58 protein-coding genes and 1 pseudogene (1 of these 59 cut by a window edge) are annotated in these 55,990 nt (G+C 67.5%); 32 read left to right on the top strand and 27 right to left on the bottom strand.

Annotation, left to right across the window (positions count from 1 at the left end; translation table 11 throughout):
- On the bottom strand, positions 1 to 414 hold the 5' portion of the coding sequence (locus tag AB0H62_RS49505; RefSeq protein ID WP_360592840.1) for a hypothetical protein. Its footprint begins 105 nt before the window's first position; only the first 414 of its 519 coding nucleotides appear in the window; the start codon lies at positions 412 to 414; its stop codon lies off the left edge, out of view.
- 127 nt (positions 415 to 541) lie between these two features.
- Complete coding sequence (locus tag AB0H62_RS49500; RefSeq protein WP_360592839.1) at positions 542 to 994, bottom strand: hypothetical protein; 453 nt, start codon at positions 992 to 994, stop codon at positions 542 to 544.
- Between the two features lie 236 nt (positions 995 to 1,230).
- Here AB0H62_RS49500 and AB0H62_RS49495 point away from each other — a divergent pair, with 236 nt between their 5' ends.
- Entirely contained in the window at positions 1,231 to 1,434 is a 204-nt protein-coding gene (locus AB0H62_RS49495) for a LamG domain-containing protein (protein ID WP_220240236.1), read from the top strand.
- Between the two features lie 49 nt (positions 1,435 to 1,483).
- On the opposite strand, the gene AB0H62_RS49490 is transcribed toward AB0H62_RS49495, so the two are convergent.
- Positions 1,484 to 1,615, bottom strand: coding sequence for a hypothetical protein (locus tag AB0H62_RS49490; protein WP_360592838.1), 132 nt, complete (start codon positions 1,613 to 1,615; stop codon positions 1,484 to 1,486).
- Between the two features lie 716 nt (positions 1,616 to 2,331).
- Here AB0H62_RS49490 and AB0H62_RS49485 point away from each other — a divergent pair.
- Positions 2,332 to 2,532 carry a helix-turn-helix domain-containing protein gene (locus AB0H62_RS49485; protein ID WP_220240235.1) on the top strand — a complete coding sequence of 67 codons (201 nt, stop codon included), beginning with the start codon at positions 2,332 to 2,334 and terminating at the stop codon, positions 2,530 to 2,532.
- A 207-nt stretch (positions 2,533 to 2,739) separates the two neighbouring features.
- Here the strand turns inward: AB0H62_RS49485 and AB0H62_RS49480 are convergent, their stop codons facing one another.
- Both AB0H62_RS49480 and AB0H62_RS49475 read right to left on the bottom strand, forming a co-directional pair.
- Positions 2,740 to 5,559, bottom strand: a complete 2,820-nt coding sequence (locus AB0H62_RS49480) for a glycosyl hydrolase family 65 protein (RefSeq protein WP_360592837.1) — start codon at positions 5,557 to 5,559, stop codon at positions 2,740 to 2,742.
- A 584-nt stretch (positions 5,560 to 6,143) separates the two neighbouring features.
- A pseudogene (locus AB0H62_RS49475) lies at positions 6,144 to 6,582 on the bottom strand (IS481 family transposase); the annotation flags it as partial.
- Positions 6,583 to 6,941: 359 nt separating this feature from the next.
- Between AB0H62_RS49475 and AB0H62_RS49470 the strand changes: the two are divergent.
- From AB0H62_RS49470 to AB0H62_RS49460, 3 genes are all read left to right on the top strand, one after another.
- Positions 6,942 to 7,700, top strand: a complete 759-nt coding sequence (locus tag AB0H62_RS49470) for a LuxR C-terminal-related transcriptional regulator (RefSeq protein WP_360592836.1) — start codon at positions 6,942 to 6,944, stop codon at positions 7,698 to 7,700.
- A gap of 355 nt (positions 7,701 to 8,055) precedes the next feature.
- Complete coding sequence (locus AB0H62_RS49465) at positions 8,056 to 8,235, top strand: hypothetical protein (protein ID WP_220240231.1); 180 nt, start codon at positions 8,056 to 8,058, stop codon at positions 8,233 to 8,235.
- A 12-nt stretch (positions 8,236 to 8,247) separates the two neighbouring features.
- Complete coding sequence (locus tag AB0H62_RS49460; RefSeq protein WP_360592835.1) at positions 8,248 to 8,502, top strand: hypothetical protein; 255 nt, start codon at positions 8,248 to 8,250, stop codon at positions 8,500 to 8,502.
- Positions 8,503 to 8,967: 465 nt separating this feature from the next.
- On the opposite strand, the gene AB0H62_RS49455 is transcribed toward AB0H62_RS49460, so the two are convergent.
- Complete coding sequence (locus AB0H62_RS49455) at positions 8,968 to 9,630, bottom strand: helix-turn-helix domain-containing protein (RefSeq protein WP_360592834.1); 663 nt, start codon at positions 9,628 to 9,630, stop codon at positions 8,968 to 8,970.
- A 71-nt stretch (positions 9,631 to 9,701) separates the two neighbouring features.
- Here AB0H62_RS49455 and AB0H62_RS49450 point away from each other — a divergent pair, with 71 nt between their 5' ends.
- Positions 9,702 to 10,553: a methyltransferase domain-containing protein gene (locus AB0H62_RS49450; RefSeq protein WP_360592833.1), complete on the top strand. Its 852-nt coding sequence runs from the start codon at positions 9,702 to 9,704 to the stop codon at positions 10,551 to 10,553.
- Positions 10,554 to 10,907: 354 nt separating this feature from the next.
- Here the strand turns inward: AB0H62_RS49450 and AB0H62_RS49445 are convergent, their stop codons facing one another.
- A complete protein-coding gene (locus tag AB0H62_RS49445; protein ID WP_360592832.1) occupies positions 10,908 to 11,291 on the bottom strand; it encodes a hypothetical protein in 384 nt (127 codons plus the stop codon).
- A gap of 538 nt (positions 11,292 to 11,829) precedes the next feature.
- Positions 11,830 to 12,789, bottom strand: a complete 960-nt coding sequence (locus AB0H62_RS49440; RefSeq protein ID WP_220240226.1) for an NADP-dependent oxidoreductase — start codon at positions 12,787 to 12,789, stop codon at positions 11,830 to 11,832.
- 83 nt (positions 12,790 to 12,872) lie between these two features.
- Between AB0H62_RS49440 and AB0H62_RS49435 the strand changes: the two genes are divergently transcribed.
- Entirely contained in the window at positions 12,873 to 13,433 is a 561-nt protein-coding gene (locus tag AB0H62_RS49435) for a helix-turn-helix domain-containing protein (protein ID WP_360592831.1), read from the top strand.
- A gap of 513 nt (positions 13,434 to 13,946) precedes the next feature.
- Here the strand turns inward: AB0H62_RS49435 and AB0H62_RS49430 are convergent.
- From AB0H62_RS49430 to AB0H62_RS49420, 3 genes are all read right to left on the bottom strand, one after another.
- Positions 13,947 to 14,489, bottom strand: a complete 543-nt coding sequence (locus AB0H62_RS49430) for a hypothetical protein (RefSeq protein WP_360592830.1) — start codon at positions 14,487 to 14,489, stop codon at positions 13,947 to 13,949.
- Between the two features lie 379 nt (positions 14,490 to 14,868).
- On the bottom strand, positions 14,869 to 15,144 hold the full coding sequence (locus tag AB0H62_RS49425) for a hypothetical protein (protein WP_360592829.1): 276 nt from the start codon (positions 15,142 to 15,144) through the stop codon (positions 14,869 to 14,871).
- Between the two features lie 1,320 nt (positions 15,145 to 16,464).
- Entirely contained in the window at positions 16,465 to 16,881 is a 417-nt protein-coding gene (locus AB0H62_RS49420; protein WP_220240222.1) for a DUF6223 family protein, read from the bottom strand.
- 219 nt (positions 16,882 to 17,100) lie between these two features.
- On the opposite strand from AB0H62_RS49420, the gene AB0H62_RS49415 reads away from it, so the two are divergent.
- The 9 genes from AB0H62_RS49415 to AB0H62_RS49375 all read left to right on the top strand — a co-directional run bounded on the left by AB0H62_RS49415 (position 17,101) and on the right by AB0H62_RS49375 (position 28,819).
- Positions 17,101 to 18,213, top strand: coding sequence for a histidine kinase (locus tag AB0H62_RS49415; RefSeq protein ID WP_220240221.1), 1,113 nt, complete (start codon positions 17,101 to 17,103; stop codon positions 18,211 to 18,213).
- Positions 18,210 to 18,866 carry a response regulator transcription factor gene (locus AB0H62_RS49410; RefSeq protein ID WP_360592828.1) on the top strand — a complete coding sequence of 219 codons (657 nt, stop codon included), beginning with the start codon at positions 18,210 to 18,212 and terminating at the stop codon, positions 18,864 to 18,866. Before AB0H62_RS49415 ends, AB0H62_RS49410 begins: the two co-directional genes overlap by 4 nt.
- 190 nt (positions 18,867 to 19,056) lie before the next feature.
- Entirely contained in the window at positions 19,057 to 19,311 is a 255-nt protein-coding gene (locus AB0H62_RS49405) for a hypothetical protein (protein WP_360592827.1), read from the top strand.
- Positions 19,312 to 19,745: 434 nt separating this feature from the next.
- Entirely contained in the window at positions 19,746 to 19,976 is a 231-nt protein-coding gene (locus AB0H62_RS49400) for a hypothetical protein (protein ID WP_360592826.1), read from the top strand.
- Between the two features lie 797 nt (positions 19,977 to 20,773).
- Entirely contained in the window at positions 20,774 to 23,575 is a 2,802-nt protein-coding gene (locus AB0H62_RS49395; protein ID WP_360592825.1) for an alkaline phosphatase family protein, read from the top strand.
- A gap of 236 nt (positions 23,576 to 23,811) precedes the next feature.
- Positions 23,812 to 24,024 (top strand): hypothetical protein, encoded by a 213-nt coding sequence (locus tag AB0H62_RS49390; protein ID WP_360592824.1) that lies wholly within the window; start codon positions 23,812 to 23,814, stop codon positions 24,022 to 24,024.
- Positions 24,025 to 24,265: 241 nt separating this feature from the next.
- Positions 24,266 to 25,240: a hypothetical protein gene (locus tag AB0H62_RS49385; protein ID WP_360592823.1), complete on the top strand. Its 975-nt coding sequence runs from the start codon at positions 24,266 to 24,268 to the stop codon at positions 25,238 to 25,240.
- Between the two features lie 374 nt (positions 25,241 to 25,614).
- Positions 25,615 to 25,938 carry a hypothetical protein gene (locus AB0H62_RS49380; protein WP_360592822.1) on the top strand — a complete coding sequence of 108 codons (324 nt, stop codon included), beginning with the start codon at positions 25,615 to 25,617 and terminating at the stop codon, positions 25,936 to 25,938.
- A gap of 157 nt (positions 25,939 to 26,095) precedes the next feature.
- Positions 26,096 to 28,819 carry an AAA family ATPase gene (locus AB0H62_RS49375; RefSeq protein ID WP_360592821.1) on the top strand — a complete coding sequence of 908 codons (2,724 nt, stop codon included), beginning with the start codon at positions 26,096 to 26,098 and terminating at the stop codon, positions 28,817 to 28,819.
- 157 nt (positions 28,820 to 28,976) lie between these two features.
- Here the strand turns inward: AB0H62_RS49375 and AB0H62_RS49370 are convergent, their stop codons facing one another.
- On the bottom strand, positions 28,977 to 29,909 hold the full coding sequence (locus AB0H62_RS49370) for a hypothetical protein (RefSeq protein WP_360592820.1): 933 nt from the start codon (positions 29,907 to 29,909) through the stop codon (positions 28,977 to 28,979).
- Between the two features lie 107 nt (positions 29,910 to 30,016).
- Here AB0H62_RS49370 and AB0H62_RS49365 point away from each other — a divergent pair, with 107 nt between their 5' ends.
- Positions 30,017 to 30,859, top strand: a complete 843-nt coding sequence (locus tag AB0H62_RS49365; RefSeq protein WP_360592819.1) for an aminoglycoside phosphotransferase family protein — start codon at positions 30,017 to 30,019, stop codon at positions 30,857 to 30,859.
- Positions 30,860 to 30,938: 79 nt separating this feature from the next.
- Positions 30,939 to 31,052, top strand: a complete 114-nt coding sequence (locus AB0H62_RS49360; RefSeq protein ID WP_360592818.1) for a hypothetical protein — start codon at positions 30,939 to 30,941, stop codon at positions 31,050 to 31,052.
- Positions 31,053 to 31,142: 90 nt separating this feature from the next.
- Here the strand turns inward: AB0H62_RS49360 and AB0H62_RS49355 are convergent, their stop codons facing one another.
- Positions 31,143 to 31,784: a MarC family protein gene (locus AB0H62_RS49355; protein WP_360592817.1), complete on the bottom strand. Its 642-nt coding sequence runs from the start codon at positions 31,782 to 31,784 to the stop codon at positions 31,143 to 31,145.
- A 242-nt stretch (positions 31,785 to 32,026) separates the two neighbouring features.
- On the opposite strand from AB0H62_RS49355, the gene AB0H62_RS49350 reads away from it, so the two are divergent.
- The 4 genes from AB0H62_RS49350 (at position 32,027) to AB0H62_RS49335 (ending at position 33,472) form a co-directional block, all read left to right on the top strand.
- Positions 32,027 to 32,239 carry a hypothetical protein gene (locus AB0H62_RS49350; RefSeq protein WP_360592816.1) on the top strand — a complete coding sequence of 71 codons (213 nt, stop codon included), beginning with the start codon at positions 32,027 to 32,029 and terminating at the stop codon, positions 32,237 to 32,239.
- Between the two features lie 336 nt (positions 32,240 to 32,575).
- Positions 32,576 to 32,857 carry a hypothetical protein gene (locus tag AB0H62_RS49345; RefSeq protein WP_360592815.1) on the top strand — a complete coding sequence of 94 codons (282 nt, stop codon included), beginning with the start codon at positions 32,576 to 32,578 and terminating at the stop codon, positions 32,855 to 32,857.
- Between the two features lie 57 nt (positions 32,858 to 32,914).
- Positions 32,915 to 33,097: a hypothetical protein gene (locus AB0H62_RS49340; protein ID WP_360592814.1), complete on the top strand. Its 183-nt coding sequence runs from the start codon at positions 32,915 to 32,917 to the stop codon at positions 33,095 to 33,097.
- A gap of 78 nt (positions 33,098 to 33,175) precedes the next feature.
- Positions 33,176 to 33,472, top strand: coding sequence for a putative T7SS-secreted protein (locus AB0H62_RS49335; protein WP_360592813.1), 297 nt, complete (start codon positions 33,176 to 33,178; stop codon positions 33,470 to 33,472).
- Here AB0H62_RS49335 and AB0H62_RS49330 read toward each other — a convergent pair.
- On the bottom strand, positions 33,469 to 33,768 hold the full coding sequence (locus AB0H62_RS49330) for an acyl carrier protein (RefSeq protein ID WP_360592812.1): 300 nt from the start codon (positions 33,766 to 33,768) through the stop codon (positions 33,469 to 33,471). The two genes, AB0H62_RS49335 and AB0H62_RS49330, sit on opposite strands and share 4 nt — an antisense overlap.
- 404 nt (positions 33,769 to 34,172) lie before the next feature.
- Entirely contained in the window at positions 34,173 to 35,768 is a 1,596-nt protein-coding gene (locus AB0H62_RS49325) for an acyl-CoA ligase (AMP-forming), exosortase A system-associated (protein ID WP_255637961.1), read from the bottom strand.
- 363 nt (positions 35,769 to 36,131) lie between these two features.
- Between AB0H62_RS49325 and AB0H62_RS49320 the strand changes: the two genes are divergently transcribed.
- Positions 36,132 to 37,364, top strand: a complete 1,233-nt coding sequence (locus AB0H62_RS49320; RefSeq protein WP_360592811.1) for an IS110 family transposase — start codon at positions 36,132 to 36,134, stop codon at positions 37,362 to 37,364.
- Here AB0H62_RS49320 and AB0H62_RS49315 read toward each other — a convergent pair.
- The 3 genes from AB0H62_RS49315 to AB0H62_RS49305 all read right to left on the bottom strand — a co-directional run bounded on the left by AB0H62_RS49315 (position 37,348) and on the right by AB0H62_RS49305 (position 42,210).
- Positions 37,348 to 37,695 (bottom strand): hypothetical protein, encoded by a 348-nt coding sequence (locus AB0H62_RS49315; protein ID WP_220240204.1) that lies wholly within the window; start codon positions 37,693 to 37,695, stop codon positions 37,348 to 37,350. The genes AB0H62_RS49320 and AB0H62_RS49315 overlap by 17 nt on opposite strands.
- Positions 37,692 to 38,696 (bottom strand): TauD/TfdA family dioxygenase, encoded by a 1,005-nt coding sequence (locus AB0H62_RS49310; protein ID WP_220240203.1) that lies wholly within the window; start codon positions 38,694 to 38,696, stop codon positions 37,692 to 37,694. Before AB0H62_RS49310 ends, AB0H62_RS49315 begins: the two co-directional genes overlap by 4 nt.
- Before the next feature lie 346 nt (positions 38,697 to 39,042).
- Positions 39,043 to 42,210, bottom strand: coding sequence for a Pls/PosA family non-ribosomal peptide synthetase (locus AB0H62_RS49305; RefSeq protein ID WP_360592810.1), 3,168 nt, complete (start codon positions 42,208 to 42,210; stop codon positions 39,043 to 39,045).
- Positions 42,211 to 42,923: 713 nt separating this feature from the next.
- Here AB0H62_RS49305 and AB0H62_RS49300 point away from each other — a divergent pair.
- Together AB0H62_RS49300 and AB0H62_RS49295 are read left to right on the top strand one after the other, a co-directional pair.
- Entirely contained in the window at positions 42,924 to 43,304 is a 381-nt protein-coding gene (locus AB0H62_RS49300; protein WP_255637959.1) for a response regulator, read from the top strand.
- Between the two features lie 264 nt (positions 43,305 to 43,568).
- Positions 43,569 to 43,799, top strand: a complete 231-nt coding sequence (locus AB0H62_RS49295) for an ANTAR domain-containing protein (protein ID WP_255637958.1) — start codon at positions 43,569 to 43,571, stop codon at positions 43,797 to 43,799.
- 89 nt (positions 43,800 to 43,888) lie between these two features.
- Here the strand turns inward: AB0H62_RS49295 and AB0H62_RS49290 are convergent, their stop codons facing one another.
- The 5 genes from AB0H62_RS49290 to AB0H62_RS49270 form a co-directional block, all read right to left on the bottom strand.
- Entirely contained in the window at positions 43,889 to 44,515 is a 627-nt protein-coding gene (locus AB0H62_RS49290) for a J domain-containing protein (protein ID WP_360592847.1), read from the bottom strand.
- Between the two features lie 173 nt (positions 44,516 to 44,688).
- Entirely contained in the window at positions 44,689 to 45,132 is a 444-nt protein-coding gene (locus AB0H62_RS49285) for a VOC family protein (RefSeq protein WP_220240200.1), read from the bottom strand.
- 104 nt (positions 45,133 to 45,236) lie between these two features.
- Positions 45,237 to 45,368, bottom strand: coding sequence for a hypothetical protein (locus AB0H62_RS49280; protein WP_255637957.1), 132 nt, complete (start codon positions 45,366 to 45,368; stop codon positions 45,237 to 45,239).
- Positions 45,369 to 45,402: 34 nt separating this feature from the next.
- Positions 45,403 to 45,546, bottom strand: coding sequence for a hypothetical protein (locus AB0H62_RS49275; protein WP_220240199.1), 144 nt, complete (start codon positions 45,544 to 45,546; stop codon positions 45,403 to 45,405).
- Between the two features lie 7 nt (positions 45,547 to 45,553).
- Complete coding sequence (locus tag AB0H62_RS49270) at positions 45,554 to 45,763, bottom strand: hypothetical protein (protein WP_220240198.1); 210 nt, start codon at positions 45,761 to 45,763, stop codon at positions 45,554 to 45,556.
- A 252-nt stretch (positions 45,764 to 46,015) separates the two neighbouring features.
- Between AB0H62_RS49270 and AB0H62_RS49265 the strand changes: the two genes are divergently transcribed.
- Together AB0H62_RS49265 and AB0H62_RS49260 are read left to right on the top strand one after the other, a co-directional pair.
- The gene (locus tag AB0H62_RS49265; RefSeq protein ID WP_220240197.1) at positions 46,016 to 46,564 is read left to right on the top strand and encodes a hypothetical protein; all 549 of its coding nucleotides are present in this window, start codon (positions 46,016 to 46,018) and stop codon (positions 46,562 to 46,564) included.
- A gap of 521 nt (positions 46,565 to 47,085) precedes the next feature.
- Positions 47,086 to 48,141 carry a hypothetical protein gene (locus tag AB0H62_RS49260; protein ID WP_360592809.1) on the top strand — a complete coding sequence of 352 codons (1,056 nt, stop codon included), beginning with the start codon at positions 47,086 to 47,088 and terminating at the stop codon, positions 48,139 to 48,141.
- Here AB0H62_RS49260 and AB0H62_RS49255 read toward each other — a convergent pair.
- The 3 genes from AB0H62_RS49255 to AB0H62_RS49245 are packed head-to-tail and all read right to left on the bottom strand — an operon-like array spanning position 48,113 to position 51,191.
- Entirely contained in the window at positions 48,113 to 49,246 is a 1,134-nt protein-coding gene (locus AB0H62_RS49255; protein ID WP_220240195.1) for a C45 family peptidase, read from the bottom strand. The two genes, AB0H62_RS49260 and AB0H62_RS49255, sit on opposite strands and share 29 nt — an antisense overlap.
- Positions 49,247 to 49,301: 55 nt before the next feature.
- Positions 49,302 to 50,348 (bottom strand): isocitrate/isopropylmalate family dehydrogenase, encoded by a 1,047-nt coding sequence (locus tag AB0H62_RS49250; protein WP_220240194.1) that lies wholly within the window; start codon positions 50,346 to 50,348, stop codon positions 49,302 to 49,304.
- Between the two features lie 27 nt (positions 50,349 to 50,375).
- Complete coding sequence (locus AB0H62_RS49245) at positions 50,376 to 51,191, bottom strand: sugar phosphate isomerase/epimerase family protein (RefSeq protein ID WP_266117877.1); 816 nt, start codon at positions 51,189 to 51,191, stop codon at positions 50,376 to 50,378.
- Positions 51,192 to 51,467: 276 nt separating this feature from the next.
- On the opposite strand from AB0H62_RS49245, the gene AB0H62_RS49240 reads away from it, so the two are divergent.
- The 3 genes from AB0H62_RS49240 (at position 51,468) to AB0H62_RS49230 (ending at position 53,657) form a co-directional block, all read left to right on the top strand.
- Positions 51,468 to 52,211, top strand: a complete 744-nt coding sequence (locus AB0H62_RS49240; RefSeq protein ID WP_220240192.1) for a FadR/GntR family transcriptional regulator — start codon at positions 51,468 to 51,470, stop codon at positions 52,209 to 52,211.
- Positions 52,212 to 52,482: 271 nt separating this feature from the next.
- On the top strand, positions 52,483 to 53,214 hold the full coding sequence (locus AB0H62_RS49235) for an aspartate/glutamate racemase family protein (protein WP_220240191.1): 732 nt from the start codon (positions 52,483 to 52,485) through the stop codon (positions 53,212 to 53,214).
- A 2-nt stretch (positions 53,215 to 53,216) separates the two neighbouring features.
- Entirely contained in the window at positions 53,217 to 53,657 is a 441-nt protein-coding gene (locus tag AB0H62_RS49230) for a nuclear transport factor 2 family protein (RefSeq protein ID WP_220240190.1), read from the top strand.
- Between the two features lie 108 nt (positions 53,658 to 53,765).
- Here the strand turns inward: AB0H62_RS49230 and AB0H62_RS49225 are convergent, their stop codons facing one another.
- Entirely contained in the window at positions 53,766 to 54,254 is a 489-nt protein-coding gene (locus tag AB0H62_RS49225; protein WP_360592848.1) for a hypothetical protein, read from the bottom strand.
- On the opposite strand from AB0H62_RS49225, the gene AB0H62_RS49220 reads away from it, so the two are divergent.
- Positions 54,169 to 54,597 carry a zinc ribbon domain-containing protein gene (locus tag AB0H62_RS49220; protein ID WP_360592846.1) on the top strand — a complete coding sequence of 143 codons (429 nt, stop codon included), beginning with the start codon at positions 54,169 to 54,171 and terminating at the stop codon, positions 54,595 to 54,597. The two genes, AB0H62_RS49225 and AB0H62_RS49220, sit on opposite strands and share 86 nt — an antisense overlap.
- Before the next feature lie 809 nt (positions 54,598 to 55,406).
- Positions 55,407 to 55,790, top strand: a complete 384-nt coding sequence (locus AB0H62_RS49215) for a hypothetical protein (RefSeq protein WP_360592808.1) — start codon at positions 55,407 to 55,409, stop codon at positions 55,788 to 55,790.
- The last annotated feature ends 200 nt before the right edge of the window (positions 55,791 to 55,990 follow it).

The following is a 55,990-nucleotide window of genomic DNA, read 5'->3' as shown; positions in this document are numbered from 1 at the left end:
CGGCGTCGCGAGTTCGACTTGGCCGAGCACCCGGAACCCGGCCAGGGCGAACTGCCCCGCCCAGTCCGGCGGCTCATCGAAAGTCCGTGGCGATCCCCAGCCTTGCGGTGGTGCCGACGGAAACGCGACCACGGCGAGGTGGGCGTGACACAGGACCGTACGGGACCATCCGCGGCCGGTGATCGTGACCACGTGGAAGGTCGCCGTCGCGAGACGGGTCACCACACCGACGCGGCCGCCAGCGGTCCTCGCCGCCGCGAAGCAGACCGCGCGGAAGCGGGTCAGGTCCGTGCTGGGCAACGGTTTTCCACCCGCGTCCCAAAAGCCCGTCGCGCCCCGGTCGACGCGCCACGGCAGGCCGCCAGTCAGGACCGCCGGCGCCTTCGGGTACTCGGGGTTCTTGCGCGCTGCCACGCCGGAATCCTGCCACTCCCGTGCACCACGGGCAGGCGTCGGAGGACAGGACGTTCCACGCTTGCCTCAAACCGGCCTCGCGAAACTCGTCTCCAGGAAAGATCACCGGCGCGGCCGCCTCAACACGTCAGGGTCTCGGCTTCCGTGCTGCCCGGTATTCCTGTCCGCGCTCGTCCGACTGTTTGTAGACGACGTCGGGTGCTTGCGGTGCCGGCCACACGGAAAGCAGGTAGTTCTCGACGGGTTCCTGGACGTTGAGATGGGGGGCGATGTCGCGGCCGCGGGCGTGCACGCGTACCCGGTAGGTGCCGGGTCCTGTGTGGGCCAGCTCGGGGAAATCCGGCGGGTCTTCCATGATGCCGTGCACGATGAGTTCTCCGTACTCCGACTCGAGCGAGACTTCGGCGACTTCGTCCCAGCCGTCGAGGTCGACCGAGTCGGGTGCGGTGTCGAGCAGTTGCAGGGTCACGGTGACCGAACCCGTATGGATGCCGGTGAGGACAACCGCGCCGTTGACGAGATCCGTCCCCACGAAACCGTTGACGCGGGCAAGGCGTGGCGCGGGCAAGTCCGCACTCACGTCCCTGATGACGAAGTGACCGTGACTCATGTGCAGGTCAGCGGTCGTTGTCCTCACCGGCTTGTTCATGCGTCCCCTCGCTCGGCTACGTGATCGTTACCCAGAACGGGTCGTTGTTGATCACACGTTTTCTGTAAACCCCGCAACACTCACCGCAGGCGCCACCTACACACCAGACGCCACCCGCGGCACCGTCCTGACCACCGACGGCAGCACCGGGTACGCCCACCCACACCATGGCCCTCTACATCAACGGAACACTCGCCCAAACCGTCACCGACGTCACCGGATGGAACGCCACCGGCCCCTTCACCATCGGCCGAGGCAAATACGGCAGCACGAGTACGTTCTACTTCCCCGGCAGCATCAGCCACCTGCAAGCCTGGAACTACACCCTCACACCCACCCAGGTAACGGCGCTCGCCCAACAAATCAACTGAGAAGCCGCTGACAGGACGCCGCACCACACCGCGAGTGTGGTGCGGCGTCCTACCGCGTCGCGAACCAGGGCGCGAGCAGCACCTCCACATCCGCATCCAACAACACCCGCCGGCTCCCACCGAAGCCCTGCCAACGCGACGCTTCACGCGCGGCATGGAAACCCACCGCGTACGCGTGCATCAGCAAAACCATGAGCTCACCGAGCCCGCCAGCTTCAGCGTGCCCAAGCAGTCACCGACAGCAGCGACACTCCGACCGCTCAACGACGGGTAGCGACTGTACGTTTCTCCGCAGGTCAGAGCCACATCGAGGGCGCGGCAGCGGACATCCGAGATGCCTCTCGCCCAGTGGCCAACCGCCAACACGAAGCCAGACTCACACTCACCACGCACTACATCCACAGCATCGTGGCCGACCGCGCCACGTCTCAACGCCCGCGGACTTTCAATCCCCTCGTTAGTGATGTCAACGAGTGTTACATAGTGCGCCCAGGGTTGATCTGCGCAGGTCAAGGCGCATTTTTCATGAGCGTTTGTGTCGGCCGGTGTCGCTCCGTATCGGGCGCTCCGTGAGCAACGGAGCCCAACCGGAGACGGGGTCGGCTAGCTAGGCCGCAGCAGGTGGTTCGAAGATCGGGCCCTGGCTTCATTCGGCTCGCTGTCCGACACGGAGGACGCTCAGATAATGGCGTGATACTCGAGAGCCCATCCGCTTGCGGATGGGCTCGGCAATGGCGTCGAGCAGGGGCTCGCGGACGTCGTGGTCGAGCCTCCGATACAGCGACATCGCGCGAAGGAGGTCGGCAAATCCGTCCCCGTTGAACCACTGAACGGTGGGGTACCAGCGCACGATCGATGGACCGAACAATTCGCGGGTGATGGCGGCTCCGCACGACGGTGATCCGCTTCTTCGCGAATGCGGGCAACGCGGCCGCGACCGGTCGGGAGCTGCGCCTGCGCCGCAACACCGTTCGTTACCGGATCCACCAGGCCGAACTACTCCTCGGCCACCCCATCGACCAGCGCTGGATGTACGTCGAACTCGCCCTGCGCTGCCTCGAGGTCTACGGCTCGGACTTCCTCACCGCGAACCCGTGACGCGCTCCGGCCTCGTCACTTCACTTCCAAGCAGCGCCACCGCGACCCGGTCGTCGAGCCGACGTGCGCTCAGCCCTGGGGTGGCGGACGCGAAGGTGAACGGGGTCCGCTCAACGCTTGCGCGGGCATCTCGGGTCGCAGCCAGCCGGGGTCCAGGCTGCTGCTCCCTCGGCCGGAGTCCCTGGGGAGTCCGGCCGAGGGTGCTGGTCAGGAGCCGCAGTTCGTGGCGTCGCCTGCCGGGTGCCTTGTGGGCACCTGCAGCACGGTCCCGGGCCTGACCTGGCGCACGTCATCGCTGCCGCTGCCGACCCGGACCGGGAGCGGCGGGCCGGAGCGCAGGGTCAGTTTCGTCGTTCGCGCGCCGACGGACAGGTCGAACGAGCGGCCGTGCCACTTGATCCCGGTGAGGTCGACACCCGGCAGTTGCGGCGGCAGGAAGGGATCGACGGTGACGGCGTCGGTTCCCCAGCGCAGCCCGGTGAACCCGTAGAGGAACTCCTGCAGATAGCCGCCCTGGCCGGTGGTGAAGTCGAACGCTCCGCCGGTGCGGGTCTCGTACCACTGGTCGAACGGTGCCGCCAGGTACGGGTCCGCGCTCTTGCGCAGGGAGGTGTAGACGTCGCAGCCCCGCGACCCGAGGGCGGCACCGGCGATGGTGGCGATCGCGTCCGTCATGGACGGGCCGTCGAGGTCGGTGCGCTGCTGGTAGTAGTCGAGGTCGTTCTGGGCGAGGCCAGGCGACATCGGCACCGCCAACGGGTACTGCAACAGCGTGACGTCAGCCTGTTTGATCGTCTGCCCGGAGTACCCGTCGAACTCGGGATGGATGTTCGTCGTGGTGTCGACCGGGATCTTCAGGCCGTCGGCGACCTTGTGCCAGGCCGGATCGGCGGCCCGGCCGAGGATGCCCGCGGCGCGGATCGCGATGCGCAGCGAGGCTTGCGCTCCGGCGTTGGTGGTCACGCTGTTGTCGACGTTGTCGTGGTACTCGTCCGGACCTTTGACATCCCTGATGGCGTAACCGCCGGCCGGGTCGGGGACGGCACGCGTGGCCCAGTAGTCGGCGATGCCCTGCAGCACGGGCCAGGCCTTGTCCCGCAGCCAGGTCTTGTCACCGGACGCTTCGTAGTACTGCCACTGCGCCAAGGCGATGTCGGAGTTGATGTGGATTTCCTGCTTGCCGTCGGGGGACCAGTCCGGGGTTGTCTCCTTGCCGGTCAGCGCGCTCTGCCACGGGAACTTAGCGCCCTTGATCGGGTGGTCCGGAGTGGACAGTGCCGCGGCGGCGGCCTGAGCCGCCGGCAGGCGCTGCTGCCGGTAGGTGTTCGCGTCGGCGGCGATGTCGGGGTACTGGGCGAGCAGCGCCGGGTACATCCACGTCTCCGTGTCCCAGAACACGTGACCGCTGTAGCCGTCCGAGGACAGACCGCCGGGGCTGGCGCTCCAGACGACGCCGGCGCGCACGCTCGCGAGCAGGTAGAACATCGACGCGTGGACCTGCGTGGTCATGGTGGGGTCACCGGGAATCGAGATGCTCGACCGCCACAGGCGTGACCAGGCATCGCGGTTGCGTGCCAGCGCGCGCTGATAGCCGTCCGCGGCGGCGTGGGCCGCGGTCTTCGCGGCGGCCTGCTGCGGAGTCGCGGCTGCGAGCGGCCGGTCGGTGTCGACGCTGGAACCGACGCCAACGTATTTGGTGATCCGCAACGGCTCTCCGGCGCGGACCGGGAAAGTCGCTCGCTGTCCGGCACCGCCGTCACCCGGGTCGGCGATCGCCTGGGTCGGCACCGTCTTCCCGCCGATGCGCAGTACCGAGTTCAGGCCGGCGGTGACCAGGTTCCCGTTGCTCACGACGGTCTGCGACAGTGTCGCGGTCTTGCCGTCCACGCGCGGGTCCGTCGTCGAGGCGTGGTCCAGGCCCCTGCCGTCGAACTCGTCGACGACGGTGGCCGTTCCGCTCCAGTGCGGAACGGCCTGCACGCTCACCGTGCCCAGGTGGCCGTCCGCGCGGTTGGCGTTGACCTCGTAGGCAAGGCTGGTCGTATCGCCCGCGGGCGAGGTCCAGTCGAACGACGTGGTCAGCAAACCGGTGCGCAGGTCCATCGACTGCCGGTACTTCGTGGTGGTGCCGACCGTGGCCGGGGCGATCTGCGTCGGTGGCTGTGCGCCGTCCGGATACAGCGCGAGGTAGTCGACGTTCACCCGCGCGGTGTCCCCCTCGGTGACGGTGACCTCGAGCGTGTTCGCGCCCGCGTTCAACGTCACCGGCACAGTCACCACCGCCCAGTCGTCCCAGCTGGCCAGGCTGGGCACGGACAGTTGCCGGAACGTGCCGTTCACGCCGATGTGGATGGTCTGCGGGCTGCCGCTGCCGTTGCCGTACCGCACGGCCAGCGTCGCCGGGCCGGCCGGCGCGTTCCGGACCGGGATGACGCCGCCGCCGCCGACTGTCGGGGTGTCGTTGCTGTTCAGGCCGGCCAAGTAGCTCCCGACGATCGAGCCGGGGTGGGAGGACTCGAGGAACGCGCCCCCGGAAACCTTCCCGTACGCGGTCGGGCACAACTGGCCGAACCCGCAGGACCAACCCTCGATCCCGTAGACGTCGCCGCCGCGGCCGAACCCGAGCGTGGTCCAGGCCGGCAGGCTCGCTCGCTCCTCCTGCCCCGCCGCGGGCGCGCCGTAGAAGCCGGCGAGCTCGGACTGGGTGACGATGGGCATGGTGCTGTACCCGTGGCCCGCCGCGGGCACCCGTGCGGCGAGGTAGCCGTTGCCGACAAACGTCGGCGAGTAGTTCTCCGCCGTGTCGCTCGTGCTCAGCACCCAGCCGTCGCCACCGCCGCCCGGCCCCGCCACCGGGGCGGCCGAGGCCGGCACCGTCACCAAGCCCAGCAGCAGACCACCGACCGCCAGCAGGAAGCCCGCCCTGCCCCTGAGCCCGCCCGAGCGGAAACGGCCCCACGCCCGCCCGCGGCGCGAGGCGCGAAGCCTCGTTCTGCCGGCTTTCGTGGCCTCGCCGTGCATCTTCATCGAAACGGCACCTCCTCGCGGCGGAACGCCCGGCGGCGAGACAAGCCAACCGCTAGCTGAGCGGCCTGGCCACATTCCGATACCCACCACGGCGTATATGTTGCGGGCAACAACATATAGGCGGGAAGAGGGTTGGTAAAGAGCAAAGCAGTGCCGTCGGGGGGCCTGGAGTCACCAGCTCGCGCGCCGACGCGTGCCAGATCTGCGCCGCAGCCTCGCGCTGTCCGTCGGCCAAGGTCCGGACCAGGTCGCCGGCCGCAGGGCGCGCTGCCGATGCCACGCAACAACGCCTTCGGCAGCAACGAGATTCAGGCTTGCCTGACGACGTCGTCCGAGCCTGAAAAGAACGCCACCGCGAGGTCGAACTCGCCGACGCCACGGTGCGGCCCCGCAGCGACCACCTGAGCGTTCTGGGCTTGGTCGCGAGCGTTCTACCCCGACATTCATCAGTCACAGGCGGCCGTAGCTGTTCAGCCGCAATGAGCGAGCGAAAAGCTTTGAGCTGGCCAACCGCTCCAACAGGACCACACCCGCTGCGTGACGAGACAGCTCCTCGTCACGCTCAGTCAGCGCAGCGCCACTGCGGCCCAGGCGTTGCCGGTCATCGGCCGTTCGATGCGGGTGATGCCGTGATGTGCGAAGTAGGTGATCGCGCGGTCCAGGAAGCCGGCGCAGGTTGGGCCTTTCTCGTCCGAGAGGATTTCGGAGTGGGCCAGCCGGCTGTGGTCGTCGACCAGGGAGTGGACGTCGTCGAACCCGATCTTGACGCTGCGGTCGCGGGTGGCTTCCCGCTTGGGCCCGGCCGTGGGCTCGCCAGCCGCCGTCGTCGGGGATGCGGCCGATCTTCTTGAGGTCCATGTGGACCAGCTCGCCGGGCCGTTCCCGCTCATACCGCACCGCCGTGGTGGTGCTGGCGCGGATCAGCAGTCCGGTGATCGGGTCCAGTGCGGCCAACCGCGGAACCCGGTGGCGGGCCAGCACCCGCGACACGGTCCGGGTCGGCACACCCAGCTCGGCGCCGAGCCAGGCCTGTATGGCACCTCGACTGGTCGGACGCCCTCGTGTGTTCCCGGACGCGAACAACACATTGCGCGTGCTGCGATACCTGTGCGACCTCAAGTGGACACCCTGTGTGGCCCGCCCGGCTGGCCCGCCGCGCACCAGGCAACCGACGAGCTCGCCGACCGTGCCGATCGGGTGCTCCGAGTCTGGCCCGGCGACGCCGAGGTGATTCCGTAACGCGCGCAGTGGCGCCGCCTCGCCCACTGCGTTCGCTTGCTGCTGAAATGCCGACCATGACCGCGTCGGCTGCCCGAGCGCGAGCAGCTCGACCTGTGGGCCGCCACCCACTGCCGCGAAGCCACCGAGATCAGGAGATCCCCATGACTGCAGAGCCTGAAACGAAATCCTCGTCACTGCCGACCGCGCGGCGGCACGACTACATCGCTGTGCTGCTCGTGACCGCCGCCGCGCGTGAGACCGTGCGCGCGAAGCTCGACCGCGTCGCCCAGGCGACCGAGCCGGACAGGCTTTACCGTATTCAGCATTACCGTGTGGCCCCGCTCAGAGCGGCGCCGCAGGACGAGGTTGCCGAGCAGCTGGGCGCGCGGGAACGCGAGGTGTTGAAGCTCGTCGCCGACGGCCTGTCCGATCCTGCGATCGCACGCGCCCTGTGCGTATCCACCGAGACGACCAAGGCGCACATCACCAACACTCTCCGCAAGCTCGGCTCGCACGACCGCGCGAACGGGTCCACCTCGCACATAAGCGCACGCTCCTCGACGGCGCCCAGTGACGGCCGCCAAGGAGTGTGTCGGGACGCCCCGCCGAGGTCTCGCGCGCGTGGTGCGCCGACGTCGACAGCGAGGCGCACTCTGAGATCGATCCTGGGGCTTCGGCGGTGCCTGTGCGCAGACTTGCAAGGCGTGCGGCGAGACAAACCGGCGGACGCCTTCTACGTCGTCCGAAAGCCGGCACGCCTGGTATCGCGCGGGCTGCCGCATCGTATGACCGCCGCTACCCAGCCGTTCCCGATGCGGCTGTGGCAGTGCATGAACAGCGTCGCCACGAGCCTGTTCAGTGGCTTCGCGGCAACGAAGGAGCACGAACAGGGGCTGTTGCTCGAATGCCCTCGCGAGTGAGCACCCGGGCACCGTCTGGACGGCCGCTATGGGTGGCGGCGCATCCTGCGCCGTCCTCGGGTGCCGAAACCGGTTAAGCGCGTGGCGTTCGCGTGGCTCCCTGCGCCGCCCGACGGACGTGCGTCGTCTGGCTTGGTGCTCCCGGACGCCGGAATGACCTGCCGCACGAAGGTCTGAGCCGACGGCCGCCACCGTCCAAGGCCCTGTCCTCGCTCACGAACGATCCATCGACACCACCAGCCCGCGTCGCCGCCGATCCCTCTGCTGCAGACCCAGCGAACCATGCCCAAGCCCAGCCGCCGCAGTGGCCCCCGCCACACCCATCCGCAGCAGCCGCCCGCCCACAGGAGATCCCGTGTCCCCCCAGCAGACTCCATCAGGCCAGTTGGCGATTTCGCGTCGCGAAGCCGTGCTCATCCCCCTGGTGCTCGCGGTCGTGCTCGTCGCAGGCACCTCCGGCCTCGCAGATGCGTTCCTGCTCGTCGTCGCCGTCCTGTTCTGGTCCACGCTCAACCTCACGGATCAACAACCGTGAGCTACCGGCCCCTTGCGCGAAAAACGAAAACCCGACCCAGAGCGTGTCCTCAAAGCGGCGGATTTGCTCGATGCAGCAGATCTTCTCTCAGCACGCCACGAAGAAGGACCTTCTCGCAAAGCGTCCGCCGTTGCGCGACGACCTGATCCGCTGGACTTCACCGCCGGCGCCCCGAACGTGCAATTGCTGACCGACATCACCGGGCATCCCGCCGGCGAGGACGATCGATGGGCCGGGTCGGTGCCGGTGGTGACAACGCTGCCTTGAAATCGTTCTTGTTGCTGCAAAAAGAACGTTCTCGACACCACCAAACCTGCCCTGCGCGTTCACTGACTTCGCCACCTGCCCCCGCCGGCCCGATTTCTTCCGCAAACACGTGTCCTCACGTCGAATCCAGACCACGGTGTACGGCACGCCCGTCCGGCCGCAATCACCATGAGTTGCCCCATAGGGCGTAGCCCGTGGTTACCCACCGCCGCCCTCCCCCGCTTCCTGCCGCTGTAGTCGCATGGTGCGCGGCAACAGAAACCCCTGGCTCATCCCTGCAACGTTCGCAGGATACGACCGCCGGAGGCTCAACCCCCAACCACGTACCGAAGCCCAGCACGACGGCCCTAATCCGGTCAACGGTTTGGCGCCGGCACCGGCAGCTGTGGCTGAGCAGCCCGGCGCTGCTCGTGCGCGGCATCGCCCAGCTCGGCCAGGGCACCGCGTCCCTGGTCGCTGACCAGGTCACCCCGCTCGACCTGAAGAGTCTGGCCGCAGCGGTGCGCACAACTGGCCGCTGAGAGTGTCGAAAGCCCAGCGCTCCCAGCTCTCTGGTGACCAGCCGCGATCGCGGACCAACACCAAGTACAGCTCGGGGCTGAGCAGCCCGAAGAGAACATCGGCCACGTACCCCGCATCCGAACCGGCGCGGATCCCCGGTTTGGTCACCAGCGATCGGGCAGCGGCAGCGTGGACGGTGAACCTGGGGTCGGCCTCGCCGTCCCACAGCGCGGCGATCTGGGGGTCGGCGAGCGCGGCGGCGCGCAGCATTTCGAGAATCGGGGCCACCCGGTCCAGGATCCCGCGCGTGCCCCGGACATGCAGGCGCAGCTGATCGGCGGCGGTCTCCGCCGCGAGGGCGTCGCAGAACCACGGGCGGTCCATCGTCGCAACGGGCTCCTGGTCGCCGGCGATCGCCACGTCGGCCAGCTCCTTGAGCAATACACGCTTCGTGCCGAAGGTGAAGTAGATCGTCTGCACCGCGACCCCGGCCCGGTCGGCGACCTCCTGGAGCGCCGTCGCGCCGTAGCCGCGCTCGAGGAACAGATCCCGTGCGGCGTCCAGCATGCGCATGCGCGTCTCCCGCGCCTTGCGGGCTCGCGTTCCCCCGCCCTTGACCTCGCTCATGACTAGAGCTTAACTCTAGTAGAAATCACTAGATGGAGACTCTAGTGAGTGGTCTAGCGGTGGAGGATTCCATGCAGAACATCGCCAACACCGGGCACGCCGACGCGTGGAATGGCTGGGAGGGCGTCCACTGGGCCCAGAACCCAGCCCGCTACAACGCGATCGTCGCCGCGTTCACCGACGAGTTCTTTCAAACCGCCGCCATCGGGGAGGACGACCGCGTCCTCGACATCGGCTGCGGCACTGGCCAGGTGACTCTGCAGGCAGCACGCCGGGCGGCCCACGGACACGTGACCGGCGTAGACCTCTCGGCGCCGATGCTCGACCGCGCTCAGGCCGACGCCGCGCGAGAGGGAATTGCCAACGTCGAATTCGAGCAGGGCGACGCCCAGGTCCAGGGGTTTCCCGAGCGTGCCTTCGACCTCGCGATCAGCCGCGGCGGGGTGATGTTCTTCAGTGACCCCGTCGCCGCCTTCGCCAACATCCGCCGCGCGTTACGGCCACGCGGCCGACTCGTCTTCATGGGGCCGCAGGCAGGTGGCCCCGACAGCGCCTACGCGCGCGCCACCTCCGCGTTGAATCCGCACCTGCACAGCCCGTCGCCAGCCGCACGCGGGATGGGCTCCCTGGTCGACCCAGCCCGCATTCGCGCAGTACTCGACCAGGCAGGGTTCACTGACGCGAACATCAGACCGGTCGAGGCACTCATGGACTACGGCCACGACGCCAGCGATGCGGCCGACTTCATCCTCAGCCAGGGACCGGTGCGGTTCAATCTCCGAGGAAAAGACCAACTCGCTGTCGACAGCATCCGCGACGAACTGCGGACCGGGCTCGCCGCCTACGAAACCTCGACCGGAGTCCGCATCCCGGGCGCGGTCTGGCTCGTGGACGCCGCCCGCCCGCACGGCGGGCTCGGCTGATCCCCACCGAGGCCACCCCGTAGTCCGATCAACGGTCTGGCGCCGGCACCGGCAGCTGTGGCTGTCCAGCCCGGCGCTGCTCGTGCGCTGCATCGCGCAGGGTCGGGCAGGGCACCGTGTCGCTCGTCGCCGACCAGGTCACCCCGCTGGACCTGAAGAGTCTCGCCGCGACGTCCCACGACTTTCGGTGACCGTTGTCAGGGACTGCTGCCCGTGTAGGGTCTCGCGGCTGATGACGTAGTCGTACGAGCGATGTCGCACGGATGTCGTATGCGAACCCGGATGATGGCGTCGGCCCTCCACCCGATCGACGGCCGCCAGGAAGTCGACCTCGGAGACGCCGCGGAGCCCGAGTCACCAAAGGTGCAGGAAGTCCCGGACGTCATCAAAGCCGTCGATTGCCCGCCCGTCCACGTCTGTCGGGTCCGCCTCAGCACGCGCCGCCAACGACGGTGCCAGCGCCAAGGCCTCATCGCTGAGACAACCGAAACGCCGAGCGGCATGTCCCAAGCACAGGCCGGCCAACCCGAGCAAAGGGCTGCCCGACACGGCCCGCGTCCCGACCTCAACGCACCAGCGCTCGACGAACGACTGCTCGTCGTCGTTCAACGCGGTTCCGACCAGCACACTCGCCGCCTCGGGCTCAAATACCCGGTTCCCGAGCGCTCGCTCCAACTTTTCGACGACCACATCGTGCGCCAGCGCAGCAGGGTTCTCGAAACGTCGATGAGATCGCACGCCACGACCTTACGTACTCCCCCGACCGACAAGGTCGCGACCCGCGAGATGTCACGCTCGGCGAGAACCTACAGCCCGCCGGGGCGTCCCAGCCCCGGCGGGCAGCAGCGGCTCACACGTGAGGGAGTGGCTCGAGGGCGGTGGGCCTCAGCCGCTGCCTGTGACCTGCAGGGCGAGCCCGACTATCGACCAGCGCGATGACTCCCTCCATGGTGGGCTAACAATGGATGCTTATGTCCGCGAGTTTCGATCGCACTTGTTCGTGGATTCTGAACGCACATGTTGATCGCCTGTCATGATCAATGTCGCCGAGTTTTGACCGCACTATGGCATTACTCGTGATCAAGTCTGGCCGCTACTTGACGCCTCTTCAGATCATTCGTCATCCGCTTCGCACCGGGCGCTCCACCTGTCGTTTCCTCGTTGCAGGGCCACCACATTGCCAGTCGTGGAGCGACCGACAGCAACGCGGAAGTGGAACAGATTATCGCGCTGATGACTGGCGAACGCTGCGTTCTCGAACGGCCGGCATGCGGCCTTAGAGGGCGTTTTGTTCGGGGAGCAGGACGAGCTTGCCGCGGGGGTGGCCGGACATGCTGAGTTCGACAGCGGACCGCCACTCACCAAGTGGGTAGGTGCGTGCGATCGGGATAGTGAACGCGCCGTCGGCTGCGAGCGCGGCGTAGTCGGGCAGGAACGTGTCGGCTGGTACTGGATCGGTGGCGTGGTCGAGGTTGACCCGCGCGCCGAGTCGCCTCGCCTCGTCGTGGTTGCTGATCGTCATGACGCGGTGCGGGTTCCCGGTGATGGCGATGAGTTCGGGGATGGATCCCGCATTCGGCGGCGGAGCGTCGAATACGAAGTCGACCGGGCCACCGGCCAGTTCGCGCACCCGATCGGCCATCCCCGCGCCGTACGACGTGACCTGAGCACCCAGGGCGGTGAGCTTCGCCGCGTAGGTGGGGCCGGCGGTGGCGATGACCCGGACGCCCCGGCGAAGGGCGATCTGGGCGGCGGCGAACCCGACCGTCGCGCCGGCGCCGTTGACCAGCAGTGTGGCCCCGGGCGCGACGTCCATCGCATCGAGGGTCCAGGTGGCGGTTTGCGCGGCCATCGGCAAGACGGCAGCCGCGACGGGTTCGAGGCCCTCGGGCACGCGATACCAGCTGTCGAGGATCGCGACGTCGGCGGCGCCCGCGCTGGGCTGCGTGAGGAAGTCCGCCGTCCCGAAGACGAGCTCGCCGATCGCGGTGTCGTCGACGTGCTCACCCACCGCGTCGACCACTCCGGCGACGTCGTAGCCGATGCCGCGCGGCAAGTTGCCCGGCATGAATCCGCGGCAGAGCTCCCAGTCGGCAGGGTTGAGCCCGGCCGCGGTCACCCGCACACGGACGCGGCCGGCGCCGGGGTCGGCGATCTCGACACGCTCCTCGCGCAGGACGTCGGCCGGTTCGCCGTATTCATGGAAGCGGATTGCGGTAGCGGGAACGGGACTCATCGGTTCTCCTCCGAACGCCTGTAGTGACAGTCACTGACACTACCGGATAGCGGCAGTCACTGACATTACGTAGAATGCAGGGCATGCCGAGAGATGGATCGCAGGCACGCGCCCGGCTACGGGCGGCGGCTCTGGAGCTGTACCGCGAACGCGGCTACGACGAGACGACCACCGCGCAGATCGCCGCGCGGGCCGGGGTGACCGAGCGAACCTACTTTCGCCACTTCGCCGACAAGCGCGAGGTGCTCTTCGACGGTGAAGCGGAGTTGCGCGCGATCCTCGTCGACGCCGTCGCCGCAGCGCCGGACGACCTGGCACCGCTGCCCGTCATGGTTCGCGCGTTCACCGCCGCGGTCCCGCTCGTCCTCGCCAACCGCGCGGTGGCACAGCAGCGAGCGGAGGTGATCGCCGTGACCCCCGCCCTACGGGAACGCGCCTACGCCAAGACCGCCAGCCTCGCCGACGCCCTCGCCGACGCCCTCACCGCGCGCGGGATCACACGACCGACAGCACGACTTGCAGCGCAGGTCGGGATGGCAGCCTTCGACCGCGCCAGCCGGTCCTGGGCCGACGACCCCAGCCTCGGCCTGAACATCCTGATCGCCCAAGCCGCCGACGAGGTACTCACACTCGGCAGCACCTGAACCTCCTTGACCTGCAACGGCTGATGCTCGACCTGTTCGCCGCGATCAAGGCGATCATGCAGCTGACGTCCACCGATCAAGGAAGGCCGGAACCTGTCCCCAATGAACGGCATCCTGGCAGACGATGGAACGCGCACATGGGCATTTCCGGACACTCGGTTGCCCTTACCCATGATCGGTCCACACGGCAGATCTGGAACACGTTCTCCCGATGAATCACCTGCCGTTGGTGGTCCACCGGCCGGCAACGCGGTGATCCCGCAACAGTTGGCAACAGGGACTGGCTCCTTCGTGGCAGCCAAAGGCGGAAAGGAGCGAGGAAAGGTGGAGCGCGCCCGCCGCACGAGCCGGGGATCGAGCGCGATCAGGCCTCACGAACACAAGCCTCCCCACCGAACCGGGTGCGATCGGTTGTCACGGAGAAACGCGGTCGCATCTCGGCGGACAAAACCAAATGGACACGCCCGCTCCCACGGGAGCGGGCGCTGGGGGCGCATCTAGCTAGCAGTCTGGTCACGAACCTACATACTTGTGATACGCAGCAACCCAGTCCGTCGTGATCGCTTGCTGGGCGGTCGCCAGAAGGACCTGTCCCGAACAGACCAAGACCTTCAACTTCGTTTCGAGTCGATCTTTGTCTGACGAACTACCCGTGAACGTCGCGGACGCGTCCGCGACGACTTGACCTGCGACATCGGAGCTATTCACGCCGCCAGGGCCAGATGACTTGGTTTCGGTGCCGTCCTTGGTGTGCGCGGCCTGGGTGCCGGAGTAGGGCTCGGGCCACAGGTTCTTCGGATCCCGGGGCGCGCCGCCGAGCTCGAGTGGCACCATGTGGTCTTCCTCGTAGTCGGCGATGCCCTGCACCTTCAGAGGGTTGGTGTACGACGTGGGCGGGCGGACGGTGGCGGTCCAGCCGGACACGCAGATCGTGCTGTGGATGTTGGACTGGGTGACGTCCGGGTTGTACGTACCCGGAGTGCAGCTCGAATCAGGCAGCGGCAGACGGGCCGTGGAACAGGTCGCGGCCACGGCGACACCACCGGTCACGATCACGCCACCACCGGCGAGAGCGACAGCGGCGAGGAATTGCGGTGACCGAGCGCACGGCTACGCGCATGGGGAACCTCCGAAGGCAGTCCCCGGGCCGAGTCGCCGGGGCTGTGGACATCGCACCTCATCGGCCGTGACCAGGAGAAGAAACCACCAGCGTGAACACCCCGTGTCAGCATCAGATCACGGACACGAACTTTCCCGATGTCAACAGCCGGATGGCCCACGACCATCGGAGCGAACCACCCGGCGCCCTCCATGGCGGGCACACCCGTGAGCACCAAGCCTTGCGGCCCGGGCGGCTCGCGACATGACGTGCCGCGTCGAGCGGCCGCAATGCACACCTCGGCCCACACGAGGGGTAACGGGACATCCTCTGGACTCAGCCGGTGACCTCGACGATCGGTCCGAGCGGCATCGGCAGCGCGGCGAGTCCGGCCAGCCTGCGGGGCGGGAAGTCGCTCCAGTCGGCGCGGGGGAAGCGGTGGGTGTGCAGGTGCAGATCCTGGAACCGGTGCCAGCGCCGCATTCCGTCCAGGGCGGTGGCCAGGTCGAGCTGGCCGGCGTCGATCGCGTCGGCGAACTCGTCGAGGTCGAGCAGTCTCTGGTGGCGGCCGTCGGTGGGCACCATGACGTCCAGGTACAGGTCGCGCAGCACGATCCGCCGGGCTCGATCGTCACGTGCAGGAGGTCGACGTACCAGGTGGCCGGTGCGGGCAGGTCACCGTCGACCCCCACGGTGGTGCGGCCGTGTGTGTCCCGCACCCGCTGCCAGCAGGGCTGGGCCATGCCCACTTCGAGATCCAGGAGGACGAACACGCGCTCCAGTCGGGTGCGCCCCGGCCACGGCTCAAACTGCTGCGGCAGCTGGAATTCGTAGGCCAGCGTGTCACCGTCGCGGACCCCGGGCAGTGGTCCGACCAGTGGCACCGGGTCACCATGGTCGCCCCGCCAAACCTCCACCTGCTCCATGGATCCTTCCTACCGCACCTGGCCACAGGGATCCGTCGTCAAGATCAGCGAATTGCCGGCTGACTGCGCGATCTACTCAACCACTCAGCTGTTCGCGTCCACGGCGCCGCCCAGCGCATTGACGGACCCGACCGGCGTTAGGCGCGCAGTGCCCGACGCAACGCGGCGGCCGAGGGCGCACCCTGCATCCGGCCGTCGTCGCCGCGGTACAACCCGGCACGACACGCTCGGCTCCAGCCCTGGTTCAGCGAAGGGGTCGACTCCGTCGATCAGCACGGTCGGCGACCCGGTCATCCCGACAGCACGTGCCATTGCCACGTCCTCGACCACCCGATAGGGCCACTCGGTCGGCACGGCGTGGCCAGCCAGAACCTCGGTCAGGCACTGCTCCAGCAGCGCAACGTTCGGGCAGTCGGGCACGTGCAAGATTTCCAGCAGCCCGCGTTCCTCCGTGCATGTCCGGTAAGACGACGCCTGATCCCGCGGTGAGCCGGGTGGGAGAGCGGATCGCGTCCGGCCGCGGCGCACCGCCGGTGCGCGGTGATGACGAGACCTCGCCTGCGTGGTCGCGCAATCGTGACGGGTATCCCCCACCCGCGCAACGTCGGGCAGCAAGTCGAGCACGTGGCCCCAGCTGAAACTGGTAGAGCATCACGCCATCGCTGGACGCGCCGTCGGCGTAGATATCCACCTCGCGGCCGTCGGACACGGTCGCGTACCGGAAGCGATCTCAGGAGGTGGCAGGGAGGTGTCGCGCGCGTCGAAGCTGCTCCACCGGGCGGTGACCAGCTCAGCCGTGCACAGCTGCCACCGGTGGTAGGGCACTGGGGTTCTGCGGCTGGCCGATGGCGTCGACCAACTCCCGTACCCGGCGGTCGCTGTGTGCGAGTTTCGCGCATGCGCAGCCAGCGCCGCGGGTCGCCGGCCAACCGCACGAACGGCGGTGAATTGGACCTGTCGGTCGTCGACTGCCGCGGCGGTACATCAATGCAGTGATGTATAGCTCTCAGGCGGTGTGGCGGGAACGAGCCGCCACCAGTCCGCCGAGGACTATTGCGAGCAGCCCCAGCACCAGGGCGGCGGCGCCACCAATCACGCCGTTGCCAGTGCCGGGGCCGCCGTCGGCGACGGCCAGGTTCAGCGCGCCGACGACCACGGCGGTCAGTCCTGACGCCAGGGACACGATGGCTGCTCTCTTCCCGCCGCTGCCGATACGACGGAGAGAGCGAGCCAGGGCCCGCCCGCCGATGACCGCTCCGACTAGCCCGAGCAGCGCGGCCGCGGTGGCCCACAGACGCGCGGCGGTCAGGGTGTACGCGCCCACGTCGGCCGACTGGAGCGAGACCTGCGCGGCTGCCGGTGTGGCAGCGAAGACAATGCCGAGCAGAGCGGCTGCTGCGGCGACTACGTAGCGGGCGGGCATGAGGTGCTCCTTCTCTGCCTGGGACTGGACGCCACCTGATCATGTCCGCTGGACCCACCGCCGGTCGTCGTGCGAACGCGGACAATTCACGCTGCCGCCGGTGCAGTAGCCGCCTGCTGCGGACGCCGCACAAGCCGGCGACGGTACTGCGGACGCGGTAGGCCCCTGACCGTCTGTTTGTGGGAGTCGCACGCGCGAACATCCGGCTAGGGTTCACGCATGCGCAGGGGATGGATCGTCGACGGGGTGATAGCCGCCGGTGTGGCGGCGAGCCTGCTGGTCGCCGGGCTCTCCGAGCAGCCCACCGCGACAAGTCACGACCCGCTGGGCTATGTGCTGCTGGTGGCCGGCGGGCTGGCACTAGCCGCGCGACGCCGGGCCCCGGTCGCCGTGCTGGCGGTGACTGCGGTGTGCGCGGTGGGATACCAGGTCGTCGGTTTCGCAGTGCCCGTTGTCGCCTACCTGTTCGCCGTGTACACCGCGGTGCGGGCGGGACATCGCGTCGCCGCGGTGGTGGCTTCGGTGCTCATGCTGGCCGCGGTTCCGCTCGCGATCCTGGCTTCTCCCCACGGTTGGCCGGTGGGCGAGGCGTTCACGCAGTCGCGCGACGTCCTGCAGTTGGCTTGGCTGATCGCCGCTGGGGCGGCGGGCGAGGCGCTGCGTCAGGCGGAGTGCCGGGCCAACGAGGCCGAGCGCACCCGGGAGGAGACCGCGCGGCGGCGCGCCGACGAGGAGCGGTTGCACATCGCGCGGGAGCTGCACGATTCGCTCACCCACCAGATCTCCGTCATCAAGATCCAGGCCGAAGTCGCCGTCCACCTAGCCCGCAAGCGGGGCGAAGAGGTGCCGGACGCGCTGCTGGCGATCCGGGACGCCGGCCGTGACGCGGCCCGGGAGCTGCGCGCGACCCTGGAGGCGCTGCGCGACGATGCCACGAACCCACCTCACGGACTCGACGACGTCGCCGAACTGGTGCACCGGGCCCGGACCGCCGGCCTGGACGCGCAGCTGACGATCGAGGGCCACTGCGACGACGTGCCGGCCGCGGTGGGCCGGACCGCCTACCGGATCGTCCAGGAGTCGCTGACCAACGTCGCCCGGCACGCCGCCGCGGCCACCGCGTCGGTCCGGATCGACTACCGGCCCGGGGCACTGGTCATCAGGGTTGACGACGACGGTCAGGCCACTGTGGACACCGCGCCGGTGCCGGGCGTCGGCCTGCTCGGGATGCGCGAACGCGTCACGGCCCTCGGCGGCCACCTCCGGGCGGAGCCCCGGATCGAAGGCGGCTTTAGCGTTCAAGCGGAACTCCCCGTGGACCACTCGGCATGATCCGCGTCCTGCTGGCCGACGACCAACCACTCATCCGCAGCGGGTTGCGCGCGCTCCTCGAGGTCGAGGACGATATCGAGGTGGTCGCTGAGGCAGCTGACGGCCGCGAGGCCGTGGCACTCGCCAAGGAACACCTGCCTGATATCGCGCTGGTCGACGTCCAGATGCCGGACGTCAACGGCATCGAAGCGACCCGTCGCATCGCTGCGGACCCGGCGCTGGCCGCGGTGCACGTCGTCATCCTGACCAACTACGGCCTGGACGAATACGTCTTCGAAGCGCTGCGCGCCGGTGCGGCCGGGTTCCTGGTCAAGGACATCCGGCCGGAAGACTTCCTGCACGCCGTGCGCGTCGCCGCGCGGGGTGACGCGCTGCTTGCGCCGTCGATCACCCGCAAGCTGATCGATCGGTACGTCACCCAGCCGCCCACCACCGGAGCGGGGCTGGCAGACCTGACCAACCGCGAGCGCGAGGCAGTCGCCCTGGTCGCAGCGGGCCTGTCCAACGACGAGATCGCCGCGCGAATGGTGATCAGCCCGCTGACTGCGAAGACGCACGTCAACCGAGCCATGGTCAAGCTGCATGCCCGTGACCGCGCGCAGCTCGTGGTGCTCGCTTACGAGTCCGGCCTGGTCGCCCCGCACAGCCCCTGACCCCCCCAAAGCCCTGGCGCAGACCTGTGTCGCCCATTCCCTGTCTCTGCGTGCTCACGAGCCACCTGCGATCTGGAGGATGCCAACTGACGCCTGACGTCACACCCGCGTGCGCGCGACCTCAGCATCGGACGCGACGATGGCGGCAGGTAGGTGGTGATGGTCAACTGGCGTCGGCCATGCTGGTTGCATGACGTCCCACAGTCGCGCTGCGAACCCGCAGGGGGACCGGAAGCTCCTGCGGTGGCAGCGCGCTCACCACGCCGCCACCATGCTGCACCACAACGCCGTCGCGGCAGTAGCGCCCGACCTGTCGACACCGCCTGCCACGAACGCCGCGCCCGTGTTGAGCTTGCTGATCTACGCAGAGGTCGAAGGACGCGGCTGCGCCCCCAGCGGCGTCGACACCGCCGCCCCGATCACCAGGACCGAACAGGAAGGCTGACATGCGTCTGCTTGTCACCGGAGCAGCCGGATTCATCGGCTCCCCCTTCGTCCGCCACTGGGCGTTATCCCGCGTCCGTCCGTGCGGCGCGTACCCGACCGTCCAAGCGGATGGATAGTGGGTGGTAGACGACCACCACCTGGTCGCTCGCCACCAAGCCGGTCCCTTGAGCCACCTTCGAGCGATCCGTGGCGAAATATTACCCCGCCGTGACCACCGCTCCGACTCCAGGCACTTGCCGAAGGCGTTTGTCGTGCGGTCAGCAGTCGGTCGCGGAGCGTCTCGTTCCGATGGCGTCGATGGTCCATTGTGGAACGTGAAGTTCCAGCGCGGCCTAGCTCATCGATCAGCGGGTACTCCACCGTGGTCGGCGAAGTCTTCGATCGCGTAGGCGGGGGCGGGGTGGGTGCTTCCCAGCCTGGTGCGGACTGCTGATGGGCAACACCGGGAGAGGTCAGCCCTGCGGTCGACTTGCGGTCGGCGACGGAGCCGAGGCAGGCGACGCGGCGCAGCAGGTCGTCAGCAGCAGCACGGCCAGCATCGCGCCGCACGACACCTTGAACGCCTTCATTCCGGCCAGCATGGCCTGCTGTGGCGATGGCAAGCCGAACACGTTGCAGGTGGTCAAGGAGGTCAGTTTCGCGATCGCTGTCCGGCGGGCGTGAAGCCACCGGGGACCAATCGCCGAAACAGCAAAGCGATGAGTTAAACAGGTAATCTAGAAGTTAAACAGGTAAGGTATGGGCAAATTGTTAGCAGGCCGAAAAAGTCGTAGACGGACGCTGTCCTGCCGCGTCACCGATAACCGGATTATCGCACCATTTCGGACACTAGACCCGCCCACGAACCCTGACTGATTATGATCACCTGATCAGGACTTTACAACTTCTTTGGCAATTTCGATTGTTTTTCTTACCATTCGAGCCACGCGAGCAGCATCGTGATCAATTTCTGCCAGCAGTCCGATGAACACGCGAAATTGGTTCATTCGATGTCATTCGTACGTTACCCAAGGTTCACCGGGTACGCCCTGTCCATTGCATGGAGTGAAGTTAGGTTTCTTCAAGCCGCTGATCACATTAGAGGGTCCAAATGCATAAATCCGCTCGTAATGCGCGGAGATCAACAATCGTTTCGACGAGGTCGTCGCCGGTGCCAGGCTGAACCTCGATGTCGAGGAATGCCAAGTACCTGATCTGGTCGCGCCGGACGAGACCGGTCAGACGACGCCGGGACGGGTGCTGTTCGCGCTGCGTGGCCGATCGCAGCGACCTGGAGGCCCCGGTCGCGAAGTTCAGGTGATCTGCAGCTTCCGCGGTCTGTGTCACAACGGGTGGTGCGCCCGACCCTCTGTGGGAGTTCGGAATGTGCCATTTCGGCGCTCCGGACGATCTGCCGGCCCCGGTAGAAAGGGATAGGTATGCAAGTTACGAGACAACGCAGGCAAGGCTCGGGAGTCCGGTTGGGGCTCTCGCGCCGGAACGGCCAACGGTTCCGCATCGTGGTGGCCGGTCTGGCCGGTGTTCTCACGATCGGCACGGGAGTGGCCGCAGCCACCACAGTGCCACTGGGCGACAACCAGGTCGGTACGCAGTACCGCAACGGGCTGCAGGTCGCCGACGACCAGCTCATCAACCCGATCGGCGCCCGGTTGATGACCCAGTTCGGCAAGTTCATGGGCTCGACGGTCAGCCCCGATGGGCGGTTCCTCGCGGCGACCAGCACCGACAAGTCGGTGGCTCTGCAGGTCTTCGACCTGAAGAGCTACAAGCTGATCTGGACGGTGGGCACCGCGTCCGGGGTCAACCAGAAGCTGTCCGACGGCACCGTCGGGCAAGAGGGGCCGACCTACTCGCCGGATGGCAAGTTCTTCTGGCTGCCCGAGCAGGACGCCATCACCCGATTCCCGGTGAACGCCGACGGCACCTTCGGCACGCCGACCCGCTTCCCGATCCCGACGTCGGGCACCCACCTTTCGGGTAACGACCGCAGTACGGTGGCCAACTCCGCACTCGTCGGCCAGCTCAAGTACTCGCCTGACGGCTCGACCCTGTACGCCGCGTTCAACGGGCAGAACACGGTCGCGGCGCTCAACCCCGCCACCGGCGCGGTCGAGCGGACCTGGAACGTCGGCATCGCGCCCCGCGAGCTCGCCTTCGTCGGCAACACGCTCTATGTGAGCAACGAGGGTGGCCGCCAGGCCCAGGCCGGCGACACGACGATGGACTCGTACGGCACCCAGGTGCCCGCCAACGGATCCACCGGCGCCTCGACGACCGGCACCGTCAGCGTCATCAACACCGCGACCCCGGGAGCGGCGGTCGGATCGATCGCGGTCGGGCTGCACCCCACCGCGATGTACGTCAAGAACAACGCGCTGTTCGTCGCCAACACCAGCAGCGACACCCTCTCGGTCGTCGACGCCACCAAGAACCAGGTCGTGCAGACGGTCGACACCAAGCCGTGGCCGTCGTCCGATGTCGGCTACGAGCCCACCGGCATGGCGCTGACCGCCGACGGGCACCTGCTGGTGACCCTCGGCCGGGCGAACGCCGTCGCGGTCTACCGCTATGACGGCGCACCGAAGCAGCCGGTGAGCTACATCGGCCTGCTGCCGACGGACTACTACCCGTCGGACGTGGCGACGGTCGGCGGCCAGGTCGTGGTCACCAACACTCGCGGTATCGACGCGCGGGGCCCGGGCATCACGACGTCCAAGGGACAGGGCACCGTCCCGGTGACCGGCCACGACACGCACAGCACCACCGCGTCGCTGACCCGTTTCACCATGCCGAGCGACAAGGACATCGCCGGCAAGTACACCGACACGGTGTTCGCCCAGAACGGCTGGGGCAAGAACGACGTCCAGCAGTCCAACGGCGGCAAAGCGGCGGCCGTGCCGGTGCCGGCCCGGATCGGCGATCCCTCGACGATCAAGCACGTCTTCCTGATCATCAACGAGAACCGCACCTACGACCAGATCCTCGGCGACATGAAACAGGGCAACGGTGATCCGACCCTGACGCAGTTCGGCGCGCAGACCACGCCGAACCAGCACGCGCTGGCCACGCAGTTCGGCCTCTACGACAACACCTACGACCCCGCGACGAACTCCGCCGAGGGCCACAACTGGCTCATGGAGGGTGACAACCCCGAGTACACCGAATCCTCGGCCGGTGAATACCAGCGCAGCTACGACACCGAAGAGGACGTCCTCGGTCACCAGCGTGCCGGTTTCCTGTGGACCGGGGTCGAGGCCGCCGGCAAGACGGCCAGGAACTACGGCGAGTTCGAGTACATGGAGGGCAGGCCCTCCGGCAGCTGGCAGCAGTACTACTGCGCGGCCACGAGCGTCCAGAACGGCGGCGATGCCGGCCAGCTGACCGCGCCCGCGCTGAAGGGTACCTACGGCTCGGCGATCCCGTCGTTGAACGCGATCGCCGACCCGCAGTCCCCGCCGTTCGACCTGTCGATCCCGGACGTCTACCGCGCCCAGCTGTGGAAGCAGGACTTCGAGAAGAACGGTCCGGCCAACTTGAACATGGTGTGGCTGTCCAGCGACCACACCGGCGGGCCGACCACTTCGGAGTCGGGCGTGGCCGACGGCGACCTCGCCATCGGCCAGATCGTCGACACGATCTCGCACAGCCAGTACTGGAAGGACTCGGCCATCTTCGTCGTCGACGACGACAGCCAGGACGGTGCCGACCACGTCGACGGACACCGCGCCCCGGTCCAGGTCATCAGCCCGTACGCGGTGCACGGCAAGACCGTGAGTACCTACTACTCGCAGATCAGCATGGTCCGCACCATCGAGCAGATGCTCGGAGCGCAGCCGCTCAACGAGAAGCTCGCGGCGGCCACACCGATGGTCGACGCGTTCACCAACAAGCCCGACTACACGCCGTTCACCACGGTGCGGAACCAGGTTCCGCTCACCGAGGGCATCGCCACCGCGCCGTCGTGCGGTCTCGACACCCTGGGCCAGACGGGCGCTGCGGCGGCCGCGCTGAACAAGGCCGAGGCGCAGAAAGTCGCGGTACCGGCGGACATGCAGGCCACCGCCGCCGCGTGGCAGACCTGGCTCGCCGGCCAGCACACCACCGGCAACGGCGCGATCCCGGACTACTCGAACCCCGAGCAGATGAACCGCTACACCTGGTACCAGGCCCACCAATGGAAGACGCCCTACCCGGGCGACACGAAGATCTACCCACCCAACCAGGTGCCCGGCGCCTACCTCCCCGGCCCCGACACCAACTGACGAGTCAGCACCAACACCTCGACAGCAGCACGACGCGACGGCCCGCCGGACACCCGGCGGGCCGTCCGCGTTCCGCCTGGATCACCTTCGCTCGAGTGATGGATTAACGTCGCGAACATGAATCCGCTGGACCTGTCGGTAAACCGGAGTCTCGGGTCGCAGATCATGTGGCAGCTCCGGGGCCTCAAGCCAGGCACATGCGTGATATCAGTGATGATCTGGTGAGAGGACTTCGGATGTTCCAACGTTTCCGCGCCGAGTACGCCCCGCTCCGGGACGCGGTTCCGGCTGGCTCGACGTGGCAGCACGAACGGCTCGTCGGCGTCGAGGGCTACCTCGACTTCGCTTCGGAGTTCGCCGGAGCGACCTTCGGAGGCGGACTGTACCGGGTCCACGACCACACGTCTGGCACGCAGGCGTTGACGCTGATGGCGGAGGCGTTCTCCTAGTATGCGACTCGCGTCTGCCCGTTCGGCTATGACTGGCTCGGGCGGCAGTTCGCCGTCGACTCCGGCCGCACCGTGGATGGGCAGCCGCAGGTCCTCCTACTCGAGCTGGGAACGGGCGAGGTTCCGAAACGCTGGACGGTAGGCTAACGCCCATGGCTTCATCGGCGGGTTCTCGAATTTTCACGAAGCCGACTACGGGTTCGGTGTCGTGTATGGTACGTTTCTAATTACAAATAACTCGGTGGAGTGGCGCGATGTGTATCGCGACTCGCTGGCGGGCTTCGATAGTGGGGTTTACGCCATAGAGAATGTTTCAGCTGTATGTCGTGCAATTAATCAATGGTCTTACGCTAACGGATTTGTAGGCGCAATTCCTACATTCGAGCAGACTGATCACGGTTCGGGAGTAGTTCTTGGAGTTCTTATTCTGCGACCGGAGACGACGCAATGGCGCGATGTTCCGATTTCAATCATTGGTGCCCAAGATGTGATGGACATTCCTGCAATGATGAGGGGGGCGAACGACTACGCTATCGCAAATGGATTCAGCGCCGGGTTTCCAACATTTGAACAGGCCGACCATGATGCGGGCGTGATTGTCGGGATTAACCTGTTCAGCGTAGGTGTAGTCACGTGGCAGGACATCTTTGCCAATATTCTCGGCATGTACTCGAATTACACCTTTGAGGGTGGATTCACCGATGGAGAAAGAGTAACGGTACTGGAGCGATGGGGGGTCGCTTATGCGCGCCTGCAGGTCTGTAATACGTTGGGCGCCACTGATAAGGTAAGAATTAATGAAGCGTTTCGAAGGTCGATCAACCATACCCTCGGTGCGCCTGCTGGCGCCAATGCGTCCGTGCCGTTTCCTGGCGCAAGCGCGGTTGAATTAAACCGCGGAAACTTCTTCAGTTTGATAGCACGCGAGCAAGCGCAGACCCTGGTGCATGAAATGACGCACTGTGCCGGTTTTCACCATCCCGACCGGCGGGACTGTCCGCCCGGAATTCCTCCAAAGTGTGATAACCCTGGCGACAATGGTCCATACTACGGCACAGTCGCCCTTCAATCGGAGTTGTGCATTGCTGGAAGTCAGAGCGATCTATCATGTGCAAGGGCGTTGAACAATGAGGACGAAATCGGCTCAGAATTTGCATACCGTCGTGCTGCAGCCTTGAAAGCCCCGGGCCCTGATGGACAGATCGACTCACGATGAGTCGGCTGACGCGACCGCAGAGAGCCGTGTGCACACTCGGTGACCTGGGGACTCCTGAGGCCATTGCTGCGCGAAGAAGCTGTTGACAACCTTGGCTTCTTCGGCGGCGCCGGCGCGGAAGAATCGGGCTGTGGTCTGCGCCGAGGCGTGGTGGGCCAGGGGCGGGACGTCGGCTCCCCGTGGCTACGGTCGGGATCGGATCAGGCCGTCGACGTCCAGTCTGTTCATAGCGGGCGAGTCGACCCCGTGGCTGGAGAGACAGAGTGTGGCCCCGCCCCATTTCGCACAAGACGTAACTCCCGCGCGGCCACCAAGTTACACCGGGACGCGCGGCCTGACCCTGCCCATCACGCATTCGAGTGAGGACCCACGTCATGACCGCTCCCGCCTTCGACACACCACCCCACGGTCGGCACCGCACCTCCGGCGTCGTCGCCGTCCGGCTCCGCCGCGGCGTACCACTGCCCACCGGCCGCGTCTGCGGCGAGACCGACCGCGAGGTGCACCACGTGCCCTCCCCCGCACTCGCCAACCCCGGCAACACGATGACCGCCCGCTGCGGCACCGAGCTGCCCCACGACAGCATCGAACTCGTCGACGGCGACGTCGGCGTCCCCTGCTCCCCCTGCCTGCTGCAGTTCATCACCCCCCGCGGCCCGCGCCCCGACCCGGTGGAGCAGAGCTGGCGCGAGTGGTGAGCCCTGCGACTGCGCGCGGAGATGTAGCCGGATAACGCACGAAAGCACACTGTGGGACACGAGGGCGGAGTTATATTCAAGGGCCCACTGAGGTCGCCCTGGGGTCTGTCTGCTCAGGCCGGCGTGGTGGCGGAGGAGCTGGTGGCGGTGGTGCGAGATGCTGCGAAACCGACACAGTGAGCGGGTTGAGTTCGACCGGTTGGTCGACGCCGTGCGGGCGGGCCAGAGCCGGGTCCTGGTGGTGCGTGGCGAGCCGGGTGTGGGCAAGACGGCCTTGCTGGAGTACGTCGCCGAGGTCGCCCGGGGGTGTCGGGTGGTGCGCGCGGCCGGAATCGAGTCGGAGACGGCGCTGGCCTTCGCGGGCCTGCACCAGGTGTGCGCGCCGATGCTGGATCGGCTGGCGTGGTTGCCGGACCCGCAGCGGGTCGCGCTGGAAACGGTTCTGGGGCTGGGCACCAGCGCGAGCCCGCCGGATCGGTTCCTGGTCGGGTTGGCCGTGCTGAGCCTGCTGGCCGAGGCCGCCCGTGAGCGCCCGCTGGTGTGTCTGGTGGACGACGTGCAGTGGCTGGATCAGGTGTCGGTGCAGGCGCTGGCGTTCGTGGCGCGGCGGCTGTCGGCCGAATCGGTGGGCATGGTCTTCGCCCTGCGAGAGCCGCAGGAAACCGGGGAGCTCGCGGGGCTTCTGGACCTGGCGATCGGTGGTCTTCCCGCCGAGGACGCGCGGGAGTTGCTGAGCTCGGCGCTGCGGGGACCGCTGGACCCGCAGGTGCGGGACCGCGTCCTGGCCGAGACGCGGGGGAATCCGTTGGCGCTGTTGGAGCTCCCGCGCGGGCTGAGCCGGGCCGAGCTGGCGGGTGGGTTCGGGCTGCCGAGCACCGTGGGGTTGCCGAGCCGGATCGAGGAGAGTTTTCAGCGTCGGTTGGCGCCGTTGCCTGGCGAGACCCGGTTGCTGCTGCTGGTCGCGGTGGCGGAGCAGAGTGGTGAGCCGGTGCTGGTGTGGCGCGCGGCCGAGCGGCTCGGCATAGGGATCACGGCGGCGGCACCGGCGGAGGCAACGGGCCTGGTCACCTTCGGTCCGCGGGTGCGGTTCCGGCATCCGCTGGTGCGCTCGGCCTTCTACCGCGCCGCCTCCCCGCAGGATCGGCGCCGCGTGCACGCCGCGCTGGGCGCGGTCGCCGACCCGGAGCGGGACCCGGATCGCCGGGCGTGGCACCGCGCCCTGGCGACGGCGGGGCTGGACGAGGACGTCGCGGCCGAGCTGGCCCGCTCGGCCGGGCGGGCGCAGGCGCGCGGCGGGGTGGCCGCGGCCGCCGCATTCCTGCAACGGGCCACCGAACTGACCCTCGACCCGGCCCTGCGCGCCGAACGCGCCCTGGCCACCGCACGAGCCAAGCACCAGGCCGGCGCGCTCGACGCCGCGAAGGACCTGCTGGCCATCGCCGAGGCGGGCCCGCCCGATGAATTCCGCAGCGCCCGGTGCGAACTGCTGCGCGCCCAGATCACGTTGGCACTCAGTCACGGCCGCGACGCTCCGCCGCTGCTGCTGAGAGCGGCCGCCCGGCTCGCGCCGCTCGATGTGAGACTGGCCCGCGAAACCTACCTCGATGCACTGGAAGCGGCAGTTTTTGCCGGCAGCGGCGAGGGAATTCGGGAGGCGGCGAAGGCTGCGCACGGCGCGCCTCCGGCGCCGGAGCCGCCACACCCGCTTGACCGGCTGCTCGACGGCCTCGCCGTGCAGCTTGTGGAGGGATACGCGGCCTCAGTGGTGCCGTTGCAGCGGGCGCTGGCCGCGTTCCGCAGCCCAGATCTCGCCCCTGAGGAGGTGCTTCGCTGGACATGGCTGGCCCTTTTCGCCGCCCAAAACCTGTGGGACGACGAGACGTTCGACGTGATCGCTGGCCGGCACGTCCAGATCGCCCGCGATACCGGCACGCTCGCCGGGCTCCCCCTCGCCCTGCAATCGCACATGTGCGGGCGCGTGTTTGCCGGCGAGCTGACCGAGGCCGAGCCGTTACTCAAGGAATGCGAGGCGGTCGCAGAGGCGACAGGGACCCAGATCGCCCCTTACGGTGGCCTGCTGCTCAGGGCCTGGCAGGGGCGGGAGGCCGAGTTCCACACCCTGAGCGAGTCAGCCGTCACGGGCGCGGTCGAGCGGGGCGAGGGCGTCGCGCTGACTGCGGCCGCGTGGGCGAGCGTGGTGCTCTACAACGGGCTCGGCCGCTACGAGGACGCCCTGAGGGCAGGCCGGCAGCTCATGGACTACGACTACCCGGGCCAGCGGTTCGTGTCCCAGTGGGGCGCGGCCGAGGTGATTGAGGCGGCCGCCCGAGCCGGGGCGCGGGAGCGCGCCACCGACATCTGGGCCTGGCTCTCGCCGCTGCTGCGGGCCACCGGCACCGACTGGGCGCTCGGCGTGGAGGCCCGCACACGCGCCCTGCTGGCCGAGGGCCCGGCCGCCGAGGCCGCCTACCGCGACGCCATCGACTACCTCGCCCGCACCCGCATCCGACCCGACCTGGCCCGCGCGCACCTCCTCTACGGCGAATGGCTGCACCGCGAACGTCGCCGTGGCGACGCCCGCAACCAGCTGCGCACCGCGCACGACCTGTACTCGACGATGGGCATGGCCGGCTTCGCCGAACGCGCCGCCCGCGAACTCCACGCCACCGGCGAAACCATCCGCACCCACGCCACCGAGACCAGCAGTGACCTCACCGCCCAAGAAGCCCAGATCGCCCACCTCGCCCAGACCGGCCACACCAACCCCGACATCGCCGAACGGCTGTTCCTCAGCCCCCGCACCATCGAACAGCACCTCACCCGCATCTACGACAAGCTCATGACACCACCGAAACCGCCTTCTCCTCCGGCGCCACCGTGACTGCCCTTGCCGCAGGCGACGGGGTCGGCGATCTTCTTCCGGTGCCAGGCTTAGAGCGTGTCTCATGTGGTGAGTTTGCGGAGTTTCTTGTTGGGCCGGCGTGGTGCGAGGTTCTCTTGGTCTCTTGGTGGTTCAGACCTCGCCTCGATGTGAGTGCTCAGCCCTCGGCGTATACGTACACGAAGTTGCTGCAGCTGAGTTCCGTGTCGCCCTCGTAGTTGCACGACTGGACATAGATCCAGCCGGATTCGGGAATGTCGGTCAGGTCGTGGTCGACGCAATTACCGGCCTCGGGCGCGTCACTGATGTGACGCAGCGTATTGGGCGAGGTCGACCGGTAGTAGTAGGCCTCCGGGTGGTGGCCGTCGGCGAGAAGGTCGCAGTTGAGCAGGTGCTCCCCAGTCGGGTTGAAGCAGGCCAACGCTCCCCCGTCCGGCGAGCCGGGGCCCACGCAGGCAGCCAGAGCGGTGGCCGCCGGCACCGCCGCCTGGGCGACCTGGTCGGTCTCGTTCGTCGCGGCGTTCGCGGTACCCCAGCTCAAACCGAGCGTTAACAGCGTCGTCGCGGCGGCGTACGTGGAGCGCGTGTGACAACTGCCAGGCGGGCTCCTCGGCGTGAGGCCGGGGCGCTGAAGGACAAGGGCGTCCCCGCCCCCGACATCGCGAAGAAGCTCACCATCAAGGCCGGGACGAACGCGGGCAAGTCGCCGTCGGTCGCCTCGCTCTACCGGGCACTCGCGGAAGCCGAGGCCGCCGCGGTGGACGAGGGCCTGCCCCTTCGGCCCAAGCCCGTACGCATCCGCCAGCCCGGGGAGCCGGGCACCCCCTGCAAACACGAACACGCCTGCATCCGCTGCCCCAGCCTGCGCCTCGACCCACGCGCACGATCGCGGCTCGTGGAGATCATCGCCAACCTCCGCGAACGCATCGACGAAGCCAACAACAACGGATGGTTCGGAGAAGTCGCCGGCCTGCAGACCAGCCTGAATGAAGCAGCCCGCAAGCTGGTCGGCCTCGACCGAGCCCGCGAACGCCAGCTGGCCGGGCCTGTCAACCTCGGCCTGCCGGTCATCATTGACCCGCAGCCCCATCGTGAGAACCCTTGTCCTCGCCGAAATGACGAAGTCCGCGGTCGCGATGCGCGAACCATCGACCGAGGACCCGCTACACGGCGTCAGCGATGCGCTAGGTTTCGGCCATGCCCAAGGCTGCTCCGGACTTACTGGCGATCGCCTCCGCGCTGCTGCCCGGCGTACGGCTGGACAACGCCTTCACCGCAATCGACGGCAATATCCACCACGTGCTGCTGATCCCGGGCATCGCCGCCGTCCGAGTCAGCAAGCGGCCGCTGGCCGCCGCGTCGATGCCCCGCCGGGTGGAGGTATTGCGGCAGCTGGCTTCCGCCGACCTGCCGTTCCAGGTGCCGGAGCCGCTTACGCCCGTGACCATGTTCGGCGATCGGGCCGCCGTTGCCGTGTCGTGGATCGACGGTGTCGCCTTGCCTCAGGGAGTTGGCGATCCGCCGCAGGTGGCCGACGCGTTGGCGGCTGTGCACTCCGTGCCACTCAGTGATTCGCTGCTGGCGGCCCTGGATGGCCGGGCGCTGGGTCCGTCGTGGTCGACGGTCATCGCCGAGGAGATCCTGCCCCGCCTACCGGCCCGCTGGCAGTCCGAGGGACGGCGGCGTCTGGACGCCGCCCTCGCTCTGGAGCCCGTGCCCGATGCGTTGGTGCACGGCGATCTCGGCGGGTCCAACGTGCACTGGTCGGCGGACGGCAAGCTTCTCGGCATCCTCGACTGGGACATGGCCATGCCCGCCGACCCCGCCATCGACGCCGCCCTGATGGCCTGGCACGGCTGGGACAAGGTCCGCCGCGCCGTTCCCGCCGCGACCTATCGCCGCGCACGTACTTGGGACGCCCTGTTCGGCGTCGGCCACCTGGTCGCCACCATGAACGGCCGCCCCATGACCGACCCCGACGGGTTCGTTGCAGCGATCGTCCCCTGGCTTGAGACCAACACCCTCGCGAGTCACGCTTAGACCTCGGCATACAGCACACCAGCTTGACGAAACTGCGCATCCCAGTAGTCAAAGACGTTTCGTCTTAGTCCAGATAATCGTGCACTACTACTCGACCATCGCACCGGTCCTGCTCCCGCACCTGCGCGGCCGGCCGGTCACGTTCGTCCGCTGGCCCGACGGCACCGGTCGAGGTCGTGCTGGCACGACGTGATGAGGGCGGGGAGCTACGCCGAATCGGGCCGTCGTTCCCGTTGGCGCCATCGTTGCGGGACAGATCAGCGAGCACGTCACGCCCGCCGGCCTAATGCGGGACAGGTCCGATGACACCGACCGAGGCCAGGCCATCGAGAACCAGCTGCACGGCGATCGCGGCGATGAGGAACCCGAAGACCTTCTCCGTAACCAGCATGCGGTTCTCGTCTAGCTTCTCGCTCACTCGGTTCGCCCACCGGAACACCAGCACATCCAGTAGCAGGACGAAGACCAGGATGCCGAACTCGACGGCGAAAACACTGACCGAACTCGTCTCCGCAGAGATCGTCATCAGGCCGACGATGCCCACCGGGTTGAGCAGGTAGGGCACTGCCAGCGGGAACACCGCAAGCTGCATCGGGTCTTTCCCGGCAGTGCGGCCGCTGCCGCTTTGAGGCGGCGAGAGCACCATCCACACCGCCAGCACGAGCAAGATCACGCCACCGGCGATCGACAAGGATCCGATCGTGAAGTGCAGCAACACGCGCAACAGCTCACCCAGCACCATGAGTACCACGGCCACCACGGCCGCTGTGGTCAGCATCTTGCGCAGCACGCGCCGCTTGGCGTCCGCGTCAAGGGAAGCCGTGATTTCCACGAACGGGACCAGCGCGATCTTCGGCCCAATACCGATCAGCAGTATCAGGAACGTGTCGATCGCACCGGCAGCAGTGATCGACGTCTGATCCATCGTCCCAGTGTGGCCATGGCCAGGACCCCGGCGCCTGGTCCACCACGGGTGATGTCCCTCGCCGCCGCCGCGACCGAGCGCGCCAGCACCGTGCTCGAGCAGCCGATCCGCCTCACCGCGCTCCTGCTGACCACCATCGACCCTGACCCCGCCGCACCGTGACCGTCTCCGGCCTGCGGCGGACGACCCAGCCCGCGCGAAACGCCCGAACGTCAGCGGCCGGGTGTGCGACCGTCATGATCATGAACGACACCTGGACACTTCGGCCGCTGCCCAAGTCCGAGCCGCCGGCCCGGCCTTGGGCCGACCGCGACGCCGCCATGCCGGCGCCCCAGTGGGCGCCGGTCATCGACACCGACGCCGCACCCCTGGCGCAGCTGCCGCGGCCGACGCCCGACGAACCCTCGGTGGTAACCGGCCAGGCCCCGCCAACTTGGTACGACCGCCGGACCTGATCGCGCCTGCACCGGGAACGCTTCGGCCCGCGCGCGTGTCTCCCCCGCGACCACTCCAGCCGAAAGGGCGCCTTTCAAGTCGACGTGGGAAGGCGCGGCGTCCGGCGGCCCGTACGCCAGCAAAGCGATCGACTCAGAGCAGAACCAGAAGGGCGGCCTCGCCTTGATGGACTTCTACAACGAAAATCGAGTGGTCGACAACGACCCGTTCTGGGTCACCATCGTGTAGCCGGACCAGGAGGGATACATGAACAGCCGGTGAGGACGGCAACCGCTGATCTGCAAATGAGTGACGCGAGCTTCGTCGTTACGGACTAGACCGGCTCGATACCCAGCGTGGACCTTGCCTATGCCAACGGTCTCGTGGGGGCGGATTTCAACGGGGCGATCGTCCTCGCCGGCATCGCTAACGGTTGGGTCACAGTGACCGTGCAGCTGCTCGACGCCGCACCCGACTCGGCCGAGCTCGACGGCTGGGACGACGTCGCCGAGGTGTCGATCGAGTCGGAGGACGGAGAACTCATCTTCCACGACCTAGGGGACGATCCGCCTCCAGAGTTCCTCGAATTGGCCCACGTGGGACCCGGCACCTACCGGCTATATCGGGCCCAGCGGTAGCCGCGACCGTGACGCTCGACGGCACGAGCTGAAGCAGTTGCGAATTCACGGACTGGCGTGCACGACGCGTTGATGGATTTCTGCGTGCGCTGGAGAGACGGCTTCGACACCCTCACCGACGACACCGGCGCCATCTCGGACACACTCTCCCGCGCTACGCAGGCATACCGCGCCGTCGATGACGCAGCCACCCGCTCGTTGACGACTGACCCCGGCGAGGGAGCAGACAACGACGGCTGAACTTGGACAAACCCAGGATCCAACCGAGTTGGTGCCAGGCAAGCCTGAGGCCATCGAAGACAACGTCCGGGTGCTGCGGTGCCCGAGCCGACCGAGCCGGCCACGCGTCCGAGGGCCTCAAAAGCGATCGATACGAGAGCCTGGACAGGGCCGGCGGCTCATGCATTCCACGACAAGTGCTGCTACGAACCGGCCAAGTGGTGTGACGCCGCCGACTCCATGCTGTCCGCGGCCGACGCCTTGGACCACGCCGGTATAACCGGCGACCTACCGGCGAGCGGTATGCAAGGCGGCGCTGCGGGCCTCGTCCGCCCCGGCGACGCGCGCCGGGCGCGGGACCGGGTCGGCGGCCGTCATGCCGTCGCGCATCTCTAGCACTTGACTCCGCTGTGCGGCTCCAAGTCCACTTTGGACTCCACGAAGGCCGCGAGCCGCCCGAGTGTGTCGAAGATGTCACCGACGATCTCGTCGATCTCGATCACGATCCCGAACCGTTTCTGCAAGGCCACGATGAGCTTGACGACGGTGAGCGAATCGAGCTCAGGAAGATTGCCGTATAGTCCCGTTTTCGGCCCGAGGTCATCGGCCTGGTCCTCGATGTCCAGCGTGACCACCACAACGGCCTTGACGTCCTCGAAAATCGCTTGCGAGATCTCTTGCGAGCGAGCCATATAGAACCTCCTCATCGGTCGTACAGGCCCGGCGGCCTGCGATCTACATCAACAGCTCCCTCTGGTGTCGGATGGCCGAGGAACGCTGTAGGACTGGCGTCATCCGGCAGGCGCCGGCCTGAACGACCGCCACAAGGTCGCCGGTCTCAGCACCCGGGACGCCCATTCGGTTCGTGACGGCGACCGGGTAGTTCGTCTTGCGGATGACCTGTCCGAAGTTCCCCATGGCAGCGAACTGGTGGCGGAGGCCGCCATCGACGAGGAAGGTGTGGCCGCGCGACTCCTTGCCGTGGGTGGCACCGGCGCGGTCAGCGAGCAACCCGACCGAGGGCGGCGGCCGATGTCGAGCATGCCGTTGGCGATTGCGAACGGGCAGATCGTGGGGCGCGCGTGGGCGACTGCGGTCATGCGGGCTCCTGAGGGCGGGCGGCGGCGAGCTCGTGGCGAAGGACCGCCCGGTCGAACTTGCCGTTCGGCGATTGGGGAAGGGCGCTTCGGACCATGACCTCGGCGGGAACCATGTAGCCGGGCAGTTCCTGTCGCAAGCGCGCGGTCACCGCGGCCGGATCGAAGCCGGCGGGATCGCGGGGGGTTACGACGAGGACGACCCGGTGGCCGAGCGCCTCGTCCTCGATGCCGATTGCTACGGCGTCGTGGACCAGTCCGGTCTCGTAGGCCACTTCCTCGATCTCTTGGGGGCTGACCCGATACCCCGATGTCTTGATCATGTCGTCGCGCCGTCCGACGAAGTACAGGAAGCCTTCCTCGTCGCGGACGACGACGTCGCCGGACCAGACTGCCAGTTCAGGCGTACACAGCTCGACTGGACGGTTCGGCGGCGGCCGGAACCGCTCGGCCGTCCGCTGCGCGTCGTTCCAATAGCCCAACGTAACGAGCGGACCTCGGTGTACCAGCTCACCCGGCTCACCCGGACCACACAGGCCGCCGTCCTCCCGGACTACGAGGATCTCGGCGTTCGGGATGGCCTTGCCGATCGAATCTGGCCGCCGGTCGACCTCCCGCGGATCGAGGTAGGTGGAGCGGAACGCCTCTGTGAGGCCGTACATCAGGTACGGCGCCGCAGCCGGGAAGATCGCTCGCAGCCGTTGCAGGGTGACGCGCGGGAGGCGCCCTCCAGTGTTCGCGAAGTAGCGCATCCCGTCTACGGCCTCGGATGGCCACGTCTGGGCCGCGAGCTGGATCCACAAAGGCGGTACACCAACCATCCCGCTGATGCGGTGCTCCGCGCACAGCCGGACGACATCTCCCGGCAGCAGGTAGTCGGCGAGCACCACGTTGGCACCAACGTAAAAGCCGGTCGTCAATTGGCTCAGTCCGGCGTCGAAGCTCAGCGGGAGAACCGCCAGGATCCGGTCGTCTGCCGTGTTGTTCAGGTAAGTGCTGACACTCTCCGCGCCGACGAGCAGGTTGCGGTGCGACAGCACGACGCCCTTCGGGGCTCCGGTGCTCCCCGACGTGTAGAGGATCGCGGCCATATCCGTGTCGACGCCACCCGCGGGAGGACACACCTCCTGGGTTGCGCGCTCGGCGACCTCTGACCAGGCATGTATGCGGTAAGGGGCTTCCTTGTCCTCACCAGGCGAGTCGCCCAGCACGAGGACGTGGGCGAGTGACTTGCAGGCGGCGAGCTCGTCGCGCAGGGCCCGCAGCCGATCCGTGGACGTCACCACCACCCGCGCGGCGCAGTCATCGAGAATGTGCCTCACTTGCCTGCCCCGCAGCACGGGATTCACCGGGATGAACACGCCACCGGCCCGCGAGCAGGCGAACAGCGCCACGACGGTCTCGATCCTCTTGTCCAGGAAGACCGCGACGCGCTCACCATCATCGAACCCGAGATCGCGCAGGCCGGCGGCCGCTCGCTCCGTCCGCTCGGACAGATCCGCGTAGGAGATTGTGGTCGTTCGCGCGGTCAGGGCGGGCGCGCCTGGGGCGCGTTGGGCGGACCTGGCAACGAGGTCCGGCAACCGCATGATCATCTCGGAAGATTCCTAATCGGTAGTAGGAGTAGTTCTTCCGGCTCGTGATCGAGCCGGTTGGTGCTGGTCCGCCGGCGGGCGATGCCTAGGTTTTCCGGTCGTTCGACGACTTAAGAAAGAACGGCGCGTCGGCCGGTGGGCCGGTGCTTGTGGTGGTGGGATGTCGTGGCGCGAGTCCGCCGCAGGAGGTGACCTCTCGGTGTGTTCCCGAGCCGCGAGCTCTTCGGCAGAACGAGGTTCCTGCGGTGTGCTGGAGTCACGAACGGCTACTGAGATGACGGACCATCGAGTCCCGCGATTAGGGCGCTGCGTGACCCTGCCTGGACCCGTGAGCAGCCGCAATAGCGAAGGAGGCGTGACGGTTTGACACTGTTCTGCGGCATCGACTGGGCCGAATCCCACCACGATGTCGCCATCGTCAACGACACCGGAACCGTGGTCGCGAAAGCCCGCATCGGCGACGACGCGACCGGGTTCGCCCACCTGCTCGACCTGCTGGCCGAGGGCGGCGACACCGCCGGAAACCCGATCCCGGTCGGGATCGAGACCGACCACGGACTGCTCGTCTCTGCGCTGCGCGCCACCGGACGCACCATCTACGCGATCAACCCGCTCTCCGCATCGCGGTACCGGGCCCGGCACCAGGTCTCGGGCGCGAAGTCCGACGCCGCGGACGCGGTGATGCTGGCCAACATCGTGCGCACCGACGCCGACGCACACCGCCCACTGCCGGCCGACACCGATCTCGCCCAGGCGGTGCGGGTGCTCGCGCGGGCCCAGCAGGACGCGGTCTGGGCCCGCCAGCAGCTGGGCAACCAGCTCCGATCGCTGCTCAAGCAGTTCTACCCCGCCGCGCTCGACGCGTTCGCCGGCCAGCCCGAGGGCGGCCTGGCCCGTCGCGACGCCCGCACCGTCCTCGCCGCCGCACCCACACCCGCGCTCGCAGCGAAACTCACCCGAGCACGTCTGCGGACACTGCTGGCCAAGGCCGGGCGCCGCCGCAACGTCGATACCGACGTTGATCGCCTCCACGGTGTGTTCCGGTCTGATCGGTTGCGGCAGCCACCGATCGTGGAGAACGCGATGGGCACCCAGTTTTCGGCTTTGCTGAGCCAATTCGAGGCCGCCTGCGCCGCCGCTGACAGTCTGGCGGAAGCGGCACGAACCCATTTTGAGCAGCACCCGGACGCCACGATCATCACCAGCTTCCCCGGCCTGGGACTGCTGGCCGGCGCCCGGGTGCTCGCCGAAATCGGAGACGACCGCACCCGCTTCACCGACCCCCGCGGCCTCAAGGCCTACGCCGGATCCGCCCCCATCACCCGCGCCAGCGGCCGAAAAACCGTGATCACGCACCGACACATCAAAAACCGGCGCCTGGCCGCGGTCGGCCCGATCTGGGCACTGGCCTCGCTGCGCGCCAGCCCCGGCGCCAGACGCCACTTCGACACCCGCCGCGCCGCCGGAGACTGGAACCACCAAGCCCAACGACACCTGTTCAACAAGTTCCTCGGACAGCTTCACCACTGCCTCCAAACAGGACAACTCTTCGACGAACATCAGGCCTTCCCACCTCCACTCACCGCTGCGGCTTGACTCTTAAGAACCTGAGATGTCTTTCTGGGTCCTCCACACAGCTGGACCAGTAGGCGATGTCGAGGTAGCGCTCGCCGAGGTCCGGGGCGATCGCCGCAGTGACGCCAGGCGCCGTTGCGGGTGAGCCGGCTCGTCGCGCCGCCGTGCCGGTGGATCCGCCGGACAGGAACCGTGCCTGCCCGATGCTGTTCACGCACCGATCGTTGGAGCCGCCCACCTCCCGCACGTGCTCGAGTCGTGTGCCGAGGAAGCCGTTGCTCGCGCCCCTCCAGCGCGCTGCACCTGGGCACCGTCGGATGACCGCGAACAGTCGCACGAGCGACGTGGTCATCCGACGTTGACCTCGACGGTCGGCGAGCAGTCGGCCAGGCGAACCGGGTCAGCCATCCCGACCAGTACTTCGCGCGGTCCGGTGAAGGGCTCCCTGCTGTGTGCGCTGCCGATGTTGTCGACGAGCATCAGATCGCCCGCCTGCCAGGGCTCCCGCATGGTTTTGGCCTCGTACACCTCGTTGATCAGCTGCACGACGTCCTCGCCGATCGGGTCGCCGCCGCCGAAGCGGGTGGTGAACGGCAGCCCCTCGGCGCCGTAGGTGTCGACCAGGAACTCGCGCACCTCGGGGTCGAGCGTCCACTCGTTGAGGAAGGCGATCTGGTTGAACCAGCAGCGCCGGCCGGTGGCCGGGTGCCGCACCACCGCGCTGCGGCGCTGCCAGGTGCGCAGCCCTCCATCGGGTTGCCACTCGAACTCGATGGCATTGGCGCGGCAGTAGCTCTCGACCGCGACACGATCCTCGGTGCCCAACGCCTCGGCGAGCGACGCGCCGATCTCCTCGTTGTAGTTGCGAACGAGCATCCAGCCCTCCCGCTCGAGCCGTTCGACGAGGTCACCGGGCAGCGCCTCGAGCACGGCCGTCGAGCCCGCCACACCGGTTGCCCCACCCTTGGCGGGCGCGGACAGGCACGCGAACAACATCAGGCCGGGAAACTCGAGCCGGTAGCTCACTTCGTGATGCATGCACATCGGCTGGTTCGATGGCCACTTCGACGAGGAGTACACGCCCTCGGCGTAGGTCTGCCGCTGGGCGAACGCCTCCCTCTCGGTCATCAGGCCTGCGGTGGCCAGCCCACGGAACACCGCGGCGACCTCGGCCGCATCGCGCAGCCCGAGACCGCGGACCAGGACCGCACCGTGCTCGGCGACGACGGCGCGCAAGGCATCGCGGTGCACGGCCGCCCAGCCCGGCCCGTCGCCGGTGGCATCGGCCTGCAGCATCGGCACGCTGCCGAGCTGCAGATCCACGTCCACCAGCGATGATGACGAGGACGACATCTTGATCTCCCTTCATTCCGACCAGAGAAAGACGTGAGCAGTTCGGGGCGTGCTCGCGGTGCGGTAGCTCGGCGATGTCCTTTAAGGACACCGCGCGACTGCACCTTCGCGTACGCGCCAGACCGGGTGCGGCGGCAGCGCCATCCCATCGGCCGGCCGGCGCAGCGCTGCCGCGAGGTCGTCATCGAGGGTCGCCGCGGTGCTTGGCCGCCGCCCGGTGCCGGGTCGAGCGTCCACCGCGAGATCGCGGTCGCGCCGCCCGCGAGCAGGACAGCCCGCCAGAACTTCCCGGCCGGTTTCTCCCCGCTTGTCCATCGAATCATCCCTACATTCCACGTTTGCCGGGTCAGCCACCGCGGACGAGCACGGCGGCGCCGTTGTCATCGATGCTGATCTTTCGGACCTGCAGATCGACCGAGTGCTCGCGCATCTCTGTGGCGGGGTTTCCGCCCCACAGTGCGTTCGGTGGCATTTCCTCGCCCTTCATGAGGAAAGAACTGGTGGCGAGCACCGCGCGGTCGCCCGTCGTCACGCCATAGTGGACGAACGCGCCGACACCGAGGGTGCAGCCGGCACCGATCGCGATGCGGTCCGACTTGAACCCGCCGTCCTCCTGCGAGTGGCACTGGACGATGGTGTCCGCGTTGAGGGTGCAGTTCTCACCGATCGTGGTGAAACTCCGCTCGGGCACGCGGAGGCCGTCGTCGAAGACCCGGCGGCCGACCCGCATACCCAGCAGCCGCCAGATCACGTTCTTGAGCGGGGTGCCATTGAAGGCGAGGACATAGGTCAGGGAACTCACTTTCCAGAAGCGTTCGTGCCGCCAGAAGGTGCGGTCGTAGATCGAGCACCCCTGCGGCACCAAGGCCTGCAGCGGCCGGAACAGCCGGTCGACGAGGACGTTGTAGGCGACCGTGAAAACGATGACCACTGCGGTGGCCAATGCGACCGCGAGTGCGAGCGAGCCCAGGAAGTGCAAGAGGTTGATCGCAGCCAGATAGACCACGGTGAGGGACAAGACGAAGGTCCAGCGCACCAGCAGGAACAGCGCCATGCTGATGGTGTTGTAGATGGTCTTGGCCCGGAGGCCGCGGCGCAGCTCGTCCGCGCTGGTCACGTCGAGCTGCCTGTCGCGCTTGACCGACCGCGGGATCTCGAAACTGGGCGCGCCGAGCAAGCCCACGCCTTCCCGCACCTGTCCGTCGAGAGGAACCATGACCTTCGTCGCGAGAAGGCAGTTCTCGCCCGCCTTGCTCTGCGGGGGGTAGGCGATCATGTTCCCCAGGAAGTTGTCCGGTCCGATCGACGCGTGGGACAAGCGGAAGGAAGTGCTCGAGAAATCGGCATTGATGATGGACAGCCCGTCCGCGACCATCGTTCCGCTGCCGGCCGCGCTGAGGAACGGGGTGTCGTGCTTGACCATTTCGCCGAAGTTCGAACCGGTCTGCCGCACGCCGCGAAGGCTGTAGCCCAACCAGCGGAGGTAGTAGATGATGTAGGAGGTTCCACCGAAGAGAGTTGTGAATAATCTGATGTTGGTCGTGCGGGCGATCGCGCGATGGACCCAGTAACGGAATCCGTACAGCGGATAGACCTTGTCCGGCTTGATGAAGAGGTTCAGCACGCGCGGAACCGTTCCCACAAGCACGAGGCCGACGAGCACGGCGCCGAAGAAGACCACGGCGGAGACGACCAGCGCGTCACGGAAGAACGTCCAGGTCGTGAGCGACACCGGTGCCGAGTCCAGCAGGGGGCCGAACTCCGGGAGCTGAGGGATCGCGAAGTCCGCGATGCCGAACGTCAGTGGCAGACCCAGCAGGAGCAGGTTCCCGAGCTGCACGGCCGAGAAGACCACCCGCCGCCCTGTGCCCACGTCGCGCGCTGAGACCGCCATCTGGTTCGTCTTCTCGGCCCGCTGGGCAGGCGCGCCGACCCAGCGCTCCCCAGCAGGTATTGCCTGACCCGCGTGCAGCGCGGACGAGTGTCCGAGCTGGGCCCCGTCACCGAGCGAGGTCCGGATGTCGAGCACCGTCGCCTCGCCGACGAGCGCGTCCTTGCCGATGCTCACCGCGCCCGTCTGGATGACACCATCGTGGGCTCGGTAGCCGTTGAAGAACGAGTCCTTCCGGATCACCGCGCCGTCGCCGATGCTGAGCAGGTCGGTGCACGCGGGCAGGTTCCTGGAGAAGATGACGGCGCCACGCCCGATCTCCGCGCCCAGTGCCCTCAGGTAGAGCGCGTAGAGCGGTGAACCGACGAACAAGATCATCGGGTTGCGCTGGATCAGGGTTTTGACGAGCCAGAAGCGGACGTACGCCATGCTCCAGACCCGGATCTCCTGAGGCTTCCACCGGCCGACGAACACCCACTTGACGAGGATCGGAAGGGTGCACAGGCCGAGGAACATCGCGGCGCCGAACGCGACCGAACGCAGGTAGACGTCGACCAGGTTCGGGCTGGCCGAGACCCACTTGAAACCCGCCACCCAGACGGCCGCGGTGAGGCCGGGGTAGCCGAGGAGGAACAGGAGTTGCAACGTCCCGCAGAGGACGTACTTGCCATTGCGGGCGTGCCTCGGCGGCTCATTGGGAGCCGCCGGAGTTGCCGGCTGCGACGCGGCGGTTTCGGTGTCGGTTGTGGTGGTGAGGGCCGCTGCGAGGCTTCGGATGGTCGGGTGCTTGTAGGTGTCGGGCATGGATACCGAGGGCAGGTCGGGCCGTTTGCGTATGCGTGCGCAGAAGCGGGCCATGACCATGGAGTCGGCGCCGAGGTCGTCGAAGAAGTGGCTGTCGACCGGTACGTGGTCGGTGCCCATGATGTCGGCGAGCACTTCGGCGAAGAGTTGCTCGCATTCGGCGGGCGTGGTTGCCGGTTGTGAGGCTGGCGTGGTTGCGGTGTCGGTTGTGGTGCTCGTGAGGGCTGCGGCAAGACTCCGAATCGTCGGATGCTTGTAGACGTCCGGCATCGACACCGACGGCAAGTCGGGCCGTTTGCGTACCCGCGCGCAGAAGCGGGCCATGACCATGGAGTCGGCGCCGAGATCGTCGAAAAAGTGGCTGTCGACCGGTACGTGGTCGGTGCCCATGATGTCGGCGAGCACTTCGGCGAAGAGTTGCTCGCATTCGGCGAGCGTGGTTGCCGGTTGTGAGGCAGGCGTGGTTGCGGTGTCGGTTGTGGTGCTCGTGAGGGCTGCGGCAAGACTCCGAATCGTCGGATGCTTGTAGACGTCCGGCATCGACACCGACGGCAAGTCGGGCCACTTGCGTACCCGCGCGCAGAAACGGGCCATCACCATGGAGTCCGCGCCGAGATCGTCGAAAAAGTGGCTGTCGACCGGTACGTGGTCGGCGCCCACGATATCGGCGAGCACCTCGGCAAAGACCCGCTCGCATTCGGCGAGCGTGGTCAGATTGTCAGCCGGCTCAGCGGTCAGGACGCCGTGGGAGTTTCCCATTTGGTGAACCTCTTGAATCAGAAATTGGAGGGATCGGCGCGACAAGCGGGCCTGACTCATGAACGACATCCACACTTGCCTGGACTGCTATCGGAGCTGGGGCCAGAACACGGCTAGCCGTAAACCGGCGCGGTGCGCAGCAGGAAGGATGGGTGCAGCCTCCGACTGCGGCCTCGCGTCCTGAGCACAGCGGGGTTACCGCCGGATGTAGGTACGCATCGACCAACACCGGCGGCAGGCCCGTCTTCGCCCGTAAGATGCGGAACCGGGCCCGCGGCAGGGAGTAAGCGCCGAGATCATCGGAGAAGTGGCCGCAAGCCGAGACGCGGGCGGCAACGAGTGTCGGCCAGCGCGCTCGGCCTCGATGGCCGGCGCCTTGCACTGGGCCGTGCCGCGAAAGGTGCCGCCCGCCGTCGGGCAGGGCGGGCGTCGCCTGAGCCTTCGCGGTGCCGACCCGTGTCTCATGCGACTGAACTCCCGCCAACCCGAATCCTCAACGAAGACGTTCTTGACACGCCCCAGCCCGATACGGAATGGTCGGAGCTAGCTCCACAAGAACATCTGTTTTTGTGCTCGCAATCCAGACTAGTGGTGGACGACGCCCGGCTGTCAAGCCTTTCTGGAGCGATAATTTCCAATGCCACGCAGGAGGCGGCGCGGAATTGGTGCAGCCTTTGTGCCGCAGTCGCACCAATTGGATCTTAGATTTTTTCTTCCTACGCCTGGGAACGACGCCACCCGCGACGTGACCGGGCTGTCGCGACGCCGCTCCGGTGATCCGGTCGGCGCGTGCCGATCAAAACGCATTCACGGGCGGATGCGAACCGATTTCGCCGTTCGCGCGGGCAAACGAACAGTCCGCTCAGGTTAGCGGTAGGCAAAATGATCGCGCACTGCCCTGGAATCGGGAAACGCGGATATTCTCGGGGCATGGCCCGGTCCTTGTCGTCGAAGACGACGGCACTATCGGTGAGGTTCTGCACACGAGCCTGGCCCAGCACGGGCACGAGGTCGCGTGGCACACCTGTGGCCGCACGGCCTTGCAGGACGCGGCGAAACAGCCGTGCGACCTGGTCCTGCTCGATCTGGACCTGTCGGACGTGGACGGTACGGAGGTGTCCACGCGCTGCGTGGTGCGCTGCCGGCGTGCGTGATCGTGATGCTCACTGCGCGTGCTGACGAGATGGACGTGGTCGTGGGACTCGGGCGGGCGCGGACGACTACCTCGTGAAACCGGTGGCGCTGGGCGAATTGCATGCTCGTTTGCGCGCGAACCTGCGGCGCCACTCGTCCGATCGCAGCCAGGTTGAGATCACGCTCGGCCGGCTGAGGATCGACCCGGCCGCTCGCCGGGTCACCGCGGACTCGTCTCCACCGAGACGGACGCCTTCGGCGACGAGACCGAGTAGAACGGCCGCATGTTCGTCATTCACGCCGCGATCGCGCTCGTCGGTGCCCAAACCGAAGCTCACCTGCACCTTGCCATGGAAAGCCGGGGCGTGAACAGCATGGCAAAGGGCATACTCATGCAACGCCGCGATGTGGACGCCACACCCGCGTTCCGCATGTTCGTCGACGCGTCGCAGCACGGCAACATGAAGTTGCACGAGGTCGCCGCCTGGCTCGTTGAGCACCGCCGCGACCTGTGACGAGCGAGATTAGACCCCGGATAGCCGGATCGGACTTGCGGCGGCCGTAGTCCGGTCAATGGTGTTGTGCGCGGGATACCTCGCCGAGATCAACGGCTTCGTGGTGCCGTGGGATGAGGCGATCGCGAAGGCGAAGTCTCTCTCGAGTCAGTATGCGGTCCGACGGTGACGTCTGTCGCCACGGCGATAGTGGCCATCCCGCGAGGCGGCCCGCAACGCTTCACCGGAGTCGACCTGGACCATCCCCGCGGGGATGACGGGATGGGCCCGCGGCAACGGGTAACCCTCGAGCCTTGAGCCTCGCCTGGATGCGTGACGGAGGTTCTCAGCCAACGTTGAGTAGTCGGCGCATCTGCTCCCTGTCCGCGCTCGAGGGGATCACGGTCACCAGCTTTTCGGTGAGGGTGGCGGTGGACGGGGCCGGCGCGCACGTCTGGTTCTGGCGGTGTGGTGCGGGGGTGCACGCGCACGTGGATGTCGTGGCCTGGTGTGGGGCGCTGGTGCGGTTCGGTGGGTTGCCGCGCGAGGTGGTCGCGGAGGTGGCGGTAGGCGGTGATCACGGCCGCGAGTCGTTCGCGGTCCGGGTGTGGTGTGTCGGGGTGGCACTCACGCACGGCGCGCCGGTAGGCGGCGGTGATCTCGGCGGTGCTGGCGCCGGGTGCCACGCCGAGCACCGCGTGGGGGTCGGGCAGGTCTGCGGGGTGGGAGGGGTTCATGGCCAGGACCGGAGCGAACCGGGCACAAGACTTCCACTGATCGTTATGTCGGCGTGTTGTGGGAGAGGCGGACAGTGGCGTCACCGCGGCGGAGATCAGTGGCTCCATCCGGCTGACGTGGGTCGCCGGAATGGCGTCGCTTCCGGGAGCAGTACTTGGCCGTTGGTTCAGGTTCAGGTGCCGGCCGCTCGGCGCGTCGCGATGACGACGGGGTTGTCCGGCATGTCGGCCCAGGCGATCTCGAAGTAGTTGCCTTCCGGGTCGCAGAGGTAGGCCGAACGCCCGGTGAAAAACTCCGCGTCGACGGGTTCCTTGGTCACGCGAGCGCCGGCGGCGCGCATCTGCTCGGTCAGCCGGTCGACCTCATCGGCGCTGTCGACCATCACGCCGATCGTGAACCGGATGCCGCCTGTGCCGGGGTCGGGATCGGTGTTCCCGTCGCGTGCGAGCTTGGCGAGCGGGAACAAGGCCAGCACGATGCCGCGAAGCTCGAAGGCCACGAACTCGCCGTCGTCCATGATCTGCGGCCAGCCGAGCGCGCGGTAGAAGTCGCGCAGCGCGCGAAGATCACGCGCACCAAGAGTGATGAGGTTCGCCAGCGGTGCGGATGTGTTCATGGTGTCGAGTATTCGCCGGTCGTCCAACATCGGAGCGGAGCCTGCTGCCAGGGATGGTGCAGGTACGGGTTCCCGTCATAGAAGGACTCGCCGCCGTCGAGCACCTACACTTTCGTCGCGTCGACGCCGTTGAAGTCGCCGCCGACGAACCCGGGCAGGTCGTCGCCGTGCATCGCGCGCAGGATCTGCGCGGCGTCCGACCACGCGCAGACCTGATCGAACGGCGACAGGTGCACGGGCCCGACGCGCAGCCAAGGTCGAACACCTCGGTCACGAGGGAGTGCCACGTGCCCGTGCGGCGCGCTCGAACCGGCCTACCGTGCCGGGCGCCGCGTTGATCCCGTCGCGCCAGAGCAGCGCAGCGTGGTGGATCCCGCCGCCCATCGCGAGCACCGGCGCCCGCCCGGCTTCCATCGACGGCTCACAGCTTGGCCGCCCACCGCACCCCCGCTGTCGCGAGCTCCCGCTTGCCGGGCTCGTTACCGGGGCTGGGTTCGCGGGCGACGACCTCTCGCACCGCCAGCACGTCCGCGTCGAGGCCACGCACCTGGGTTTCCAGCCGCGCGAACCGCTTCATCGCGGCCGGGGTGTCGGTGTCGTAGAGGTTGAACGCGCACACCGACACCGCCACCGAAACAGTCCTTGTCACAAGCGGGTTCACCGCGCAGGAACGCGACGCCATCATCGGTGGGCTCTACGTCCTGGCCCGGACCGTGCATGCGACCATCGCCGCGGTCGCCGGTGGCGTTCGCCGGTGCCGGGGCGGCCGTCAGCTCGGAGCCGGCGGGGCGGGCCGCGCCCCCGGTACAAGCGGGCCACGCGGCCACACCGAGCGTCATGACACCGGACAGCGTTGGTGCGCTGCGAGATCTGTACGCGGAAGATGCAGGGCGCGGCGATTCGCAAAGGCGTGTACTACCGGTGCATCGCGCGGACACTGGCGCCGGGCTCGGCGGCGCTCGCCGACCACCCGAAGACGGTGAATCTGCGAGAGGACGTCGTGACTCCGCCGATCAACGATTGGCTGTGTCAGGTCTTCGACCCGGCCAACCGGGACGAGACAGTGGCCGCGCTGGTCGGAGCGCAGGGCGGCCAGCCAGGCAGGGGCCGGGACGCCGTGGAGAAACGACTTAAGGACGCGGAAGCACGGCTGCGCAGGCACCAGGCGGCGATCGAAGCAGGGGTTGACCCGGCGGCCCTGGTCGACGCGATGAACATCGCTCAGGCCGAGCGGCAAGCAGCGAAGGAAGAGCTTCAGCACCTGCCAGAAGCGCAGACGATCGACGCGGCAGAGGTGCACGCGATGCTCGACCAGCTCGGCGACGTCGCACGGCACCTCAACTCACGGAACCCCGACCGGATCATGCAGGTGTACCGAGAGACCTGGGCCTGCAAGTCGTCTACGACAACAAAAAAGAGGCGGTCGTGGTGACCGCCTCTCCCCGTGTGGTTAACGTGTGTGTCCGAGGGGGGACTTGAACCCCTTCGCATGGGAGATCTCCCAGATTTCGGGAGATCATGTCATTAGAGTAGCTGACGCCTACGCGCTGTGCACACTCCCCCAGTACCTGCCCTCACAACTCCCGTGGTCGCGCAAATCCACCGCTCACCCTCACCGCGACATCGAGCCTGCGAGTGAACTCGCGAAGACGTCGGGCCGGACCGCCAACGGCGAGGGTCAGGCAACGCGTTCGAACAGCACGGTCACCCGAGCCCGGAGCCGGAGCGGCCGATCGACATCACCGAAGTACTCGCCCGCGACGGACACGTGCTGATCCAGGGTCCGCCGGGCGCGGGAAAGTCGACCTTTGGGCACATGTACGCCTACCGGCTCTCCGAAATTTGACTGAATGGTACGGGAGTACCGCCGATCGGTGAACCGATGCTGCCGTCCGGATCTCGGCTCGCGCGCTCGCCGGCTCCTGGGCATGGAGCGAACTGGTCGCGGCCGGAGTGCGGGACGCGCTGCAGCGCCGGCTCACCCATGCACCAGCGGCCAAACTGTTCACCCGGCGCACCGTGGGTGCCCGCTGGCTTGTGTTCATCGACGGCCTCGACGAAATCACCGAAGCCGAAACCCGGAAGGAAGTCATCGCGGCGATCGCGCATCAGGTCCGCCGGAACCCGGACCAACGACTGGTGATCACGACCCGGCCCCTTGAAGGCGGCGAGCTGAGGCGACTGGAAGACGCCGGCGTCACCAAGTACTCGATTCCGCCCTTCGGACCGGACGAGCTCACCGACTTCGCGCACGCCTGGTTCCGCGCTCAGGACCCGCTGACCGCGCCGGACCGGGCGCGCGAGTTCATCAGGCAGGTCAGCGACGGCAAGCTGAGTGGACTGGTCCGCAACCCGCTGCTCGCCACAATCGCCGCCATCGTCGCGACGCTGAACCCCGGCCGCCCGCTGCCGGACAGCCGAGTCGACCTCTACACCACGTTCATGCAGCACCTACTCGACCGCTCAGTCGGCGGTCGCGACACGCTCGCTGAACTTCGCCGCAGGCTCGGGCATCAACCGCAGCGGATGCGCTTGATCGAGTGGCTGGACGAGCACCCAAGTCGCCCTCATCGAGCACCTGGCGGAGTGCCGACTCAAATCGGACAGCTCCCTAAAGACCACAGCCGAGAATTGGGTCGAGGAACGGCAAACGGTTCTACCGGCGGGAAAAACGCTGCCGGACGGCCGGCAGGACAACCTCTCGGCCCTGCTCGCGGGCACCGGGATCTTCGTGCGGACCGAGACCGACCTGCAATTTCTGCACCATTCGTTCGCCGAGTTCCTGGCCGCCCGGTGCGCGCGCGGGAGGTGTCTGCGGATCCTACGAATCTGGAGAATTGGATCAGCCGGGGGTTGGAACAATCGACGCAATCCTTCATGTTGTTCACCTCGCTCTCTGGAACCGGGGAGGCCACGATCTTCGCTCACCTTCCTTCGCCGCACGCGATCACGTCCGTGCCGGACCCCGGTGCAGGCGGGGTCATTCGTCGCCGCCGGGGCCGTCGTTGATGTTCCAGGGCAGCAGGGTGTACTCGTTCTCGCAGGGGTTGCCGCCGGTCACACGGTATTCGCCGGTGGTCAGGTCCGCCAGGGCAGACATCATCGTCATGCTGTGCCGCACTTCCGGCTGTCGCGGGTCAGGGTGTTCGCACACTGCGTGCGGGAAGCCGATGTGGTCGCTCATCGTCCGCCGGATCGTCGCGCGGACCTCGTCGGAGCCGGCGGCGCTGCGGACGCCGGCCAGCCCGCGTTCGATGACCGGTACGCGGTAGAGCGAGTCGACCGACGAGGGCCGGTAGCCTTCCGCGATCTCCGGCGGCACGCCGTACTGGTAGTGGTTGGCGTGTACCAGGATCCCGTTGTCCGGGTAGCCCCAGCGATGGGTCACCGGGGTGGTCTCCAGGTCGATCGCCACCCCGCCGCGGGCGGTGAACAGCAGGTTGGTGGCGATGTGCTGGTGGACGTCGTAGGGCACTCGGAGGGCGTCGCGCAGGTAGGCACTGTCGAGGATCATCCGCCGCAGGAAGGGCTGGGGAAGCCCGAGCGGGGTGCGGAACGCGCCGTCCAGTCCGTTGCCGTTGAGCGCGATGCCCGCCGAGTTGACACCGTGCCGGCCGATCTGCCCGGCCTCGACCTGCATGATGATCGTCGGTTTCGGCGGCTGCACCACGCGCAGCATCACCACGGTCCGCGCCGTTCCCACGCGCCAGTCCCAGTTCTGGCCGCAGTAGACGTGGCCGTCGCCGGTGGCCTCGGCAAGCAGGGCGAAGGACGAGCAGCCGTCGACCTCCTGCGGGCCGAATCCGCTGTCGTGCGCCCGGACGATCTCGCCGCGGGCGTTGAGCGCGAACACCTCGTCAGCCCGCAGGCCGGCGCCCTCGGCGATGGCGTCGATCTCGGTCAGCAAGTCGGGGGCGACCTCGGCCACCGGATCGCGCCAGGCGCGGGCCCGTTCGCAGACGTCCGCCCAGTCCAGGGCGGAGGAGTAGTGGAAGCCCTCGCGGTAGTAGTCCACCGATGCCCGGATCAGGGGGCGGGCGGCCTCTCCGTAGGCCAGGCCGCGTTCCCGGGGCCCACCACTGATCTCGATGAGCGGGATGTCCCACCCTGTCATTGCCAACTCCCTTTGCTCGCGTTCGTCATTTCGGTCGGGTCCACCCGGGCGCGTACTAGCCGATGCGGGCGCGCACACCCGCGGCGAGCGTCTCAGCGACATGTGCCGTCGTCGCACTTCCCCCCAGGTCCGGGGTGAGCCCGGAACCCACGGTCACCAGCTCGTCCACGGCATCGCGTACCGCGCTGGCCTCCCCGTGGTGCCCGGTCAGTGCCAGCAGCTCCGCCCCGGACAGCACGAGGGCGAGCGGGTTGGCGATGCCCTTGCCGGCGATGTCGGGTGCGGCGCCGTGCGCGGCCTCGAAGACCGAGACGCTGTCGCCGATGTTCATCCCCGGTGCCAGTCCCAGCGAGCCCGCCAACCCGGCGGCGAGGTCGGAGAAGATGTCACCGTACTGGTTGGTGGTGCAGATGATGTCGAACCGCCGCGGGTCCCGGACGATGGAGTAGCACGCCGCGTCGATCATCATGTCGTCCGACTCGATCTCCGGATACTCCTCGGCGACCTCACGGAAGCAGCGCAGGAACAGGCCGTCGGTGTAGTTCAGAACGTTCGCCTTGTGCAGGCAGGTCACTCGCCCGCGGCCGTGCTCGCGCGCGTAGTCGAACGAGTAGCGAGCAACGCGCGTGGCGGCCTGCCGGGTGGTGAGCTTGATCGCTTCGGCCGCGATGTCACCGATTCGATGTTCCAACCCGATGTAGACGTCCTCGGTGATCTCGCGCATCACGACGAGGTCGAGGTCCGCGTGCCGCCCGGAGACCCCGCGGTAGCCGCGGACCGGGCGCGGGTTGACGAACAGACCGAGCTCACGCCGGATGGCGTTGTTCAGCGACGGGTAGGTCTCCTCCGAGCCGTCGGGCTGGATACAGGTGATCCGGCCCTCGAGCTTGTTCACGATCAATGGTGCCTTGATAGCCACCTTGACGTCGGCCAGAGCCTGCACCACCGCACGCGGCAACGGATGCCCGTGGAGAGCCACCGCCTCTTCGGCGATCGGGATGTCCTGCCACTCCAGCGGCAGGCCCGTGGCTTCGAGGACACTCTTGGTCGCTTCGGTGATCTCCGGCCCGATGCCGTTGCCCTTGAGGACACCCACTCGCATGGATCCGCGCTCCTGTCTCGTTGATGGTCAGCGATCGAGTGTGGTGAGGTGGGCCAGCGCTTCCGCCGCGGTGGCGAGGCTGTCGTCGCGCTGGTCCAGTTCGAAGGTGACTGCGCCCTGGTAGCCCAGTGCTGTCAAGGTCGCGACGTGCAGGCCGAAGTCGATGTTGCCCCGTCCCGGCGCACCGCGATTGCTGTCGGCGAAGTGCACGTGGCGCAGCTGGTCGCCGGCGATCAGGTACGCGAGGCTCGGTCGCCGGTCCTCGATCTGCGCGTGGTAGATGTCGACCATCAGCGCGACGTTCGGGTGACCGAGTTCCCGCACGAACTCGACGCCGGCCTGGGTGGTGTTGAGGTTGTCAATGACCGAGCCGTTCTGCGGCTCGAGCGTGAGCGTGACCCCCACCCGCGCCGCGTGCTCCGCGCTTTCCAGGAGGCACTCGCGCATCCATCGCCGCGCATCCGGGTGACCGCGGGTCCTTCCACGCAGCTTGCCGATGTTCACCTGACTGTCGTAGTGCGCGGCGAGATCGATCACGGACACGGTCCGCGCCACCGCCGCCGAGCGGACGGCCGCGTGGGGGTCGGTGAAGGTCAGCTTGTCGTCGGCCACGGCGGGACCGGTGCCGATCGCGGTCACGGCCAGCCCTGCCGCGGCCACCGCCGCGTCGAGCGCGGCCAGGTCGATGCGGGTGGGATCGCGCACGAACAGCTCGACCCCGTCGTAGCCCAGCCCGGCGAGGGCCGTCAGCACGTCCTCCGGGTCACCACGCATTCCCAGGATGTCTGCTTCTACCTCGGGCGTGCCGTAGGGGTAGGACCACTTCACGGGCACTCTCCTCATGGCGAACTCACTCTCGCCTGACCCGCAAAGGTTGACAGGTTGATGTATGGCTTGTCAAGGCTGCTCGCGGCAGCTCATCAGCGGTCCGAGCTGGCACTATGGTCACGGCCTGCCATGAAGAGCGCGTGTTGGTACCGCCGCGGCGGTAGTCCCCTCACCGGAAACACGCACCTTCCCCTCCTCCCGGGCGGTCGACTGAGGGCACCGCCCGGGGGTGTAGCGTGCAAAGGTCAACCTATTCACTGTCAGGGGTCCCACACTGCAGAAAGGACCACCGTGACCGAGCTTCGGAAGGTCGAGCGAGTCGAACGGTTCACCCCGGCGCTCGAGGTCACCCGCCAACTGCTGGACTACCTCCTGCAGTCGGGAAACATCGGGGTCGGGGACCGGCTGCCCAGTGAGCGCGAACTCTGCGAGACCTTCGAGGTGGGCCGTTCCGCCGTGCGCGAGGCCCTGAAGCTGCTGAGCGTGCTGGGACTGCTCGAGATTCGACAGGGGGACGGGACCTACCTGCGCAGTGCGACATCCACGCTGCTGCCCCAGGTCATCCAGTGGGGCATGCTGCTCGGCGACAAGAACGCCGCCGAGCTGATGGACGCCCGTCGGGTGATCGAAGGCGGACTAGCCGAGCTGGCCGCCCAGCGGCGCACCGAGGAGGACCTCGCCGCGCTCCGCGAGCGCCTGGAGGCCTTGCGGCTCTCCCGGACCGTCTCCGAATGGGTGGACAGCGATGTCGAGTTCCACCTGCAGATCGCCCGCTCGGCGCACAGCGGAACCCTGGCCGACGTGCTGTTCCGGCTGCGGTCCCTGCTCGACTCCTCCGTCCGGCACAACCGGCAACAGGCGGACCACGAGGCCAGCAACGACGTCAAGTACCGCGAGCACGAGCGGATCCTCCTGGCGATCGAGGATCGGGACCCCGCAGCCGCGGCCTACGCGATGCGGACCCACATCGACCGGGTCCGCGAGCGTCTCGCGGCCGGCGGCGCCATCGAGAACGAGGCGGCCACCACCAGCTGAGGCCGCCCGCCGGTCGGTACCTGCGCAGCCCCGGGCTCGTGCCCGGGGTTGCGCTCTTTTGTGCCACTGGGCTCCTCGGGCGAACCGGCAGTCAGCCCTGGCCTTCGACACGGTGGCGAGCTACAGTCCCGGTAACCTATCGACCTGTCAACCAATGTGGTTGGATTCCGGTGGTCGACGGTGATCCTGCTGGCTGGTGGAGGGATCCCCGACCCGACGGACACCGTTGCCGCTCGACCGGACGCACGAGCTACGAGCGGAAGGATCGACCGTGACACCTGGCAAGACGGTCGCCGTCATCCACAGCGGGATCTCCTCGATGCGTCCGATCGAGGAGGCGCTGGCGGCGGAACTGCCCGGCGCACTGGTGTGGCACCTGCTGGACAGTCGCCTCGCTGCGGCGGCCGATGCCACCGGCGCCGTCGACCTCGCGCTCCGCCGCCGTGTGCTGCGCCTGGTGCACCACGCCGTCGCCGAAGGAGCCGACGCCGTGGTGATCGCCTGTTCGATGTACGGGTCGGCGGCGGCCGTGTCCGCCGGACTCTGGTCCGTTCCCGTCCTCCCCGCCGACGAGGACATGATGCGGCAGGCGGCGAGGTCCGGTGCCCGGCGCATCGGGGTGGTCGCGTCCCTGCGCGGTTCGGCAGCCGACTCGGGTTCCCGGCTGCGGACCGCTGTCGCGGAAGGCGGGTCGGCCGCGGAAGTGGTTCCGCTGTTCTGCGCGGGCGCCGCCGAGGCGGCCTCGGCTGACGACACACCGGCGCTGGTGGCGGCGCTGGTCGAGGGAGTGCGGACCGCGCCGGGCACCTTCGACCTGATCTGCCTGGCCCAGTACTCGCTGGCCGGTGTTCGCGAGTCAGTGGCACAGGAGGTGGGCGTCCAGGTCCTGTCGGCGCCCGAGCTCGCCGCGCACGCGGTACGGGACCGCCTCGGATCCGGCGGATCCGAACACAACGACGTCGAGTTCGTCGAGCGCAATACTCTGGCGTGGAAAGGAATGTGAGCATGGCGGAGTACACCATGGACGACTTCTCGGCTCTAGATCCGTTCTTCCGGATCGTCGAGGAAGGGCTGGCGGGGCTCGTCGATCGATCGGACTTCTTCGACATCCTGGCCGAGGACGTGGTCTTCGAGTTCGTGATCACCGTGCCCGGGTATCCGCGACGGATCGAAGGACGCCGGGCCATCGTCGATCTGTACCGCCCGTACGGCCAGGGCATGATCCTGCACGCCGCGGACGAACTGGCCGTTCACCACGATCCCGCCACGTCGGTGGTCGTCCTCGAGTACGCGGTGCACGGGCGCACCGTCCACACCGGACACGCCTACGACAACCACTTCGTCTCCGTCGTCACCATCAGGGACCGCAAGGTGGCGCACTGGCGGGATTACCTCGACCCGCTCGCGGTCTTCGACGCCTACGGCTGGCCGGACCAGGCCCGCTGAGTCCGTCCGCCCTCCTGCACGAACAAGGCTGGTGGGGTGGCCGGCCACCGAGTGCGGTGTGGCTCCCCTGCAAGCGCGCTGCAGGGTCTCACTTTCGATGGCGGATTCTTAGTGGCATTCGCCGATCTGTGGCGGATCCGCCAACTTTGTGACACTGGTGACTGAACTGGGCGCCACGGTGTTCATCACGGTGGCGAGCTCTGTGCCCGCGCCGGCCGGCCGGGAGATGTACAGCTGGGCGTATAGCCAGCCGTCGGTCTCCAGGCCCTCTGGGTCCATACCCGCGCTCGAGAGCGTCTCCACGATCTGGGTCTGCTCCTCCGCCGAGGCGAACCTCCGCTGCCGGAACACACCGTCGACGCCGACGCTCTGGTAGCCCAGCTCGGCCAGGCTTGCCGCGACCGGGTCGTAGGAGAACATTCGCAGCACAAAATGCGCCATCCACGGCCGCGACCCGTGCGCGACCCGGGCGATGGTCTTGTCCGTGACGTACCCGACGCAACCGGTCGAGATGACGAGGTCGACCCCGGCCAGCAGGTCCTGTTGCTCCGGCGTCGGATCGTCCTGCTCAAGGTCCGCGTGGATCGCGGCGTACATGCTGGCCGGCCTCGTGCAATGTCAGCTCTGTGGCCGCCGACTGGAGTCGCGCTGGGCGAACGGCCGGCCCGGCTACCGCTGCCGCCACGGTCACACCGGCGCCCGCAACCGCCCACCAGGGCTTGCAAAGAATGTCTACGTCCGCGAAGACCGCTTACTCAACGATCTTCGCGCCCGGTTTGCCGAAGAGGTAGGCCACGACGCTTCCGCGATCGCGGACTACTTGAGGTCGAGTCACCTGACGATCATGTACGGCGGTCCCACGCATGAAGTCAAACCTTGTGGCCCACCACGCATACATGCCGCAACCGAAACCACCGGACGGCAGGTGCTATTACTCTGACCTCGCCGCGGCACGCGGCTCTATGGGGTAATTGAGTGTCCGAACTTGAACCCCTCCGCATGGGAGATCTCCCAGGTTCTGGGAGATCATGCCGAAAGACTAGCCGACGCACTCGCACTCGGCGAACGCTCCCCCACCGGCAACTCTCACTACTATGAGTTCCACTCCCGGGCTTCAAATCTTGGCCGAAGCTCACGCACGATGGACTCCTACGCTCGACGTGGTAGCCAGCGTGAGGGGCTGAAGGACTCGAGCAACTCGGGACAGACGGTGCTCACGGCACTCGTAGTGGCCGACGCTACACCGCCGGTGTCCCCATTCTGGCCGCGCGCTACTGCTCGTGCGATCGGCCGACGAGGCCGACCAGGACGACGAGCAAGGCGCCACCGGACCGTGCCCGTCAGGTGTGGCCGAAGGCGTGACGCGGCCCGTCGTCCGCGATGCCGTGCCCGGCGAGCATCAGCGCGACAGAAAGGATGGTCACACCAGACTCCAGCGCAGGTCTGGCATGCTCCCGATGCGCATTGCGGGCAGCCTAAAGCCGAGGGTGACGATCACGGGCACGGAGAAGTGCGTGATCGACCGCGACCGCACTCACGCGGACAGGCTGTTCAAGTATGGAGAACACGTACTGGACGGCACTATGGACAGCCCTGGGAGCAGGGATGAAGCTCTCGACGTGATCGGACACGTCAGGAATCAGCTGCGGAGTGGCTACTGGCCGTAGGCACCGGTTAGCTGGTTGTCCGAGTATGGTGGCGCAGTCGACGAGCGCGACCAACTTAGCAACATCGCAAACGGAGGTTCGATTGTCGAACAAACGCCCAGTCGCTGATGCGATTGACATCGCCCGTAGCCTCGTCGTGGGGGATGTAACCACTAGTCCGGCCATCCCCACTCTCGTCGATCTTGCCCGCGCGTTCGCTGCGACAGAGTTCGATGTCCCGGATGATCGTGACGCGGATGGGCATCTCTTTCAATATGGAAAAGTGACCTGGCTGCCAGATTCGACTTTTATCGTCGGTATTACACGGCAACTTGAGGTAATCGATGAAAGCGGAGAGCATGAGCTCTATTTTCAAGTGGAGTTTGAGTACAGGTATCAATTCGATGCGGACCTTGAGACTGCCGGAAAGCACTCTGAATGGTGGTTCCCTGATGGCGCAACGCCATTTGATTCATGGTTGAATTAGAAGGAAGCCGACGCGGCCGCGAAGGCCGGGCTCCCGGCGGCGTACGTGAAGGACGTCGAGCTGGACGTGCCCGCCCTCGGTGCTGTACGCGTCGCCGGGCAAGCGCATTTCCACCCCCGCCGTTGGCTGCTCGGGCTCGCCGCCGAGGTCGAACTCGCGGGCGGCACCGTCCTCGAGCACACGCGCGCGCTGGGCCTCGA

Origin of the sequence: Amycolatopsis sp. NPDC050768, assembly GCF_040654155.1 — a bacterium.
GTDB lineage: Bacteria > Actinomycetota > Actinomycetes > Mycobacteriales > Pseudonocardiaceae > Amycolatopsis.
Note: the sequence above shows the minus strand (reverse complement) of the source record. Positions and strands in the feature narration are given on the sequence as shown.

Coding starts and splice junctions, on each gene's coding strand:
- AB0H62_RS49325 (WP_255637961.1), bottom strand. CDS start 35,768: ATGATCATGCGGTTGCCGGACCTCGTTGCCAGGTCCGCCCAACGCGCC.
- AB0H62_RS49285 (WP_220240200.1), bottom strand. CDS start 45,132: ATGAACACATCCGCACCGCTGGCGAACCTCATCACTCTTGGTGCGCGT.
- AB0H62_RS49295 (WP_255637958.1), top strand. CDS start 43,569: ATGTTCGTCATTCACGCCGCGATCGCGCTCGTCGGTGCCCAAACCGAA.
- AB0H62_RS49375 (WP_360592821.1), top strand. CDS start 26,096: ATGCTGCGAAACCGACACAGTGAGCGGGTTGAGTTCGACCGGTTGGTC.
- AB0H62_RS49490 (WP_360592838.1), bottom strand. CDS start 1,615: ATGCACGCGTACGCGGTGGGTTTCCATGCCGCGCGTGAAGCGTCGCGT.
- AB0H62_RS49330 (WP_360592812.1), bottom strand. CDS start 33,768: ATGGCTCGCTCGCAAGAGATCTCGCAAGCGATTTTCGAGGACGTCAAG.
- AB0H62_RS49495 (WP_220240236.1), top strand. CDS start 1,231: ATGGCCCTCTACATCAACGGAACACTCGCCCAAACCGTCACCGACGTC.
- AB0H62_RS49230 (WP_220240190.1), top strand. CDS start 53,217: ATGGCGGAGTACACCATGGACGACTTCTCGGCTCTAGATCCGTTCTTC.
- AB0H62_RS49355 (WP_360592817.1), bottom strand. CDS start 31,784: ATGGATCAGACGTCGATCACTGCTGCCGGTGCGATCGACACGTTCCTG.
- AB0H62_RS49380 (WP_360592822.1), top strand. CDS start 25,615: ATGACCGCTCCCGCCTTCGACACACCACCCCACGGTCGGCACCGCACC.
- AB0H62_RS49225 (WP_360592848.1), bottom strand. CDS start 54,254: ATGTACGCCGCGATCCACGCGGACCTTGAGCAGGACGATCCGACGCCG.
- AB0H62_RS49440 (WP_220240226.1), bottom strand. CDS start 12,789: ATGAGTCCCGTTCCCGCTACCGCAATCCGCTTCCATGAATACGGCGAA.
- AB0H62_RS49255 (WP_220240195.1), bottom strand. CDS start 49,246: ATGACAGGGTGGGACATCCCGCTCATCGAGATCAGTGGTGGGCCCCGG.
- AB0H62_RS49310 (WP_220240203.1), bottom strand. CDS start 38,696: ATGTCGTCCTCGTCATCATCGCTGGTGGACGTGGATCTGCAGCTCGGC.
- AB0H62_RS49265 (WP_220240197.1), top strand. CDS start 46,016: ATGCAGGGCGCGGCGATTCGCAAAGGCGTGTACTACCGGTGCATCGCG.
- AB0H62_RS49480 (WP_360592837.1), bottom strand. CDS start 5,559: ATGAAGATGCACGGCGAGGCCACGAAAGCCGGCAGAACGAGGCTTCGC.
- AB0H62_RS49315 (WP_220240204.1), bottom strand. CDS start 37,695: ATGACCACGTCGCTCGTGCGACTGTTCGCGGTCATCCGACGGTGCCCA.
- AB0H62_RS49415 (WP_220240221.1), top strand. CDS start 17,101: ATGCGCAGGGGATGGATCGTCGACGGGGTGATAGCCGCCGGTGTGGCG.
- AB0H62_RS49405 (WP_360592827.1), top strand. CDS start 19,057: ATGACGTCCCACAGTCGCGCTGCGAACCCGCAGGGGGACCGGAAGCTC.
- AB0H62_RS49455 (WP_360592834.1), bottom strand. CDS start 9,630: ATGAGCGAGGTCAAGGGCGGGGGAACGCGAGCCCGCAAGGCGCGGGAG.
- AB0H62_RS49245 (WP_266117877.1), bottom strand. CDS start 51,191: ATGAGGAGAGTGCCCGTGAAGTGGTCCTACCCCTACGGCACGCCCGAG.
- AB0H62_RS49250 (WP_220240194.1), bottom strand. CDS start 50,348: ATGCGAGTGGGTGTCCTCAAGGGCAACGGCATCGGGCCGGAGATCACC.
- AB0H62_RS49390 (WP_360592824.1), top strand. CDS start 23,812: ATGTTCCAACGTTTCCGCGCCGAGTACGCCCCGCTCCGGGACGCGGTT.
- AB0H62_RS49400 (WP_360592826.1), top strand. CDS start 19,746: ATGGGCAACACCGGGAGAGGTCAGCCCTGCGGTCGACTTGCGGTCGGC.
- AB0H62_RS49220 (WP_360592846.1), top strand. CDS start 54,169: ATGACGAGGTCGACCCCGGCCAGCAGGTCCTGTTGCTCCGGCGTCGGA.
- AB0H62_RS49350 (WP_360592816.1), top strand. CDS start 32,027: ATGAACGACACCTGGACACTTCGGCCGCTGCCCAAGTCCGAGCCGCCG.
- AB0H62_RS49305 (WP_360592810.1), bottom strand. CDS start 42,210: ATGAGTCAGGCCCGCTTGTCGCGCCGATCCCTCCAATTTCTGATTCAA.
- AB0H62_RS49290 (WP_360592847.1), bottom strand. CDS start 44,515: ATGAACCCCTCCCACCCCGCAGACCTGCCCGACCCCCACGCGGTGCTC.
- AB0H62_RS49410 (WP_360592828.1), top strand. CDS start 18,210: ATGATCCGCGTCCTGCTGGCCGACGACCAACCACTCATCCGCAGCGGG.
- AB0H62_RS49450 (WP_360592833.1), top strand. CDS start 9,702: ATGCAGAACATCGCCAACACCGGGCACGCCGACGCGTGGAATGGCTGG.
- AB0H62_RS49370 (WP_360592820.1), bottom strand. CDS start 29,909: ATGGGGCTGCGGGTCAATGATGACCGGCAGGCCGAGGTTGACAGGCCC.
- AB0H62_RS49470 (WP_360592836.1), top strand. CDS start 6,942: ATGACTGCAGAGCCTGAAACGAAATCCTCGTCACTGCCGACCGCGCGG.
- AB0H62_RS49435 (WP_360592831.1), top strand. CDS start 12,873: ATGCCGAGAGATGGATCGCAGGCACGCGCCCGGCTACGGGCGGCGGCT.
- AB0H62_RS49420 (WP_220240222.1), bottom strand. CDS start 16,881: ATGCCCGCCCGCTACGTAGTCGCCGCAGCAGCCGCTCTGCTCGGCATT.
- AB0H62_RS49365 (WP_360592819.1), top strand. CDS start 30,017: ATGCCCAAGGCTGCTCCGGACTTACTGGCGATCGCCTCCGCGCTGCTG.
- AB0H62_RS49275 (WP_220240199.1), bottom strand. CDS start 45,546: ATGGAAGCCGGGCGGGCGCCGGTGCTCGCGATGGGCGGCGGGATCCAC.